The sequence below is a fragment of the Streptomyces sp. NPDC031418 genome (assembly GCF_055581605.1).
Genome location: NZ_JBVIJC010000001.1, coordinates 225,524 through 282,666 on the forward strand (window position 1 = coordinate 225,524; position 57,143 = coordinate 282,666).

General features: G+C 71.4%; 47 protein-coding genes (2 of these 47 running past the window's edge). 29 read left to right on the forward strand and 18 right to left on the reverse strand.

The genetic code is table 11. The features are described from left to right. On the reverse strand, positions 1-416 hold the 5' end (the start) of the coding sequence (locus tag ACZ5CZ_RS01005) for an aldo/keto reductase (RefSeq protein ID WP_385839802.1). It extends 583 nt beyond the left edge of the window; only the first 416 of its 999 coding nucleotides appear in the window; its start codon is at positions 414-416; its stop codon lies beyond the left edge, outside the window. A 75-nt stretch (positions 417-491) separates the two neighbouring features. Between ACZ5CZ_RS01005 and ACZ5CZ_RS01010 the strand changes: the two genes are divergently transcribed. The 6 genes from ACZ5CZ_RS01010 to serA all read left to right on the forward strand — a co-directional run bounded on the left by ACZ5CZ_RS01010 (position 492) and on the right by serA (position 10,541). Next, positions 492-1,454, forward strand: coding sequence for a 2-hydroxyacid dehydrogenase (locus ACZ5CZ_RS01010; RefSeq protein ID WP_468938071.1), 963 nt, complete (start codon positions 492-494; stop codon positions 1,452-1,454). 386 nt (positions 1,455-1,840) lie between these two features. After that, the gene (locus ACZ5CZ_RS01015; protein ID WP_385839800.1) at positions 1,841-4,897 is read left to right on the forward strand and encodes a putative bifunctional diguanylate cyclase/phosphodiesterase; all 3,057 of its coding nucleotides are present in this window, start codon (positions 1,841-1,843) and stop codon (positions 4,895-4,897) included. A 244-nt stretch (positions 4,898-5,141) separates the two neighbouring features. After that, on the forward strand, positions 5,142-6,989 hold the full coding sequence (locus tag ACZ5CZ_RS01020) for an acetolactate synthase large subunit (RefSeq protein ID WP_385839799.1): 1,848 nt from the start codon (positions 5,142-5,144) through the stop codon (positions 6,987-6,989). 22 nt (positions 6,990-7,011) lie between these two features. After that, complete coding sequence (gene ilvN / locus ACZ5CZ_RS01025) at positions 7,012-7,536, forward strand: acetolactate synthase small subunit (RefSeq protein WP_030614411.1); 525 nt, start codon at positions 7,012-7,014, stop codon at positions 7,534-7,536. A 172-nt stretch (positions 7,537-7,708) separates the two neighbouring features. Further along, the gene (ilvC, locus tag ACZ5CZ_RS01030; RefSeq protein WP_385839798.1) at positions 7,709-8,707 is read left to right on the forward strand and encodes a ketol-acid reductoisomerase; all 999 of its coding nucleotides are present in this window, start codon (positions 7,709-7,711) and stop codon (positions 8,705-8,707) included. 244 nt (positions 8,708-8,951) lie between these two features. After that, on the forward strand, positions 8,952-10,541 hold the full coding sequence (serA, locus tag ACZ5CZ_RS01035) for a phosphoglycerate dehydrogenase (RefSeq protein ID WP_385839797.1): 1,590 nt from the start codon (positions 8,952-8,954) through the stop codon (positions 10,539-10,541). A 67-nt stretch (positions 10,542-10,608) separates the two neighbouring features. Here serA and ACZ5CZ_RS01040 read toward each other — a convergent pair whose 3' ends face one another. Beyond that, positions 10,609-12,147 (reverse strand): MFS transporter, encoded by a 1,539-nt coding sequence (locus tag ACZ5CZ_RS01040; protein WP_468938076.1) that lies wholly within the window; start codon positions 12,145-12,147, stop codon positions 10,609-10,611. A gap of 96 nt (positions 12,148-12,243) precedes the next feature. On the opposite strand from ACZ5CZ_RS01040, the gene ACZ5CZ_RS01045 reads away from it, so the two are divergent. The 3 genes from ACZ5CZ_RS01045 (at position 12,244) to ACZ5CZ_RS01055 (ending at position 15,400) form a co-directional block, all read left to right on the forward strand. Then, the gene (locus ACZ5CZ_RS01045) at positions 12,244-12,834 is read left to right on the forward strand and encodes a TetR/AcrR family transcriptional regulator (RefSeq protein WP_468938079.1); all 591 of its coding nucleotides are present in this window, start codon (positions 12,244-12,246) and stop codon (positions 12,832-12,834) included. A 66-nt stretch (positions 12,835-12,900) separates the two neighbouring features. Further along, on the forward strand, positions 12,901-13,329 hold the full coding sequence (locus ACZ5CZ_RS01050; protein ID WP_385839794.1) for a hypothetical protein: 429 nt from the start codon (positions 12,901-12,903) through the stop codon (positions 13,327-13,329). Next, positions 13,322-15,400, forward strand: a complete 2,079-nt coding sequence (locus tag ACZ5CZ_RS01055) for a tetratricopeptide repeat protein (protein WP_468938080.1) — start codon at positions 13,322-13,324, stop codon at positions 15,398-15,400. Before ACZ5CZ_RS01050 ends, ACZ5CZ_RS01055 begins: the two co-directional genes overlap by 8 nt. A gap of 31 nt (positions 15,401-15,431) precedes the next feature. Here ACZ5CZ_RS01055 and ACZ5CZ_RS01060 read toward each other — a convergent pair whose 3' ends face one another. Together ACZ5CZ_RS01060 and ACZ5CZ_RS01065 are read right to left on the reverse strand one after the other, a co-directional pair. Next, the gene (locus tag ACZ5CZ_RS01060; RefSeq protein ID WP_468938081.1) at positions 15,432-16,217 is read right to left on the reverse strand and encodes a hypothetical protein; all 786 of its coding nucleotides are present in this window, start codon (positions 16,215-16,217) and stop codon (positions 15,432-15,434) included. 58 nt (positions 16,218-16,275) lie between these two features. Beyond that, positions 16,276-17,487 (reverse strand): PucR family transcriptional regulator, encoded by a 1,212-nt coding sequence (locus ACZ5CZ_RS01065; protein WP_468938084.1) that lies wholly within the window; start codon positions 17,485-17,487, stop codon positions 16,276-16,278. 164 nt (positions 17,488-17,651) lie between these two features. On the opposite strand from ACZ5CZ_RS01065, the gene ACZ5CZ_RS01070 reads away from it, so the two are divergent. Beyond that, entirely contained in the window at positions 17,652-18,578 is a 927-nt protein-coding gene (locus tag ACZ5CZ_RS01070; RefSeq protein WP_468938086.1) for a proline dehydrogenase family protein, read from the forward strand. A gap of 49 nt (positions 18,579-18,627) precedes the next feature. After that, positions 18,628-20,259, forward strand: a complete 1,632-nt coding sequence (gene pruA, locus ACZ5CZ_RS01075; protein ID WP_385839789.1) for an L-glutamate gamma-semialdehyde dehydrogenase — start codon at positions 18,628-18,630, stop codon at positions 20,257-20,259. A gap of 82 nt (positions 20,260-20,341) precedes the next feature. Here the strand turns inward: pruA and ACZ5CZ_RS01080 are convergent, their stop codons facing one another. After that, complete coding sequence (locus ACZ5CZ_RS01080; protein WP_385839788.1) at positions 20,342-20,749, reverse strand: hypothetical protein; 408 nt, start codon at positions 20,747-20,749, stop codon at positions 20,342-20,344. Between the two features lie 239 nt (positions 20,750-20,988). Next, a complete protein-coding gene (locus ACZ5CZ_RS01085) occupies positions 20,989-21,984 on the reverse strand; it encodes an NADP-dependent oxidoreductase (RefSeq protein ID WP_385839787.1) in 996 nt (331 codons plus the stop codon). 103 nt (positions 21,985-22,087) lie between these two features. Here ACZ5CZ_RS01085 and ACZ5CZ_RS01090 point away from each other — a divergent pair, with 103 nt between their 5' ends. The 4 genes from ACZ5CZ_RS01090 (at position 22,088) to ACZ5CZ_RS01105 (ending at position 25,813) form a co-directional block, all read left to right on the forward strand. Then, positions 22,088-22,996: a LysR family transcriptional regulator gene (locus ACZ5CZ_RS01090; RefSeq protein ID WP_468938091.1), complete on the forward strand. Its 909-nt coding sequence runs from the start codon at positions 22,088-22,090 to the stop codon at positions 22,994-22,996. A 230-nt stretch (positions 22,997-23,226) separates the two neighbouring features. Continuing rightward, a complete protein-coding gene (locus ACZ5CZ_RS01095; protein WP_107100810.1) occupies positions 23,227-23,358 on the forward strand; it encodes a hypothetical protein in 132 nt (43 codons plus the stop codon). 77 nt (positions 23,359-23,435) lie between these two features. Next, positions 23,436-24,479: a 3-isopropylmalate dehydrogenase gene (locus ACZ5CZ_RS01100; RefSeq protein ID WP_385839784.1), complete on the forward strand. Its 1,044-nt coding sequence runs from the start codon at positions 23,436-23,438 to the stop codon at positions 24,477-24,479. A 245-nt stretch (positions 24,480-24,724) separates the two neighbouring features. After that, the gene (locus ACZ5CZ_RS01105; protein WP_385839783.1) at positions 24,725-25,813 is read left to right on the forward strand and encodes a branched-chain amino acid aminotransferase; all 1,089 of its coding nucleotides are present in this window, start codon (positions 24,725-24,727) and stop codon (positions 25,811-25,813) included. A 101-nt stretch (positions 25,814-25,914) separates the two neighbouring features. On the opposite strand, the gene ACZ5CZ_RS01110 is transcribed toward ACZ5CZ_RS01105, so the two are convergent. Then, the gene (locus tag ACZ5CZ_RS01110) at positions 25,915-27,348 is read right to left on the reverse strand and encodes a cytosine permease (protein ID WP_468938097.1); all 1,434 of its coding nucleotides are present in this window, start codon (positions 27,346-27,348) and stop codon (positions 25,915-25,917) included. Between the two features lie 151 nt (positions 27,349-27,499). Between ACZ5CZ_RS01110 and ureA the strand changes: the two genes are divergently transcribed. The 6 genes from ureA (at position 27,500) to cimA (ending at position 34,873) form a co-directional block, all read left to right on the forward strand. After that, positions 27,500-28,198, forward strand: a complete 699-nt coding sequence (ureA, locus tag ACZ5CZ_RS01115; RefSeq protein WP_385839781.1) for an urease subunit gamma — start codon at positions 27,500-27,502, stop codon at positions 28,196-28,198. Next, on the forward strand, positions 28,195-29,919 hold the full coding sequence (locus ACZ5CZ_RS01120) for an urease subunit alpha (RefSeq protein WP_468938100.1): 1,725 nt from the start codon (positions 28,195-28,197) through the stop codon (positions 29,917-29,919). The genes ureA and ACZ5CZ_RS01120 overlap by 4 nt, the downstream gene beginning before the upstream one ends. A gap of 17 nt (positions 29,920-29,936) precedes the next feature. After that, positions 29,937-30,974 (forward strand): agmatine deiminase family protein, encoded by a 1,038-nt coding sequence (locus tag ACZ5CZ_RS01125; protein WP_468938102.1) that lies wholly within the window; start codon positions 29,937-29,939, stop codon positions 30,972-30,974. A 29-nt stretch (positions 30,975-31,003) separates the two neighbouring features. Then, positions 31,004-31,609: a TetR/AcrR family transcriptional regulator gene (locus ACZ5CZ_RS01130; protein ID WP_385839778.1), complete on the forward strand. Its 606-nt coding sequence runs from the start codon at positions 31,004-31,006 to the stop codon at positions 31,607-31,609. Between the two features lie 65 nt (positions 31,610-31,674). Next, entirely contained in the window at positions 31,675-32,976 is a 1,302-nt protein-coding gene (locus ACZ5CZ_RS01135) for an MFS transporter (protein WP_468938106.1), read from the forward strand. Between the two features lie 286 nt (positions 32,977-33,262). Further along, the gene (gene cimA, locus ACZ5CZ_RS01140; RefSeq protein ID WP_385839776.1) at positions 33,263-34,873 is read left to right on the forward strand and encodes a citramalate synthase; all 1,611 of its coding nucleotides are present in this window, start codon (positions 33,263-33,265) and stop codon (positions 34,871-34,873) included. Between the two features lie 55 nt (positions 34,874-34,928). Here the strand turns inward: cimA and ACZ5CZ_RS01145 are convergent, their stop codons facing one another. Beyond that, a complete protein-coding gene (locus ACZ5CZ_RS01145) occupies positions 34,929-35,528 on the reverse strand; it encodes a GOLPH3/VPS74 family protein (RefSeq protein ID WP_385839775.1) in 600 nt (199 codons plus the stop codon). Between the two features lie 66 nt (positions 35,529-35,594). Here ACZ5CZ_RS01145 and ACZ5CZ_RS01150 point away from each other — a divergent pair, with 66 nt between their 5' ends. Continuing rightward, complete coding sequence (locus tag ACZ5CZ_RS01150; protein ID WP_468938109.1) at positions 35,595-36,953, forward strand: hypothetical protein; 1,359 nt, start codon at positions 35,595-35,597, stop codon at positions 36,951-36,953. Between the two features lie 41 nt (positions 36,954-36,994). Here the strand turns inward: ACZ5CZ_RS01150 and ACZ5CZ_RS01155 are convergent, their stop codons facing one another. Beyond that, on the reverse strand, positions 36,995-37,615 hold the full coding sequence (locus ACZ5CZ_RS01155) for a YceI family protein (protein WP_468938111.1): 621 nt from the start codon (positions 37,613-37,615) through the stop codon (positions 36,995-36,997). Between the two features lie 151 nt (positions 37,616-37,766). On the opposite strand from ACZ5CZ_RS01155, the gene ACZ5CZ_RS01160 reads away from it, so the two are divergent. The 3 genes from ACZ5CZ_RS01160 (at position 37,767) to ACZ5CZ_RS01170 (ending at position 42,084) form a co-directional block, all read left to right on the forward strand. Continuing rightward, positions 37,767-40,088 carry a polysaccharide lyase 8 family protein gene (locus ACZ5CZ_RS01160; protein ID WP_468938114.1) on the forward strand — a complete coding sequence of 774 codons (2,322 nt, stop codon included), beginning with the start codon at positions 37,767-37,769 and terminating at the stop codon, positions 40,086-40,088. 154 nt (positions 40,089-40,242) lie between these two features. Next, positions 40,243-41,838 (forward strand): acyl-CoA carboxylase subunit beta, encoded by a 1,596-nt coding sequence (locus ACZ5CZ_RS01165; protein ID WP_385839771.1) that lies wholly within the window; start codon positions 40,243-40,245, stop codon positions 41,836-41,838. Positions 41,839-41,895: 57 nt separating this feature from the next. Next, positions 41,896-42,084, forward strand: a complete 189-nt coding sequence (locus ACZ5CZ_RS01170; RefSeq protein WP_385839770.1) for an acyl-CoA carboxylase epsilon subunit — start codon at positions 41,896-41,898, stop codon at positions 42,082-42,084. A gap of 77 nt (positions 42,085-42,161) precedes the next feature. Here ACZ5CZ_RS01170 and ACZ5CZ_RS01175 read toward each other — a convergent pair whose 3' ends face one another. The 8 genes from ACZ5CZ_RS01175 to ACZ5CZ_RS01210 all read right to left on the reverse strand — a co-directional run bounded on the left by ACZ5CZ_RS01175 (position 42,162) and on the right by ACZ5CZ_RS01210 (position 52,742). Next, entirely contained in the window at positions 42,162-42,743 is a 582-nt protein-coding gene (locus ACZ5CZ_RS01175; protein ID WP_055515381.1) for a GTP-binding protein, read from the reverse strand. Then, positions 42,724-43,293 (reverse strand): DUF742 domain-containing protein, encoded by a 570-nt coding sequence (locus tag ACZ5CZ_RS01180; protein WP_385839769.1) that lies wholly within the window; start codon positions 43,291-43,293, stop codon positions 42,724-42,726. Before ACZ5CZ_RS01180 ends, ACZ5CZ_RS01175 begins: the two co-directional genes overlap by 20 nt. A 97-nt stretch (positions 43,294-43,390) precedes the next feature. Continuing rightward, entirely contained in the window at positions 43,391-43,804 is a 414-nt protein-coding gene (locus ACZ5CZ_RS01185) for a roadblock/LC7 domain-containing protein (protein ID WP_004983065.1), read from the reverse strand. Positions 43,805-43,814: 10 nt separating this feature from the next. Next, the gene (locus ACZ5CZ_RS01190) at positions 43,815-46,916 is read right to left on the reverse strand and encodes a sensor histidine kinase (RefSeq protein WP_385840302.1); all 3,102 of its coding nucleotides are present in this window, start codon (positions 46,914-46,916) and stop codon (positions 43,815-43,817) included. A 530-nt stretch (positions 46,917-47,446) separates the two neighbouring features. After that, on the reverse strand, positions 47,447-48,022 hold the full coding sequence (locus ACZ5CZ_RS01195; RefSeq protein WP_385839768.1) for a GTP-binding protein: 576 nt from the start codon (positions 48,020-48,022) through the stop codon (positions 47,447-47,449). After that, positions 48,003-48,401, reverse strand: coding sequence for a DUF742 domain-containing protein (locus tag ACZ5CZ_RS01200; protein WP_009190816.1), 399 nt, complete (start codon positions 48,399-48,401; stop codon positions 48,003-48,005). Before ACZ5CZ_RS01200 ends, ACZ5CZ_RS01195 begins: the two co-directional genes overlap by 20 nt. A 111-nt stretch (positions 48,402-48,512) precedes the next feature. After that, the gene (locus tag ACZ5CZ_RS01205) at positions 48,513-48,926 is read right to left on the reverse strand and encodes a roadblock/LC7 domain-containing protein (protein ID WP_385839767.1); all 414 of its coding nucleotides are present in this window, start codon (positions 48,924-48,926) and stop codon (positions 48,513-48,515) included. A 9-nt stretch (positions 48,927-48,935) separates the two neighbouring features. Continuing rightward, positions 48,936-52,742 carry a sensor histidine kinase gene (locus ACZ5CZ_RS01210; protein WP_468938120.1) on the reverse strand — a complete coding sequence of 1,269 codons (3,807 nt, stop codon included), beginning with the start codon at positions 52,740-52,742 and terminating at the stop codon, positions 48,936-48,938. A 584-nt stretch (positions 52,743-53,326) separates the two neighbouring features. Here ACZ5CZ_RS01210 and ACZ5CZ_RS01215 point away from each other — a divergent pair. The 3 genes from ACZ5CZ_RS01215 (at position 53,327) to gltX (ending at position 56,111) form a co-directional block, all read left to right on the forward strand. Continuing rightward, a complete protein-coding gene (locus ACZ5CZ_RS01215; RefSeq protein WP_450784383.1) occupies positions 53,327-53,521 on the forward strand; it encodes a hypothetical protein in 195 nt (64 codons plus the stop codon). Positions 53,522-53,848: 327 nt separating this feature from the next. Next, a complete protein-coding gene (locus ACZ5CZ_RS01220) occupies positions 53,849-54,634 on the forward strand; it encodes a fumarylacetoacetate hydrolase family protein (RefSeq protein ID WP_385839764.1) in 786 nt (261 codons plus the stop codon). After that, a complete protein-coding gene (gene gltX, locus ACZ5CZ_RS01225; RefSeq protein WP_467546897.1) occupies positions 54,627-56,111 on the forward strand; it encodes a glutamate--tRNA ligase in 1,485 nt (494 codons plus the stop codon). The genes ACZ5CZ_RS01220 and gltX overlap by 8 nt, the downstream gene beginning before the upstream one ends. Positions 56,112-56,171: 60 nt before the next feature. Here gltX and ACZ5CZ_RS01230 read toward each other — a convergent pair whose 3' ends face one another. Beyond that, positions 56,172-56,456, reverse strand: coding sequence for a type II toxin-antitoxin system RelE family toxin (locus ACZ5CZ_RS01230; protein ID WP_385839762.1), 285 nt, complete (start codon positions 56,454-56,456; stop codon positions 56,172-56,174). Between the two features lie 41 nt (positions 56,457-56,497). Between ACZ5CZ_RS01230 and ACZ5CZ_RS01235 the strand changes: the two genes are divergently transcribed. Beyond that, positions 56,498-57,143, forward strand: the 5' portion of a protein-coding gene (locus ACZ5CZ_RS01235) for an HAD family hydrolase (RefSeq protein ID WP_468938124.1). The gene runs 86 nt beyond the window's last position; the window shows 646 of its 732 coding nt (coding positions 1-646); it begins with the start codon at positions 56,498-56,500; its stop codon lies off the right edge, out of view.

A 57,143-nucleotide genomic window follows, 5' to 3' on the forward strand; every position in this document is an offset into this window, starting at 1 on the left:
ATCGCGCCCCAGGTCTCCTCGACCGGGACCTCGGGGTCGGCGCGGTGCAGCTGGTAGAGGTCGATGACATCGGTCTGCAACCGCCGCAGCGAGGCGTCGCAGGCCCGCTTCACATAGCCCGGGCGGCCGTTGGCCACGATGTGCTGCTCGCCCACCAGCAGTCCCACCTTGGTGGACACGAAGGCGTCTTGGCGCCGCTCCTTGAGCACCCGGCCGAGCAGCAGCTCATTGGTGAACGGGCCGTACATGTCGGCGGTGTCCAGCAGCGTCGAGCCCGCGTCCAGCGCCCGGTGCACACATCTCAGCGACTCGTCCCCCCGCTGCCGGGACCCGCTGTACGCCCAGCTCATCGGCATGCACCCGAGTCCGACGGCCCCCACCGCGAGTCCCCCCGCGCCGATCGTCCTGCGCTCCACCTGCTCGTGAACCTCCCTCTGCCCGGCCCCCAACCTAACCTCTGCGCTCCCGGCCGCCTGACATAGCCTCCTGCCATGACTTCAGACGTATGGCTCCCGATTCCCCCGCAGGAGATCGACGGGCTGCCCGCGGGTCCCCGGTACCTGTTCTGGGACGGCGGCGCGGACGGCGAGCAGGAGTTCCCCGGCGATCCGGCGGACTGCGCCGTGTACGTCGTGCCGTACATGAAGCCCCTGCCGGTGCGGGTGCGGCCGCTGAAGGCGCTCACCGGGGTGCGGGTGGTCCAGACGCTGACCGCGGGGGTGGACGACATCACCGGGCGGCTGGCGGACCTGGTGCCCGGGGTGCAGCTGTGCAACGCGCGCGGAGTGCACGAGACCAGCACCGCCGAGCTGGCGCTCACCCTGACCCTGGCCAGCCTGCGCGGCATACCCGGCTTCGTCCGGGCGCAGCAGGAGGAGCGCTGGGCGGGCGGCTTCCAGCCCTCGCTCGCCGACCGGACCGTGCTCATCGTCGGCTACGGCGCGATCGGGGAGGCCATCGAGGACCGGCTCACGCCGTTCGAGGTAGCGCGGGTCGTGCGCGTCGCGCGCTCCGCGCGCACCACCGCGCGCGGTCCCGTGCATCCGATCGCCGATGTGCTCTCACTGCTTCCGTGCGCGGATGTCGTCATCCTGGCCACTCCGCTCACCGCGGACACCAGGGGCCTCGTGAACGCCGGCTTCCTGGCCCGGATGAAGGAGGGGTCACTGCTGGTCAACGTGGCGCGCGGGCCCGTCGTGGACACGGAGGCGCTCGTCGCCGAGCTGGAGACCGGCCGGATCACCGCGGCCCTGGACGTGACCGATCCCGAGCCGCTGCCGCCGGGCCATCCGCTCTGGCACGCGCCCGGCGTCCTGATCAGCCCGCATGTGGGCGGGCCCTCCTCCGCTTTCCGACCGCGCGCCGAGCGGCTGCTCGTCGACCAGTTGACCCGTTTCGTGAACCACGAGCCGCTGCGGAACGTGATCCTGACGACGGGAGAGGACGGCCGGTAAGCGATTTCCGGAACCCTCCGCAACTCCCCGGACGCGGCCGGTAGGCACATATCCCCTGGTCGTCACGGAGCGTAGAGAAGCTATGTCCCTGCGTGACGATCCTGGTGTATCGTCCCCGGCAGGGGATGCGCCGCTGACCACTCGGCGCCGGGGATGGACATTTCAGATTTGTGAGGGGGGCGACGGGCGATGCACGGCCTATGGACGAACGATCCGACGCGGCGGAGCCGCCGACGGCGACCCTGGCGCACGGCCGCGCGCAGACGCGGTCAGCACACCAGCCATCACAGCCATCACCCGCACAGGCCGGGCGGCCGCAGGAGGCATGCGCACCCGGCGCACCGGGACCGGCGCGACCCGGGAGCGGCGCGGACCGGGAGGCCCCGGTGAGTGCGCCGCCCTCTGTGACGCCCCCGCTCGACGGAGCCGTGCGCGCACCGCACCCGCACGAGGCGCCGCCGCCCCGCCGGCCGGCCCGCGGTGAGGGTGTGCGCACGGCGGAACAGCTCGTCCTCGCCGTGATCTGCGCGGCCTACGCCATCGGCTCCGCGTTCGACTGGGGCTCCACGGAAGTCGCCCTGGTCATGGGCGACTTCGGGCTGAGCGCCGCGGCCGGCACCGCCGCCGTCTCCTGTTTCCTCTACGCCCGCAGCGCGCGCGTGCGCTTCCGCGCGGCCTGGCTGCTGTTCGCCCTCTCCTCGGCGATGGCGGCCCTGGGCAACGCGGTCTGGGGCTGGTACGAGGTGGTGCTGGGCCGGACCGTGCCCAGCCCGAGCTACGCCGACCTGTTCTTCCTCTGCTTCGCGCCCCCCGCCATCGTGGGCCTGCTGGTCCTCGCCAAGCGGCCGGTGACCAGGGCCGGCTGGATCTGCCTCGCTCTGGACGCCTGGCTGATCGGCGGCTCGCTGCTCACCCTGTCGTGGAGCCTGGCGCTCGCCCAGGCGGCCCGCTTCGACGGGCCGAGCGTGGCCCACACCGCGCTGTCGCTGGCGTACCCGCTGCTCGACATCGCGCTGGTCAGCATGGTGCTCGCGCTGCACTTCCGGCGCGCCCCGGGCAACCGTACGGCGGTGAACACCGCGATCGGCGCGCTCGCGCTCACCGTGATGTGCGACGCGCTGTTCACCTCGCCGCTGCTGCACAGCAGTTACCACTCCGGGCAGCTGCTGGACGCGGGCTGGTTCGCCGGTTCGCTGCTGCTCGCCTACGCGCCCTGGGCCCCGCCCCGGCACCCCGGCGGGCCGGAGTCCCGCGCGGCGGAGGGGTACACGCGCGTGGTCCACGAGCACGTGCCAGGCCAGCGCGGCACCGGCCAGCACCATGTGTTCGCGACCGGTGCGGGAACCGACCCCAGCCGCTACCCGGCGGGCCGGCCGCTCAGCGGCTCGCTCGCCGCGCTCACCCCGTATCTGGCCGCCGCCGTGTGCACCCTGGGCATCCTGTACAACGTCCTCAACGGCCGCCGGCCCGACCATGTCGTGCTGATCACCGCGGGCGCGGTGGTCCTCGCCCTCGTCATCCGGCAGGGCATCATGCTGCTGGACAACATCACCCTCACCCAGGAGCTGGCGCAGAAGGAGAACCACTTCCGCTCCCTGGTGCAGGGCTCCAGCGACGTCATCATGATCGCCGCTCCCAACGGCGTCCTGCGGTACGTCTCCCCGGCCGCCGCCGGGGTGTACGGCCGGCCCGCCGAGGAGCTGGTGGGCCAGGAGCTGGCCGGCATCATCCACCCGGAGGACCTCGGCTGTGTGGTGCACGAGGTGCGCCGGTTCCTCACCGCGAGCCCGCTGGAGGAGCCGACCACGCGCATCGAGTGCCGGTTCCGCTCCGGCGACGGCAGCTGGCTCAACGTGGAGTCCACCGTCAACCGGCACCACGGCGGTCTGATCTTCAACAGCCGGGACGTCACCGAACGGGTGCGCCTCCAGGCCCAGTTGCAGCACAACGCCGAACACGACCCGCTGACCGACCTGCCCAACCGCGCGCTGTTCACCCGGCGCGTCCAGCAGGCCCTGTCCGGGCGCCGGGCCACCGACCGGGGCGCCGCGCTGCTGGGCACGGCCGTGCTCTTCATCGACCTGGACGGCTTCAAGGCCGTCAACGACACCATCGGCCACCAGGCCGGGGACGAGCTGCTCGTGCAGGCCGCCCGCAGGCTCCAGGACGCGGTACGGCAGGGCGACACCGCCTCCCGGCTCGGGGGCGACGAGTTCGCGGCCCTGATCGTCGGGGACGGCAGCCGCGACCGCGCCGCCCGGGAGCGGAACATCCTGGAGCTGGCCGACCGGCTCCGGGTGACCCTCTCCCAGCCGTACGCCATCGACGGCAACGATGTCCGGGTCAACGCCTCCATCGGCGTCGCCTTCGCCGAGCCGGGCCTCGGCGCGGGCGAGCTGCTGCGCAACGCCGACCTCGCGATGTACCGCGCGAAGGCGGCCGGCAAGGGCCGGGTCGAGCTGTACAAGCCGCAGATGCAGCAGGACGTCGTACGCAAGGCGGAGCTGGCCACCCGGCTGCGCGCCGCGCTGCACGACGGCGAGTTCGCGCTGCTGCACCAGCCGGTGGTGTGCCTGGAGAACGGCCGGATCAGGGCGGTCGGCGCGCAGGCGCGCTGGCGCTCCTCGCAGGGGGTGCTGTTCACGCCGGCCGAGTTCCTGCGGGTGGCCGAGGACGGCGACAAGACGGCCGAGCTGGACCGCTGGATCCTCCAGGAGGCGGTGGAGCAGGCCGCCGAGCGGGCGGCGAACGGGCTGCTCGTCCCGGTGGTCGTCCGGATGAGCGCCCGGCGGCTGCTGGACCGCTCGACGCCGCTGGGCTCCGTGGAGGCGCTGCTCACCCGGCACGGGCTGCCGGGCGGTGCGCTGATCATCGAGCTGTCCGACGTCGACCCCAGGGCACCCCTGGACGAGCTGGAGCGGCGGCTGACCGCGCTCAGCCGGCTCGGGGTGCGCATCGCGCTGGACGGCTTCGGCACCGGCTGTGCGGCCATCACGGCGCTCAGGAGGCTCCCCGTGGACATCCTCAAGCTCGACCGCAGCCTGGTCGAGGGCGTGGTCGAGTCCCCGCGGCTGCACAAGATCACCGGTGGGCTGCTGCGCATCGCCGGGGACCTCGGGCTGCTGTCGGTGGCCGAGGGGGTGGACCTGCCCGAGCAGGTGGTCGCGCTGCGCGCGATGGGCTGCACACATGGACAGGGCATGGCGTTCGCCGGGCCGCTGGACGAGTACCGGCTGCGCCGGGCGCTCGGATCCGGCCACTATCCGGTGCCGCACGCCCCGGCCGAACCGGCGTTCGCGGGCAGTGTGCGCGAGCCCAAGGGGCGTGTCGGCGAACGGGCTATGGAGCGGGGCTCGGGGGTGTACACAGGAGGTGTCACCGCTGTTCTCGGAGGCAGCCGCGGCCATCGCTCACATTCTGAGACGCCCGTCCCACCCACTTGACACGTGGTGCGCGTCGGGGGGAGGGTCAGTTCCATGCGCACCCGAATTCTCGTACTTGGACAGCGCGTCGGCTGAGCTGGGACCCACCGGAGGACGATCCGGAATCCCCAGCGACCCACACCGACGCGCTCCCCTCGCTTGCCCCTGTGGCACGAGGGGTTTTTTGTTGCACGAGCACCGGCCGTGCACCGCGTGAATCCGCCCGAACCTCGCACCAACCCTCAGCATCGAGAAGAGAATGCCGATGACCGAGCAGGCCACCGGGGCCCACCATCCGCAGCCGCGGCCCCGTTCCGGAGGACACTCCACCCCCGTCGAGCACGTCACGGGTGCGCAGTCCCTCATCCGCTCCCTCGAGGAGGTCGGCGCTGAGACGGTATTCGGCATTCCCGGCGGCGCGATCCTCCCGGCCTACGACCCGCTGATGGACTCCACCCGGGTGCGTCACGTCCTGGTCCGGCACGAGCAGGGCGCCGGCCACGCGGCCACCGGCTACGCACAGGCCACCGGCAAGGTCGGCGTCTGCATGGCGACCTCCGGCCCCGGCGCCACCAACCTGGTCACGCCGATCGCCGACGCCCACATGGACTCCGTGCCGCTGGTCGCGATCACCGGCCAGGTCGCCTCGAAGGCGATCGGCACCGACGCCTTCCAGGAGGCGGACATCGTCGGCATCACCATGCCGATCACCAAGCACAACTTCCTGGTCACCAAGGCCGAGGACATCCCGCGGGTCATCGCGCAGGCGTTCCACATCGCCTCCACCGGCCGCCCGGGCCCGGTCCTGGTCGACATCTCCAAGGACGCCCTCCAGGCGAAGACCACCTTCTCCTGGCCGCCCACCATGGACCTGCCCGGCTACCGCCCGGTGACCAAGCCGCACGCCAAGCAGATCCGCGAGGCGGCCAAGATGATCACCTCCGCCAAGCGGCCCGTCCTCTATGTCGGCGGCGGCGTCCTCAAGGCGCAGGCGACCGCCGAGCTGAAGGTCCTCGCCGAACTCACCGGAGCGCCCGTCACCACCACCCTGATGGCGCTCGGCGCGTTCCCCGACAGCCACCCGCTGCACGTGGGAATGCCGGGCATGCACGGTGCGGTCACCGCCGTCACCGCGCTTCAGAAGGCCGACCTGATCGTCGCCCTCGGCGCCCGCTTCGACGACCGCGTCACCGGCAAACTGGACAGCTTCGCGCCGTACGCCAAGATCGTCCACGCCGACATCGACCCGGCCGAGATCGGCAAGAACCGCGCCGCCGACGTGCCGATCGTCGGGGACGCCCGCGAGGTCATCGCCGACCTGGTCCAGGCCGTGCAGAAGGAGCACAGCGAGGGCCACAAGGGCGACTACACCGCCTGGTGGAGCGACCTCAACCGCTGGCGCGAGACCTACCCGCTCGGCTACGACCAGCCCGAGGACGGCTCGCTCTCCCCGCAGGCGGTCATCGAGCGCATCGGGCAGCTCGCCCCCGAGGGCACCATCTACGCGGCGGGCGTCGGCCAGCACCAGATGTGGTCCGCGCACTTCATCCAGTACGACCAGCCCGCCACCTGGCTGAACTCCGGCGGCGCCGGAACCATGGGCTACGCGGTCCCCGCCGCCATGGGCGCCAAGGCCGGCCGGCCCGAGCGCACCGTCTGGGCGATCGACGGCGACGGCTGCTTCCAGATGACCAATCAGGAACTGACCACCTGCGCCCTGAACAACATCCCGATCAAGGTCGCCGTCATCAACAACGGCGCCCTCGGGATGGTCCGCCAGTGGCAGACCCTCTTCTACAACCAGCGCTACTCCAACACGGTGCTGCACAGCGGTCCGGACGACGTCAACCCGGAGGCGCGGGGCACCCGGGTGCCGGACTTCGTGAAGCTGTCCGAGGCGATGGGCTGTGTCGGCCTGCGCTGCGAGCGCCCGGAGGACCTGGACAAGGTCATCCAGGAGGCGAACTCCATCAACGACCGCCCGGTCGTCGTCGACTTCATCGTCCACGAGGACGCGATGGTGTGGCCGATGGTCGCCGCCGGCACCTCCAACGACGAGATCATGGCCGCCCGGGACGTCCGCCCCGACTTCGGCGACAACGAAGACGACTGAGCGAGAGAGACGTAAAAAGACCATGTCCAAGCACACGCTCTCGGTCCTGGTGGAGAACACGCCGGGCATCCTCGCCCGGATCGCCGCCCTGTTCTCGCGCCGCGGCTTCAACATCGACTCGCTCGCGGTCGGCGTCACCGAGCACCCCGACATCTCCCGCATCACCATCGTGGTGAACGTGGAGGACCTGCCGCTGGAGCAGGTGACCAAGCAGCTCAACAAGCTCGTCAACGTGCTGAAGATCGTCGAGCTGGAGCCGGGTCAGGCCGTCCAGCGCGAACTCGTCCTGGTGAAGGTCCGCGCCGACAACGAGACCCGCTCCCAGATCGTGGAGATCGTCCAGCTGTTCCGCGCCAAGACCGTCGACGTCTCCCCGGAGGCCGTCACCATCGAGGCCACCGGATCCAGCGACAAGCTGTCGGCCATGCTGAAGATGCTGGAGCCCTACGGCATCAAGGAGCTGGTCCAGTCCGGCACGATCGCGATCGGCCGGGGCGCCCGGTCCATCACGGACCGTTCGCTGCGCGCGCTCGACCGATCCGCGTAAAGCTGAAGACGTACCAAGCCGAAGACGTACCGAAGCCGAAGACGTAACGCCACGGCTGAAAACGGGCGGCCGGTGACCTCCCTCCCGCCCGTATGCCGAGACCCCGAAACTTCCTCACCGCCCACCGTCATACGGTGGGACGCACCACCTGCACACAAGGAGAGAACCCAAAGTGGCCGAGCTGTTCTACGACGCTGACGCCGACCTGTCCATCATCCAGGGCCGCAAGGTCGCGGTCATCGGCTACGGCAGCCAGGGCCACGCCCACGCGCTGTCGCTGCGCGACTCCGGTGTCGACGTCCGTGTCGGTCTGCACGAGGGCTCCAAGTCCAAGGCCAAGGCCGAGGAGCAGGGCCTGCGCGTGGTGACCCCGGCCGAGGCCGCCGCCGAGGCCGACGTCATCATGATCCTGGTCCCGGACCCGATCCAGGCCCAGGTCTACGAGGAGTCCATCGCCCCGAACCTGAAGGACGGCGACGCGCTGTTCTTCGGCCATGGCTTCAACATCCGCTTCGGCTTCATCAAGCCCCCGGCCGGCGTGGACGTCTGCATGGTCGCCCCGAAGGGCCCGGGCCACCTGGTCCGCCGTCAGTACGAGGAGGGCCGCGGCGTTCCCTGCATCGCCGCCGTCGAGCAGGACGCCTCCGGCAACGCCCTGAAGCTGGCCCTGTCGTACGCCAAGGGCATCGGCGGCACCCGCGCGGGCGTCATCAAGACGACCTTCACCGAGGAGACCGAGACCGACCTGTTCGGTGAGCAGGCCGTGCTGTGCGGTGGCACCGCCGCGCTGGTCAAGGCGGGCTTCGAGACCCTGACCGAGGCCGGCTACCAGCCGGAGATCGCCTACTTCGAGTGCCTGCACGAGCTGAAGCTGATCGTGGACCTCATGTACGAGGGCGGCCTGGAGAAGATGCGCTGGTCCGTCTCCGAGACCGCCGAGTGGGGCGACTACGTCACCGGCCCGCGCATCATCACCGACGCCACCAAGGCCGAGATGAAGAAGGTCCTCGCCGAGATCCAGGACGGCACCTTCGCCAAGAACTGGATGGACGAGTACCACGGCGGTCTGAAGAAGTACAACGAGTACAAGCAGCAGGACTCCGAGCACCTGCTGGAGACCACGGGCAAGCAGCTCCGCAAGCTGATGAGCTGGGTGAACGAGGAGGCGTAAGCCTTGGATCAGGGGGTCGGGGCCAGTGCCCCGGCCCCCCTCGTCCATCTGTTGTCCAGCCCGTCCAGCCACGGACGGGTGATCTCTCCGCAGAGGCGCACTACGCCCACCGGCGCGCCACTACACTGCTTGCACAACACGCGTCAGGCCCACAGCGTCGTGCGTCTTCCGCGGCTAGCCCCCCTCCTCCGCCTGCGGCCGTCGGGACGGCCGTCCGCATGCTCTGGACTTGTGAGGACCTCACGTGAGCTCGAAACCCGTCGTACTCATCGCTGAAGAGCTGTCGCCCGCGACCGTGGACGCGCTCGGCCCGGACTTCGAGATCCGGCACACCAACGGCGCCGACCGGGCCGAACTGCTGCCCGCCATCGCCGACGTCGACGCGATCCTGATCCGTTCCGCCACCAAGGTCGACGCCGAGGCCATCGCCGCGGCGAAGAAGCTCAAGGTCGTCGCGCGAGCCGGCGTCGGCCTCGACAACGTGGACGTCTCCGCCGCCACCAAGGCCGGCGTGATGGTCGTCAACGCCCCGACCTCCAACATCGTGACCGCCGCCGAGCTGGCCTGCGGCCTCCTCGTCGCCACCGCCCGCCACATCCCGCAGGCCAACGCCGCGCTGAAGAACGGCGAGTGGAAGCGCAGCAAGTACACGGGCGTCGAGCTGGCCGAGAAGACCCTCGGCGTCGTCGGCCTCGGCCGCATCGGCGCCCTGGTCGCCCAGCGCATGTCCGCCTTCGGGATGAAGGTCGTCGCCTACGACCCCTACATCCAGCCCGCGCGCGCCGCGCAGATGGGCGTCAAGGTGCTGTCGCTGGACGAGCTGCTCGAGGTCTCCGACTTCATCACCGTCCACCTGCCCAAGACCCCCGAGACCCTCGGCCTGATCGGCGAGGAGGCGCTGCGCAAGGTCAAGCCGAGCGTGCGCATCGTCAACGCCGCGCGCGGCGGCATCGTGGACGAGGCGGCGCTGTACTCGGCGCTGAAGGAGGGCCGGGTCGCCGGCGCGGGCCTCGACGTCTACGCGAAGGAGCCGTGCACCGACTCCCCGCTGTTCGAGCTGGACCAGGTGGTCTGCACCCCGCACCTCGGCGCGTCGACCGACGAGGCGCAGGAGAAGGCCGGTATCGCCGTCGCCAAGTCGGTGCGCCTCGCCCTCGCCGGTGAGCTGGTCCCGGACGCGGTGAACGTGCAGGGCGGTGTCATCGCCGAGGACGTGAAGCCGGGCCTGCCGCTCGCCGAGCGCCTCGGCCGGATCTTCACCGCGCTCGCCGGTGAGGTCGCCGTCCGTCTCGACGTCGAGGTGTACGGCGAGATCACCCAGCACGATGTGAAGGTGCTGGAGCTGTCCGCGCTCAAGGGTGTCTTCGAGGACGTCGTCGACGAGACCGTGTCCTACGTCAACGCGCCGCTGTTCGCCCAGGAGCGCGGTGTCGAGGTCCGTCTGACCACCAGCTCCGAGTCCGCCGACCACCGCAACGTGGTCACCGTGCGCGGCACCCTGGGCACCGGCGAGGAGGTGTCGGTCTCCGGCACGCTGGCCGGTCCGAAGCACCTCCAGAAGATCGTGGCCGTCGGCGACTACGACGTCGACCTGGCGCTCGCCGACCACATGGTCGTCCTGCGCTACGAGGACCGTCCGGGTGTCGTCGGCACCGTCGGCCGCATCCTCGGCGAGGCGGGCATCAACATCGCCGGCATGCAGGTCGCCCGCGCGGCCGCCGGCGGCGAGGCGCTGGCCGTCCTGACCGTGGACGACACGGTCGGCGCCGGTGTGCTGGCCGAGCTGGCCTCGGAGATCGGGGCGACCTCCGCCCGCTCCGTGAACCTGGTCTGAGCCGTTCGCGCTCAAGCGCCGGCCGGGCTGATCGCGATCAGCCCGGCCGGCGCTTTTTCGTGCCGCCTTACTCGTCGTCCCCGCTCCCGATCCGGCGCAGGCTCACCGCCGCGCCCACCGCGGCCCCCAGCAGCAGCACCGCCCCGGCGATCGCCGCCGCGTGCATCCCGCTGGTGAACGCCGCCCGTGCCGTGGCGAGCAGGGACGCGCCGGCCCGGCCGGGCAGCGAGGCGGCGCTCGCCAGGGCTCCGCCCAGGGTCTCGCGGGCCCCGGCCGGAGCCGTGGCCGGCATCGCGTGGCGGTAGACCGCCGTACCGATGGAGCCGAGCACCGCCATACCGAGCGCGCCGCCGAACTCGGCGCCGGTCTCCAGCAGCGAGGAGGCCGTGCCCGCCCGCTCCAGCGGGGCGCCGCGCAGCGCGAGGTCGGTCAGCTGGGACATCAGCGCGACCAGCCCGCAGGCCAGGATTCCGGACCCGGTGAGCGCGAGCCACAGCGAGTCGGTGCCGACGAGGGCGAGCAGCGCACAGCCGACCGCCATGGTCGCGAAGCCGCCGGCGACGACGTACCCCCGGTTGACGCCCCGCCGTACGAGCTGGGCGGTGAGCGGAGCGGCGACCCCGATGAACACCGAGGGCAGCAGGCTCCACAGGGCCGCCGCCAGCGGGCTCTTGCCGAGGACCGCCTGGAGGTACTGCGTGGTGAAGACGGCCGAGCCCATCATGCCGAGACTGGCGACGAGGTTCAGCACCAGCGCCGGGGTGAAGCCGTGCCCCTTCAGCAGGGCGGGCGGGACCAGCGGGGCGGCCGTGGTGCGCTGGCGGTGGAGGAAGAGGGCCGCGAAGAGCAGACCGACGGTGAGCGAGCCGACGTAGAGCGGGTGCCAGCCCTCGGAGGGGATCTCCTTCAGGCCGTAGACCACGGGGAGCACGGCGGCCATCGACAGCGGGACGCTCGGCCAGTCGAAGCGGCCGGGCTCGGGATTGCGGAACTCCGGCAGCAGCACCGGGCCGAGGAGGAGCAGCAGCGCCATCGCGGGCAGGTTGACCAGGAAGACCGAGCCCCACCAGAAGTGCTCGACCAGGATGCCGCTCAGCACCGAGCCGAGGGCGATACCGCCGGTCATCACGCCGGACCACAGGCCGAGTGCCTTCGCCCGCTGGCCGGGGTCGGCGAACATCGTGCGCAGCAGCGCCATCGTGGACGGCATCAGGGTCGCGCCGCCGATGCCGAGGACCGCGCGGGCCGCGATCAGGGTCCCGGCGCTGTTCGCGTAGGCGGCCAGGAGCGAGGCGGCGCCGAAGGCCGCGGCCCCCGTCAGCAGCAGCCGGCGGTGGCCGACGCGGTCGCCCAGGGCGCCCATGGTCATCAGCAGGCCGGCCAGGACGAAGCCGTAGACGTCGAAGATCCACAGCTGCTGGGTGCCGCTCGGGTGCAGGTCGGCGCTGATCGCCGGGGTCGCGAAGTACAGGACCGAGACGTCCATCGAGACCAGCAGCAGCGGCAGCATCAGCACGCCGAGCGCGGTCCACTCGCGGCGTCCGGCGCGGGCGGTCGGGGAGGGGGAGGGGATCGGACTCGGGGCGGTGCTCGTCGCGTTGGTCATGACAGGGAATGTACAAGCGTCTTAAACGGCTGTCTAGAACGATTGTATAAGTCATGCGTCTATGACGGCTGTATGGACCGTGGGTAGGGTGAGGCCATGGGACACCGTGAGGATCTGCTCGAAGGCGCCAAGCGCTGCCTGCTGGAGAAGGGCTTCGCGCGCACGACGGCACGCGACATCGTCAAGGAGTCGGGGACCAACCTGGCCTCGATCGGCTACCACTACGGGTCGAAGGACGCGCTCCTGGCGCAGGCGTATGTGGCGCTGATCGAGGGCGTGGGGGAGAGCTTCGACCCCGGCTGGGGCAGCGGCGGCGAGGTCACCTCACCCGCCGGCTCGCTGGCCCGGTTCCAGGAGGTGTGGGCGAACATCATCCGGTCGGTGCCCGCCTCCCGGGCGATCTGGCTGCTCAGCTTCGAGCTGCTCTTCCAGGGCGACCGGCTGCCGGAGGTGCGCAAACTCCTCGCCGAGGCCCAGGTGGAGGGCCGTAAGGGCATCCTGTCGATGTTCAACGGCGTGCCGGAGGACCGGCTGGACGACGCGGCCGTCGACACCGAGGGCCGCTTCTACCAGACCCTGCTCAACGGGCTGATGGTCCAGTGGCTGTTCGACCCCGACTCGGCGACCGGGGCCGAACAGCTCACCGAGGGCCTGCGCCGGATCCTCGCGGCGGCCGAGCCGAGCTGATCCCCTGCGAACCGCCTTCCAGTACAGTCGACTTGAAGTGGTTCGCGGGCGTCTTCGGGGGGCCGGATGGACAGTGCCGGGGTCGAGCGGGTCCGGGTGAACGTGTTCGCTCCGGCCGACGCGGAGTCGCTGGCCGCGACCGAGGCCGCGTTCGCGGCCGCCGAAAGCGCCGGGAAGGGCGTCGACGCGCGCGGGACCGTTCCGCTGGGCGACGTGCTGATGATCGGCTCGGTGGCGACGCACGCCCTCGCCTATCTGATCAACACCCTGCGCAAGGCGTGGAGCAAGGGCGTGGTGGTCGACGCGATCGGACGGCAGCTCACCATCCGCCAGGACCCGGCGCTGCCGCGCGGTGTGGTGGTGGTTCGCGCCAAGTCGGGCGAGGTGACCGTGCGTGACGGGGCCGGGCTGGCGGATGTCATCGCGGGTGCGCTGCCGCCCCGCGGCGGGGACGCCGGGTCCGGCGGTGCCGCCGGGGGACCGGGCGGTGTCTGACCCGGGGCGCAGCATCCTCTTTGCCGAGCAGCAGAATCCCCTGCTCGCGGCCGAGGCGCGCGAGATGAGCATGGCCTTCGCGGACTTCTCCTTCCTGCGGTGGATCACCGGCGAGGAGGATCCGGACCGGGCCTGGGAGATGTACTTCGACCGGACCCAGCGCCAGGTGCGAGGGCTTCTGGACGGGCTGCTGGGCACCTTTCCCCCGGAGGACCACGCCCGGGCGCTGGAACTGGCGCGCTCCGTCGAGGCGTTCGTCCTGCCGTCGAGGGCCGTGGAGTCCCGGGTCTTCCGCAACCCCGGCGAGGCCGGCGGCTGGCTCATCGGCATCTCCCCGCTCGTGGTGCAGATGAGCGCCGAGATCGCCTGGGGGATGAACACCGCCCACCCCTACATGGCCGAAGTGCTGCCCAAGGGCTGGCAGGAGGCGACGATGCACGCCTTCGAATCGCTCGACCTGTTCATCAGCCGGTACATCCGTGCGCTGGAGGGGAACGGTGAAGCGCCCCCGCCGACGAGCATGCTGGACATCGCGATGGAGGTCACCGCCGAGGACCGGGAACGGCAGCACGGCAGGGGGCCGCGCGACTTCTACGACGCGGCGGTCGCCTTCGCCCTCACCCATGAACTGACCCACATCCAGTACGGGCATCTCTGGCCGGCGGACCACGCCGGCCCGCCGGTGCTCCTCCCCCAGGACACCGCCGCGGCCCTCGGATTCACCGACGAGGAGAACGAGGAACTCATCGCCGACGCCGCGACCTTCACCGCCTGCTTCAACTACTTCCTCGGCGCGTGGTTCATGCTGAACGAGCGGCCCCGCGCCCTGCGCCACCCGGTGCGGGCATGGCGCTGGCAGGCCCGGATGCGGCTCACCGCCTGGCACAGCGCGCGGCGCGCGACCGAGGCCTGCGAGGCCTACTACTCCACCGTCGCCATTCTCGCGGACCTCACCTTCCGCCGCGGCGACGACGACACATCCCGGCGGCTGATGACCACCGCCGCCCGGCTCCCGCTGATCCAGCTCTACGTCCAGCGGATGCGCGAGGAGCAACTCGCCGCCGCCTACGGGCCGTTCATGTGGGCCGACCGGGACGTCTCCTACCGCAAGGCGCACCACCGCTGGCGCATCCACATCATCGACGACGTCCTGCCGGCGACGAGCCGCCACCAGCGCTCGGACACCCCCGACTGGGTCCTCTCGCTGCGCACCCCCGTCGATCCGGCCGGTGAGAAGCCGCTGGCGGCCATCGCCCTGGCCGAGTGGCAGCAGACGCTCGACCGGGTGACGCGGGAGCAGGGGCCCGACGCCCCCGACACCTTCGCCGCGCGGGCCAACCTCGCGCAGTTGCGGTACCAGAGCGGAGACACCGCGGGCGTGGTGGCCACGCTGGAGGAGCTGCGCGGCGACGTGGAGCGGGCGCTGGGCCGCGACCACCTCCACGCCTTCACCGTCCGGCACAACCTGGCCTGGTTCCGGGCGGACACGGGCGACCGCGAGGGGGCCATCACCGCGTACCTCGAACTCCTCGCCGACCAGGAACGCGTCCTCGGCCGCAAGCACCCCGAAGCCCTGGACACCCGGTACGAACTGGCCTGGCTGTACGGCCAGACCGGCAGGGCGGCTCTGGCGGCGGACACCTTCCAGGTGCTGCTGACGGCCTACGAGCGCGCCCTCGGCCCCGGCCACTCCGCCACGGTCGCCACCCGCAAGAGCCTCGCCCACTGGCGCGAGCGGGCGGGGGACCCGGCGGGAGCGGCCGCCGTCGAGGCCCAGCTGCTGGCCCAGCAGGAGCCCGTGCTCAGCCCCGGCCATCCCGACACGCTCGCCGCCTACGAGGCCCGCCTCGCCGAACACCGCCGGACCCGCGGCCTCGGCCACCCGGACACCCTCACCACCCTCTGGCTCGTCGCGATGCTGCGCGGCAGGGCGGGTGACGCGGCCGGGGCCGCCGCCGCGTACCAGGAACTGCTCGGCCAGGACCTGCACGAGCTGGGCTTCGACGAGGTGGACCTCCGGCTCGTCCGGGACAGCCTCGACCACTGGCGGGGCCGCGCCGCCGATGGGTGAGGGCGCCCCGGCGGGAAGCCGCCGGCCGCTCCTACCCGGCCGGCAGGGCGAAGGCGTAGCCGCGCCGCTCGCCGCAGGCGGGGCACAGGCCGGTGAAGAGGGAGTGCGGGCCGCTGTCCGTCCGGGTCACGCTGTTGTCCCAGCGGCAGCGGAACTCCCCGCACGCGCAGGCGCGGTGCACCACGTCCACGAACGCGCCGAGGTTGGTGTCGTGCCCCGTCTCGGGCTCGGGATCGGGGACGTATCCGTCGGTGAGCCGGGGATACGGCCGGCGCTTGCGCTCCAGCGAGGACGCGGTGACGGCGCCCTGCCCCTCGCACTCGACGCAGGAGCCGGGCCCGTAGTTGCTCGCGTAGCACCAGCAGCGGCCGTAGCTCCGGGGATTGCCCGGGTCGCGGCCGGTGCCCTCGCAGTCCATGCAGGCTCCCCAGCCGTGGCAGGTGTCGCACAGCACGCCGTCGACCGTGCTGAGGGTGTACGAGGGCTGCCCCAGCGCCCGTGCCGGGAACACCACCGGCGACCAGGCGGTGCACATGAGGATCGCCGGGCCCCGGCCCTGACGGATCTCGGCCGTGTGGTCGCCGTGCCGGACCGTTCCCCGGCCGGCCGTCTCCCACCCGGCCGACCGGAAGGCGTCCTGTACGGCGTCGACGCCGGGCGATCCGGCTCCGTCCAGGGCGGCGAGGAGCAGCGAACGATGCCCGACCGGCTCGGGGTCGTTCAGGTGGACCGGGTCCGTCCACGCCCGGACCAGTACCGGCGAGTGTGCCGGGGATGCCGTGGAGAGGATCCCGAGTATCTGCTCCTTCAGCCACATGGACGCATCCTGGCACGGGCCCCGGCGCCGGGCCCGGGCATGACAGGAAAGGGCCCGGCTACAGCCGTGCCCCCTTCAGGGCCATGTGCAGCAGCAGCCGGTCCTCCCCGTCGTCCAGGTCCAGGCCCGTCAGCTGTTCCACGCGGGACAGCCGGTAGTAGAGGGTCTGGCGGTGGACGCCGAGGGCGGCGGCGGTGCGGCCGGCCTGGCCGGCGTGGTCCAGGTAGGCCTCCGCGGTCCGGGCCAGTTCCTGGTGGGCGGGGGCGAGGAGCGGGGCCACGGCCGGGTCCTGGGTCACCCGGGCGGGCAGCGAGGTGAGCAGCCGGTAGGGGCCGATCCGGGACCACTCGGCGACCGGTCCGAGCCGGGGCTCGGCGAGCGCGGCCCGGGCCGCCGCCGACGCCTGCTGCCAGGCCACGCCCAGCTCGGCCAGGCCGGGCCGGACCTCGCCGACCCCGGCCGCGCGGGCGCCCTCCCGCAGCAGCCGCGAGGCGGCCGTCAGCGCCGGGGCGAGGATGTCCGTCGAGCGCAGCCGCACCAGCACGGCCAGACACTGCCGCCCCGGCCCCGCCACCGCACCGGCCTTGGCGTCCTCCTCCCACGGCACCGTGCACAGCGCCGTCGCGTGCGGCACCGTACGGGCCGACGGCGCGTCGTCGGGGTCGGCCGAGGGCCAGGGGGCGACACAGACCACGGCGTGCGGGCCCTGTCCGCGCGGGCCCAGCGCGGTGCGCAGCGCGCCCACCGCCATGTCCTGCCGCCAGCCCGGCTCGGTGCTCAGCACCGCCCGGAACTCCCGGGTCAGATCGGCGCCGTGCTGTGCCTCGTCGGCGAGCAGCGCGCCGATCCGGGCCGTCACCGCCATGGCCGCCGCCAGCTGGGCGTCCGTCGGACCGGGGTCGTCCTCCAGCAGCCAGACATAGCCGAGGACGACGCCCCGGTGGCGTGCGGGCAGGCAGATCCGGCCGCGGTACACCCCCGCCGCCGGCGTCGGCGGGATCCGCACCGGCCCGGTCGCCCGGGCGATGCCGAACCCCTCGAACCAGGCCCGGACCGCCGCCGTGGAGCGCCGGGTGAGGATCGAGCGGGTGCGGACCGGGTCCAGGGCCGAGGGATCGAGGTCGCCCTCGCTGTCGTACGCCCCGAAGGCGATCAGCTCGAAGTCCCGGTTCTCCAGGGTCGCCGGTGCGCCCAGCAGCTCCGAGATCTCATCGACCAGTTCCTGGTAGTCACCCCTGTATTCGGCCGTCACCCGGGCATTCTCCCGCATTTCCGCAGGGGCTTCATACATCTGTCTGAGATCCCGTGCACGGATGCGTGACAGCTGTCGATGGCCGAGGATCGGAGGGATCCTTAGGTTTCACGGTGGTTCTCCGTGCCGTACCCGAAGCGTCGGGTGATGGCCGTTTCGGTGCTTGTCTGTGGAGGTGCCCCGTGCTGGGTCCCGTGATTCTCGCCGCGTCGCGAAGCGACCGGATGCGACGCCTGATCTCGGCGGCCCCGGTGACGAAGCAGGTCGTCGACCGCTTCATCCCCGGCGAGACGGTGGCCGACATCGTCCCGATCATCAAGGACCTGACGGCCAGGGGTCTGGAGCTGACGATGGACGTCGTCGGCGAGGACATCACCACCCCCGAGCAGGCCACCGCCGCCCGGGACGCCTACCTCGCGCTCATCGACCACCTCAAGGAGCTGGACCTCGGCACGCGCGTCGAGATGTCCGTCAAGCTCTCCATGTTCGGCCAGGCGCTGCCCGGCGGCCACGAGCTGGCGCTCGCGAACGTCCGCCCGGTCGTCGAGGCCGCCGCCGCCATCGGTACGACGGTCACGCTCGACGCCGAGGACCACACCACCCTCGACTCGATGTTCGCCATCCACGAGGAGCTGCGGAAGGACTTCCCGCAGACCGGCTGCGTCATCCAGGCCTACCTCTTCCGCACCGAGGCCGACGCCCGCCGGCTGGCCGAGTCCGGCAGCCGCGTCCGCCTGGTCAAGGGCGCCTACAAGGAGCCCGCCGGGGTCGCGTACCAGCAGAAGCACGAGATCGACAAGGCGTACGTCCGCATCCTGCGGATCCTGATGGAGGGCGAGGGCTACCCGATGATCGGGTCCCACGACCCGCGCCTGATCTCCATCGCCCAGGAGCTGGCCCACAAGGCCGGCCGCAAGCTGGACGAGTACGAGTTCCAGATGCTGTACGGCATCCGCGGCGACGAGCACCTGCGACTGGCCGCCGAGGGCCACCGCATGCGCGTCTACACCGCCTACGGCACCGACTGGTACGGCTACTTCATGCGCCGTCTCGCGGAGAAGCCGGCCAACCTCCGCTTCTTCCTCCGTTCGATGGTCAGCAAGGGCTGAGCCGCCCCCAAGCCCCACCACCCGCTCACGCACAAGGAGTTCGGATCTCATGGACGCTGTGACCCAGGTCCCCACCCCCGTCAACGAGCCGGTGCACGGCTACGCCCCCGGCTCGCCCGAGCGCGCCCGCCTCGAGGTCAAGCTCAAGGAGCTGGCCGAGAACCCGATCGACCTGCCGATGACCATCGGCGGCGAGAAGCGGATGGGCGGCGGCGAGCCGTTCCAGGTGGTCCAGCCGCACAACCACAAGGCCGTCATCGGCACCGGCCGGCACGCCACGCAGGCGGACGCCCAGGACGCCATCGACGCGGCCCTGGCCGCCGCGCCGGCCTGGCGCGCGATGGCCTTCGACGACCGTGCCGCGATCATCCTGCGCGCCGCCGAGCTGCTGGCCGGTCCGTGGCGCGAGACCATCGCCGCCTCCACCATGCTGGGCCAGTCCAAGACCGCCCAGCAGGCGGAGATCGACAGCCCCTGTGAGCTGGTCGACTTCTGGCGTTTCAACGTCCACTACGCCCGCCAGATCCTCGCCGAGCAGCCGCCGGCGAACTCCCCGGGTGTGTGGAACCGCCTGGACCACCGCCCGCTGGAGGGCTTCGTCTACGCGATCACGCCGTTCAACTTCTCGGCGATCGCGGCGAACCTGCCCACCGCCCCGGCCCTCATGGGCAACGTGGTGGTCTGGAAGCCGTCCCCGACCCAGACCCACGCGGCCGTCCTGCTGATGCAGCTGCTGGAGGAGGCGGGCCTGCCCAAGGGCGTCATCAACCTGGTCACCGGCGACGGCATCGCCGTCTCCGAGGTCGCCCTGCACCACCGCGACCTGGCCGGCATCCACTTCACCGGTTCCACCAAGACCTTCCAGTACCTGTGGAAGACGGTCGGCACCAACATCGAGAAGTACCGCTCGTACCCGCGTCTGGTCGGCGAGACCGGCGGCAAGGACTTCGTGGTCGCCCACCCGTCGGCCGACCGCGCGGTGCTGAAGACGGCCCTGACCCGCGGTGCCTTCGAGTACCAGGGCCAGAAGTGCAGCGCCACCTCCCGCGCGTACCTCCCGGCGTCGATCTGGAACAGCGGCTTCAAGGAGGAGTTCGCGGCCGAGGTCGACTACCTCACCATGGGTGACGTCACCGACCTGTCGAACTTCATGGGCGCCGTGATCGACGACCGCTCCTTCGCCAAGAACAAGGCCGCGATCGACCGCGCCAAGCAGGACCCGGCGTGCACGATCGTCGCGGGCGGCACCTACGACGACTCGGTCGGCTACTTCGTCCGCCCGACCGTCATCGAGTGCACCGACCCGGAGAACGAGGTCTTCACGACCGAGTACTTCGGCCCGATCCTCGCGGTGTACGTCTACGAGGACGACAAGTACGACGAGATGCTGACCCAGATGGAGTCGGTGTCCGACTACGCCCTCACCGGCTCGGTCATCTCCAACGACCGTGCCGCGGCGGCCTACACGATGGAGAAGCTGCGCTACGCGGCCGGCAACTTCTACATCAACGACAAGTCGACCGGCGCCGTCGTCGGCCAGCAGCCCTTCGGCGGCGGCCGGGCCTCCGGCACCAACGACAAGGCCGGTGCCCCGCAGAACCTGCTGCGCTGGACGCTGACCCGCGCCATCAAGGAGACGCTGGTCCCGCCGACCGACTACACGTACCCGCACATGGGCTGATCCCGGCCCCCCAAGTCACGGGCCGGCAGGCCTGCCTCGGAGCAGGCCTGCCGGCCCGTCGCCATCTCTGGCCACGCCGCCCCTACGAGAAGTTCAGGGTGATGTCCTTCCCGTCCTTGAGGCCGCTCTGCTTGACGCTCGGGTGGAAGCTGTGCGTCGTGCCGCCCGAGGTCTCGCAGTTCACGGTGACGCGGAGGGTGAACGCCTTGTTCACCGGGACGGTGAGGTCGACCGGACCGTACGCGCCGCTCGACTGGTCGTTGTTGTCCACGGAGTCCGCCGCGGGGCCCTGCCCGGCGTTCAGCGTGATCTCGGTGGGTACGGTGTTCGGGAACCTCGTCGCGCAACTCGCCGTGCCGGAGTAGCTCACGGTTCCCGTGGTGGTTGCCGAGTGCGCCGGTCCCACGACCAGCAGACTTCCGACGGTGGCCGTGGCGAGGACCGCCACGGCGCGGGACCTGTGGACGATGCGCGATGTGTTCGTGGGCATGTCACCACCTGCTCATGGTGTGCGGGTGTGTGATGGGGCCGCATGCGCGCGTCGCGCTGGGACGGGCGCTCTGCTGGTGGGGACCTCCGCGGGGTCGGCCGTCGCGTCGGCCTGGATGTCACTGCCGCGCGGTGTCACAGCAGCCCCGTCAGCCCCATCCGTTCACACACCACGCTGCAACACCCCGGCCCCGGCTGCAACCGCAGCCCCGCTGACCAGGCACGGGCCGGGAAAGAGTCTCAGGGGATCGCGCGGACGAGCATCTTTCCCGTGTTGCCGCCGCGCAGCATCCGCAGGAACGCCTCCACGATCCGCTCGAACCCGTCGACCACCGTCTCGTCCGCCGTCAGCGCCCCGCTGCGCAGATGCGGCACGGCGAAGTCGTACAACTCCTCCTGGAGATGCGTGTGGTCGCGGACCAGGAAGCCCTCGATGCGCAGCCGCTTCTCCACCACGGCGGCGTGGTCGAAGACGACCGGCGGCGCGTCCGGGGTGTTGTACTGGCTGATCGTGCCGATCCGCACCACCCGGCCCCGGTCGCGCAGCGCGTCGATCCCCGCGCCGAGGTGCTCGCCGCCGACGTTGTCGACGAACACGTCGACGCCCGCGGGGGCGGCCTCGGCCAGCAGGTCGGCGACCGGGGCGGTGTGGTAGTCGAAGACCGTGTCGTAGCCGACCCGGTCGGCCAGGTACGCGGCCTTCTGCGGGCTGCCCGCGCTGCCGGTGAGCCGGCCCGCGCCGAGCAGCCGGGCGAAGCGGCCGACCGCCGTGCCGACCCCGCCCGCGGCGCCGGAGACGAACAGGTCCTCGCCCTCGCGCAGCCGGGCGATCCGGGTGAGGGCGACATACGCGGTGAGGCCGGTGCCGCCCAGCACGCTCAGATACGCGGACAGCGGCACGCCCGGGTGGTGGGGGAGCCGGCGCACCTCCTCCGGGCGGACCACGGCATGGGTGCGCCAGCCCTGGCGGTGGAAGACGACCTCGCCCTCGGGCAGCGCCGGGGTGCGGGAGGCGACGACCCGGCCGAGCGTGCGGCCCTCCAGCGGGGCGCCGAGCGCGAACTCACCGTCCATCATCTCGCGGTGGTAGGGATCCACGGACCAGTAGAGGTTCTCCACCAGGGCGGTGCCGGGGGCCGGTTCGGGGACCGGGGACTCGGCGAAGCGGAAGTGGTCCGCGGTGGGGAAGCCGGTGGGGCGGGCGGTCTGCTGGACGGTGAGCGCTGTTTCGGTCATGGACGGGACGCTAGGCAGGAATGCCGGAGCCGGGCAGAGGGTTGCGCTCATGGAACGCGCCGGTCCATGAGACGCCCTCATATACCCAGGTGGGAGCCCCGAATTGAGCACAGCCGACCTTGCCCCGCAGGAGCTGAGAATCCTGGTCGCCGTGGCCGACGAGGGAGGGTTCTCGGCCGCGGCCGGCCGGCTCGGCGCCACCCAGTCCGCCGTCTCGCACGCCGTGCGCGGGATCGAGCGGAAACTCGGTGCGGTGCTCTTCGAGCGGGGCCGGTTCGGCGCCCGGCCCACGGCCGCCGGCGAGCGGGCCGCGGCGCATGCCCGGCGGGTGCTGCGGATGCTGGACGCGCTGGCCGCGGACGTCCGCGCCGCGGACGGCAGGGGGATCTCCGGGCCGCTGCGGATCGCCGCCTTCCGCAGCGCGGCGCTGCATCTGCTCCCGCCCGCCCTGGAGCGGCTGGGCGCCCTGCACCCCGGCATCGAGGTCGAGGTGAACGTCGTACGGGAGGTGGGCGCCGGTACCGCGGGCGAGGTCGCGGCCGGCCGGGCCGACGTCGGGATCGCCACCCTCAACGGGCCCTTCCTCGCCGGGCTGGTCGGCGATGTGCTGCTGGAGGAGCCGTACTCCCTGGTGGCCCCGGCGGGGCACCCGGCGCCGCGCGGCCTGCCGCTGGTCGACTGGACGGAGAACTGCGGCTCCTACACGCGCGACTGGTGGGCCGCCCAGGACTGGATCCCGGCGGCCACCGTGCGGGCCGAGGACGACGGGGCGGTGCTGTCCATGGTGGGCAGCGGGCTCGGCATGGCGATCATGCCGGAGCTGTCGCTCGCCGCCGCACCGCCCACCGTGGCGGTCACCGACCTCGGCCCGGCGCGGCCGTATCGCTCGGTCGGGTACGTCACCACCGCCGAACTCGCCGGCACCACCGCCGTACGGGCCCTGATCCGCACCCTGCGCACCCTGGGCCACAGCACACCCGAACGCACGAAAGCCCAGCTCAGGGCGGTGTGAGCCGGTCCGCCGTCTCAGATAGTAGGAAGTCCGAGTAATTGTGCAGACAGCGGCGGCCGGCTCCCTTAGTTTTGTAGGAGCCGAACGTCTCGCTCGATCCAGCGAATGGCGGTCGTGAGCCGGGCCCCGTGCAGGCAACCCCTGCGGTCCGCCGCTCTCCGCCCCTTCCGGCGTCTCGCTCACCCCTCATGACCCTCTTGTGCTCCGCGTTTGCGAAGGAGTCGATTCCCATGGCCGAGACGACCGTCCGCCGCCGCGTCCGCCACGTGTCCCGCGCGAGCGAGTCCGACCGCAAGAACGCCGCCGCCGCCCTCCAGCGGGCCCTCGACCGCCGTGACAACGGCGGCGAGACCGGCCACTGAGCCGGCCGACGCCGCATCGGTCGTCCGTATGGTGGACGCGCCGTGTCATCACCTGGGACGAGGAGTAGGGTGCCCGCATGTCTCGCAGCATCAATCTCGCAGTGATCCCCGGTGACGGCATCGGCCAGGAGGTCGTGGCCGAGGGTCTCAAGGTCCTCTCCGCCGTCCTGCCGCAGGATGTGAAGCTGGAGACGAAGGAGTTCGACTTCGGCGCCAAGCGCTACCACGCCACCGGTGAGACCCTCACCGACGCGGACCTGGCGCAGCTGAAGCAGCACGACGCGATCCTCCTCGGCGCCATCGGCGACCCGTCGGTCCCCTCCGGCGTCCTGGAGCGCGGCTTCCTGCTCAAGCTCCGCTTCGCCTTCGACCACCACGTCAACCTGCGGCCGAGCAAGCTGCTCCCCGGCGTCGCGACCCCGCTGGCCGGCCAGCCCGAGATCGACTTCGTGGTCGTCCGCGAGGGCACCGAGGGCCCCTACACCGGCAACGGCGGCACCATCCGCAAGGGCACCGAGCACGAGGTCGCCACCGAGGTCTCCGTCAACACCGCCTACGGTGTCGAGCGCGTGGTCCGCGACGCCTTCGCCCGCGCCCAGGCCCGCCCGCGCAAGAAGCTCACGCTGGTCCACAAGAACAACGTGCTGACCTTCGCCGGGCACCTGTGGACGGACATCTTCACCAAGGTGGCCAAGGAGTTCCCCGAGGTCACCACCGACTACCTGCACGTCGACGCCGCGACGATCTTCCTGGTCACCCAGCCCGAGCGCTTCGACGTCATCGTCACCGACAACCTCTTCGGCGACATCATCACCGACCTCGCCGCGGCCGTCTCCGGCGGCATCGGCGTGGCCGCCTCCGGCAACATCAACCCCAGCCGGGAGTTCCCGTCCATGTTCGAGCCGGTCCACGGCTCGGCCCCGGACATCGCCGGGCAGGGCAAGGCGGACCCGACCGCCACGGTCCTCTCCGTCGCCCTGCTGCTGCGCCACCTCGGCTACGACGCCGAGGCCGACCGCATCGACACCGCGGTCGCCGCCGACCTCACCGAGCGCGCGGGCCGACCCGCCCGCTCGACCTCCGAGATCGGCGACGCGCTCGCCGCGCGAGTAGCCGGCTGATCCGGCGCTCCACCCCTCAAGCCGCCGGGTCAACCGATCGCCCGGCGGCTTCCCCCTGTCCCCGCCGGGTGCCACCATCGACCCTTGGGCCGCTTCACCCCGGATCCTGACACCGCAGCCTCCGCGCGATAATCGGACGCGGAGCCGCGGTATGAGGGAATGCTCGGACGTCCTAGCACCCGCCGCAAGGCGGGCGCCGGGAGGGTGCGCGGCCCGTCACTACAACCGGTGAAGGACAACCACTCATGACGACGCCCACGATCGAGCTCAAGCCCTCCGCCAGCCCCCTCGCCGCCGCCGAGCGCGAGGCGATCCTGGCCGACCCGGGATTCGGCCGCCACTTCACCGACCACATGGTGACGATCAAGTGGACCGAGGGCCGCGGCTGGCACGACGCCCAGCTCGTCCCGTACGGGCCGATCTCCCTGGACCCCTCCACCCATGTCCTGCACTACGGCCAGGAGATCTTCGAGGGCCTGAAGGCCTACCGCCAGCCCGACGGCTCGGTCGCGCTGTTCCGTCCCGAGGCGAACGCCCGCCGCTTCCGGCACTCCGCCCGCCGCATGGCCATGGCCGAGCTGCCCGAGGAGCTGTTCATCGCCGCGCTGGACGCGCTGCTCACCCAGGACGCCGACTGGGTCCCGCCGCACGGCGGTGAGCAGGCGCTCTACCTGCGGCCGTTCATGTTCGCCACGGAGGCCGCGCTCGGTGTCCACCCGGCGAACGAGTACCTCTTCATGCTGATCGCCTCCCCCTCCGGCGCGTACTTCCCCGGCGGCGTCAAGCCGGTCACCATCTGGGTCGCCGAGGACCACGTCCGCGCCGTCCCCGGCGGCACCGGCGACGCCAAGACCGGCGGCAACTACGCCGCGTCCCTGCTGCCCCAGGCCGAGGCCGCCGCACACGGCTGCCACCAGGTCGTCTACCTCGACGCGGCCACCCGCACCAAGGTCGAGGAGAGCGGCAGCATGAACGTCGCCTTCGTCTACGGCGACCGGATCGTCACCCCCGAGCTGACCGGCTCGATCCTGGAGGGCATCACCCGCGACTCCCTGCTCCAGGTCGCCCGGGACCTCGGCTACACCGCCGAGGAGGGTGTGATCACCCTGGAGCAGTGGCGGGCGGACGCCGCGTCCGGCGCCCTCACCGAGGTCTTCGCGTGCGGCACCGCCGCCGTGGTCACGCCGATCGGTCACGTCAAGACGAAGACCGACGAGTGGACGCACGGCGACGGCAACCCGGGCGAGGTCACCCTGCGCCTGCGGGACGCGCTGCTGGGGATCCAGCGGGGGAATGTGGAGGACAAGCACGGCTGGATGCATCGCGTCGGCTGACGGCTTGGCCGGGGGCGCGATCTGTCGTTCTTCGGCTGCGGCGCCGTTGTGGTTGATCGCGCCCCGCGGCGGAGCCGCCTATCGACAGGGCCCCGCGCCCCTCAGATGCTCAGGGCTGCTTCGGATTGTTCCGTGTCCGAGGTGGCCCTTGGGCTTTGCCGGCCTCGGGTCAGGATCAGGTAGATCAGGCCGCCGACCGCGCCCGAGAGCAGGAAGCTACAGTCCACGCCGCCGGTGAGGTGCAGCAGGGGACCCTGGTACGAGGGCAGGGAGACGGCCAGGAGGCCGACGCCGGCGCCGAGGGCCCAGGAGAGCGTCGCCCGGATGTTCCAGCCGGCCGTGTACCAGTAGATCCCGCCCCGGGAGCGGCGGTTGAAGACCTGGAGGGCGTCGGCGTCGTACACCCCGCGGCAGCGGACGAAGCCGATCAGGGTGATGACGGCCCACGGGGTGCCGATGGCGGTGAGCAGCAGCACGAAGGACGTCATCGCCGACTGGGCGTTCCAGGCGTAGTGGCCGACGAAGACACAGGCCGTGGCGACGATCGCGACCGTGTAGGTGGCGCGGGCCCGGGACGCCTTCGGCAGGATCGCGTCCAGGTCCAGGCCCATGGAGTACAGCATCAGACCCGCGTTGCCGACCGAGCCGGCCGAGGCGGACAGCAGCAGCGGGACCAGGTACCAGGTGGGGGAGGCCTGGACCAGCGGACCGGCGTAGTCGAGGGCCGCGTGGGCGCCGTACGCCGTGAACGTGCCGAACAGCTGCGGCACCAGCAGACCCAGGATCAGCCCCAGCCAGGTGGCCCGCAGCACCCGGCGGTCGGAGTTGCGGGCGGGGGACATGTAGCGGGTGTAGTCGCCGAGCAGGGTGATGAAGGCGATGGGCCCGGACAGGCCGGCGGCGACGGCCGCCAGGAACCAGGTCGGCCAGAAGGAGCCCAGCAGATAGCCGCCGGCCTCGGGCAGCGCGGCGGTGCCGAAGTGCGGGGCGTAGGCGAAGACGCCGAGCAGCAGCAGCACGGTCATGCCGATGGACAGCACCTTGGACATGTTCAGCAGCACCCGGTAGCCATAGACCGCGCCCGCGACGGTGGCCCCGGCGAGCAGGGCGTAGACGATCGCGTACGACACCCCGTCCGCCGGCACCCCGAACATCCGCCCGAGCACGCTGAGCATCACATCGCCGCCGATCCACACCGTCAGCGCGGTGTAGCCGAGGGCGAGCAGCAGACCGACGACCGAGCCGACCAGCCGGCCCCGGACGCCGAACTGGGCGCCGGAGGAGGTGGACAGGTTGGTCGCGGTGCGCAGCGAGATCAGGGCGAGCGGCGCCGTCACGGCCGTACCGACGGCCGTGCCCGCCACGATCGAGCTGACCGACGCCCACCAGCCGAGCCCGAAGGACGGCGGCAGCCAGCCGAAGATGATCACCCCGAGGCAGAGGTTGGAGCCGAGCAGGATCGAGACGAGGTCGCGGGGTCCGCTGGTGCGCTCCTCGTCCGGGATGGTGTCGACTCCGCGTTGTTCTATCGGCATGGCTGGTCTCCTTCGACAAGCGCCGGTGAAGTTAGAGCAGCGTTCAATCTCTGCGAGGCCGCTCCAAGAGTCAATGCTTCAGTTTCACGAATTCTGTGTTTAGAGTGATGTTCTAAAGTGTGGAACGTGGAAGGCAAGGAGGTGTCGCGTCGTGAGACTGACCCCCACGGAACGTGACCGGCTGCTGCTCTTCGGAGCCGCCGAGCTGGCCCGGGCCCGCCGCGCGCGCGGCCTCAGGCTCAATGTCCCGGAGGCGACCGCGCTGATCGCGGACACCGTCTGCGAGGCCGCCCGGGACGGCAGCAGGCTCGCCGAGGCCATCGAGGCGGCCCGCTCGGTGCTCGGCCCCGAGGACGTGCTCCCGGGCGTGGCCGACGTCGTCACCGAGGTGATGGTCGAGGCGGTCTTCGACGACGGCTCCCGGCTCGCGGTGGTCTCCGACCCGATCGGCGGCGGCCTCGGCGCGCAGGCGCCGGGCGCCCTGCTGCCCGGGCCGGAGCACGCCGACCCGGAACCGGTCCTCCGGCTCACCGTCACCAACACGGCGACCGTGCCGGTCTCCGTCACCTCCCACTTCCACTTCTTCGAGGCCAACCCGCGCCTCGACTTCGAGCGTCGGCTCGCCTACGGCATGCGGCTCGCGGTACCCGCCGGGTCCTCGGTCCGCTTCGGGCCCGGCGAGAGCGAGCAGGTCGGGCTGGTGCCGATCGGCGGCGAGCGGATCGCCATCGGCTTCGCCGGACTGGTCGACGGGCCGCTGGACGCGCCCGGAGCCCGTGAAGAAGCCCTGCGCAGGGCCGCCGCCTGCGGATACCTGGGCGCGACGACGGACGGAGGTGAGCAGCGATGAGCCGCTCGAAGGGACGAGAGGTGAGCCGGTCGATCCATGTCGACCCGCACGCCTACGCGGCCACCCACGGCCCGCGCGCCGGTGACCGGATCCGGCTCGGCGACTCCGGGCTCACCGTCCGCGTCGAGTCCGACTCCCAGCGCTACGGCGACGAGTTCCTGGCCGGGTTCGGCAAGACCGCCCGGGACGGGCTGCACCTCAAGGCCGCCGCCGTCCGCGACACCTGTGACGTGGTGATCAGCAACGTCGTCGTGATCGACGCGGCCCAGGGCATCCGGAAGGTCTCCATCGGCATCCGGGAAGGCCGTATCTGCGCCATCGGGCGGGCCGGCAACCCGGACACCCTCGACGGCGTCGACGTCGTCGTCGGCACCGGCACCTCGATCGTCTCCGGCGAGGGGCTCATCGCCACCGCCGGCGCGGTCGACACCCATGTCCATCTGCTGTCGCCGCGCATCATGGAGGCCTCCCTCGCCTCCGGCGTGACCACGATCATCGGGCAGGAGTTCGGCCCGGTCTGGGGCGTCGGCGTCAACTCCCCCTGGGCGCTGCGCCACGCCTTCAACGCCTTCGACGCCTGGCCGGTCAACATCGGCTTCCTGGGCCGGGGTTCGTCCTCGCACAGCGCCCCGCTCGTCGAGGCGCTGGCCGAGGGCGGCGCCTCCGGCTTCAAGGTGCACGAGGACATGGGCGCCCACACCCGGGCGCTGGACACGGCGCTGCGGGTCGCCGAGGAGCACGACGTCCAGGTCGCCCTGCACAGCGACGGCCTGAACGAGTGCCTCTCCGTCGAGGACACCCTGAAGGTGCTGGAGGGCCGGACCATCCACGCCTTCCACATCGAGGGCTGCGGCGGCGGACACGTGCCCAACGTGCTGAAGATGGCCGGCGTCCCGAACGTCATCGGGTCCTCCACCAACCCCACCCTGCCCTTCGGCCGGGACGCGGTCGCCGAGCACTACGGCATGATCGTCTCCGTCCACGACCTGAAGACCGACCTGCCCGGCGACGCGGCCATGGCCCGCGACCGCATCCGGGCCGGCACCATGGGCGCCGAGGACGTGTTGCACGACCTGGGGGCGATCGGCATCACCTCCTCCGACGCGCAGGGCATGGGCCGGGCCGGTGAGACGGTCCGCCGCACCTTCGCCATGGCCGGCAAGATGAAGACCGAGCTGGGGCCCCTGGAGGGCGACGGCGAGGCGGACGACAACGCCCGCGTCCTGCGCTACATGGCCAAGCTCACCATCAACCCGGCCATCGCCCACGGCCTCTCCCACGAGGTCGGCTCGATCGAGGTGGGCAAGCTCGCCGACATCGTGCTGTGGCGCCCGGAGTACTTCGGCGCCAAGCCGCAGCTGGTGCTGAAATCCGGCTTCCCCGCGTACGGGGTCGTCGGCGACCCCAACGCGGCCACCGACACCTGCGAACCCCTCGTCCTCGGGCCCCAGTTCGGCTCGTACGGCGCCACCGCCGCCGACATCTCCGTGGCCTTCGTCGCCCAGGCGGCCGTGGACCAGGGCGGCGACCGGATGCCCACCCGCCGGCGCCGGGTCGCCGTGCGCGGCACCCGGGGCATCGGCCCCGCCGACCTGCGGCTGAACTCCCGTACCGGAGCGGTCGACGTCGACCGGGACACCGGCCTGGTCACCCTCGACGGCGACCCGCTGCGCTCGGCGCCCGCCGACTCGGTCTCCCTCAACCGCCTCTACTTCCTCTGACCTTCCTAAGGAACACCATGTCTGCTGCCGCCGACGGCTTCCGTATGCCCGCCGAGTGGACCCCGCACGAGCGCACCTGGATGGCGTGGCCCGGCCCGAACCCCACCTTCGACGACCCCGAGGACCTCGCCGCCTCGCGCGCCGCCTGGGCCTCGGTGGCCCGCGCGATCCGCCGCTTCGAGCCGGTCACGGTCGTCTGCGGCCCCGGCCAGTCGGCGGACGCCCAGGCGCTGCTCGGCCCGGGTGTCGACACCGTCGAGCGCGACCTGGACGACGCGTGGATGCGGGACATCGGCCCGACCTTCCTCACCAACGGCAAGGGTGAACTGGCCGCCGTGGACTGGACGTTCAACGGCTGGGGCGCCCAGGACTGGGCCCGCTGGGAGCACGACGCCAAGATCGCCGCGTATGTCTCCGACCTGGCGGGCGCGAAGACGTACGCCTCGCAGCTGGTCAACGAGGGCGGCGCGATCCATGTCGACGGCGAGGGCACGGTGCTGCTGACCGAGACGGTCCAGCTCGGCCCCGAGCGCAACCCGCACTGGACGAAGGAGCAGGTCGAGGCCGAGATCCACGCCCAGCTCGGCACCGAGAAGGCGATCTGGCTGCCGCGCGGCCTGACCGGCGACTACCCGCCCTACGGCTTCGGCACGCTGGGCCATGTGGACATCGTGGCCGCCTTCGCCCGGCCCGGCGTCGTGGTGGCGCACTCCCAGCCGGACCCGGCCCACCCCGACTTCGAGGTCACCAAGGAGGTCATCGGCATCCTGAAGTCGGCGACCGACGCGCGCGGCCGGCGGCTGGAGGTCGTGGAGGTGCCCGCCCCGACCGCCCTGGAGGCCGACGGCCACTGGGCCGACTACTCCTACATCAACCACTACCTCTGCAACGGCGGCGTGGTGCTGTGCGGCTTCGACGACCCGCGCGACGAGATCGCCGCCGGGATCTTCCGCCGGCTCTTCCCCGAGCGGACGGTCACCCTGGTGGACGCGCGTACGATCTTTTCGGGTGGGGGCGGCATCCACTGCATCACCCAGCAGCAGCCCAAGGTATGAGCGTGCTCTCGATCATGTAGGAGACAGGGATGGCCGGTGCGGCCCGGACGCGGAAGAACGCGCCGCCGCGCGAGGAGGTGCTCGCCGCCGCCATGGACATGATCGCCGAACGCGGTCTGGAGAAGCTCACCATGGCGGCGCTCGGCCGCGAGGTCGGGATGAGCAGCGGCCATCTGCTGTACTACTTCCACTCCAAGGACGAGCTGCTGCTCCAGACCCTGGAGTGGAGCGAGGGCCGGCTGGGCGCCGAGCGCGGCCGGCTGCTCACCCGGCCGGGAACCGTCCGCGAGCGGCTGTCCGCCTATGTCGACCTGTACGTCCCCGACGGCCACCGCGATCCGCACTGGACGCTGTGGCTGGAGGTCTGGAACCGCTCGCAGAACGCCGACGACGGCGCGCGCGAACGGCAGGCCGCCATCGAGGGCGCCTGGCACCGCGACCTGGTCGCCCTGATCGCCGAGGGGATCTCGCGCGGGGAGTTCCGCCGGGTGGACGCGGACCGCTTCGCGGCGCGGCTGCGCGCCCTGCTCGACGGCTTCTCCATCCATGTCGCCATCGGACTGCGCGGCACCGACCGGGCGCAGGTGCTGGACCACGTCCGTGAGTTCATCGGGGACGCGCTGCTGACGGCATAACCGCGGCGGACGCCGGTGGCGGGAGTGAGGAATCGTTCACTCAACTGCCGGGCAGGTAACGGCGCATGGAAAGACACCACTGGAAGAGGATCTGGGTCGGGTCGGCCGGCAACATGGTCGAGTGGTTCGACTGGTTCGTGTACGCCAGCTTCGCCACCTACTTCGCCGGCGCCTTCTTCCCGAGCGGCAACCCCACCGCCCAGCTGATGAACACCGCCGGCATCTTCGCCGTCGGCTTCTTCATGCGGCCCGTGGGCGGCTGGCTGCTCGGCCGGGTCGGCGACCGCAAGGGCCGCAAGGCCGCGCTCACCCTCACCGTGACGCTCATGTCGGCGTCGGCGGTCCTCATCGCCGTCGCGCCGACCTACGCGGTCGCCGGGTACGGCGGCGCCCTCGTGCTGCTCGTCGCCCGCCTGCTGCAAGGACTCTCGGTGGGCGGCGAGTACGCGGCCAGCGCCACCTACCTCACCGAGGCCTCCGACCCGCGCCGGCGCGGCTTCGCCTCCAGCTTCCAGTACGTCTCCATGACCGCGGGCCAGATCATCGGCCTCGGCCTCCAGATCGTCCTCCAGCGCACCATGTCCGACAGCGCGCTGCACAGCTACGGCTGGCGCATCCCGTTCGTCGTCGGCGCGCTCGGCGCTGCCGTCATCTTCTTTCTGCGCCGCAGCATGCTGGAGACCGAGGTCTACGAGGAGGACGCCGCCCACTCCCCGGAGCGCGGCACCCTGCGCGCCCTGTGGCGGCACAAGCGGGAGGCGTTCCTGGTGATCGCCCTCACCATGGGCGGCACGGTGGCCTACTACACGTACACCACCTATCTGACGAAGTACCTCTCCAACTCCGCCGGGCTGCCCAAGCGGACGGCGACCCTCGTCTCCTTCACCGCCCTGATCGTCTTCGCCTGCCTCCAGCCGCTCGCGGGCGCCCTGTCCGACCGGATCGGCCGCCGCCCGCTGCTCATCACCTTCGCCATCGGCTCGACCTTCCTCACCGTGCCGCTCATGGCGCTGCTCAAGCACGCGGGCAGCTTCTGGCCCGCCCTCGGTCTCGCCCTGCTCGCCCTGGTGGTGGTCACCGGCTACACCTCGATCAACGCCTGTGTGAAGGCCGAGCTGTTCCCGACCGGCATCCGCGCCCTCGGGGTGGCCCTGCCGTACGCCATCGCCAACGCCCTCTTCGGCGGCACCGCCGAATACATCGCCCTGTGGTTCAAGAACGCCGGCGCCGAGTCCGGCTTCTCCTGGTACGTGGCCGGCTGCGCCGCCGTGTCCCTCGTGGTGTACGTCAGCATGCGCGAGACCAAGGACCTGGACCTGGCCCGTACGGGCGACCGAACGGATTCCAGAGTGACGACCGCATCCTGAGACGGGCGGTGAGCCGGGGGCGGGGCTGTGCCAGACTGCCCCCGTGCTCTCGTTCGCCATGATTATTGGCAGCAGGCGCGCCGGTCCGCAGTGACCACCTCGTACGACCAGGTGCGGGTGGCCACCGTCGTCCTCGACCCGCGCGCAGACCTCTCGCACCCGCGAGGGGTTTTTTCGTTTTCCGGCCCACCTTCAGCCGGGAGCGGAGCGCGAGGGACCATTGGGGGGACGGTGGAGCCGGTCATTCCGGTAAGACCGAAGATCCACAACTTGGAGCCTTGAGACCATGACCGAGACGGCAACCAGCGAGCTCGACGACTCGTTCCACGTCTTCGACACCACGCTGCGCGACGGAGCGCAGCGCGAGGGCATCAACCTCACCGTCGCGGACAAGCTCGCCATCGCCCGGCACCTGGACGACTTCGGCGTCGGCTTCATCGAGGGCGGCTGGCCCGGCGCCAACCCCCGCGACACCGAGTTCTTCGCCCGTGCCCAGGCGGAGATCGGCTTCAAGCACGCCCAGCTGGTCGCCTTCGGCGCCACCCGCCGGGCCGGCGCCCGGGCCGCCGACGATCCGCAGGTCAAGGCGCTCCTGGAGTCGGGCGCCCCGGTGATCACCCTGGTCGCCAAGTCGCACGACCGGCATGTGGAGCTGGCCCTGCGCACCACCCTGGACGAGAACCTGGAGATGGTCCGCGACACCGTGTCGTACCTCAAGGGCCAGGGCCGCCGGGTCTTCGTCGACTGCGAGCACTTCTTCGACGGCTACCGCGCCAACGCCGAGTACGCCAAGGCCGTCGTCCGTACGGCGGCGGAGGCGGGCGCCGACGTCGTCATCCTCTGCGACACCAACGGCGGCATGCTCCCCGCCCAGGTCCACGCGGTCGTCTCCACCGTCCTCGCCGACACCGGCGCCCGGCTCGGCATCCACGCCCAGGACGACACCGGCTGCGCGGTCGCCAACACCCTGGCCGCCGTGGACGCGGGCGCGACCCACGTCCAGTGCACGGCCAACGGTTACGGCGAGCGCGTCGGCAACGCCAACCTGTTCCCGGTGGTCGCGGCGCTGGAGCTGAAGTACGGCAAGAAGGTGCTGCCCGAGGGCCGGCTGCGCGAGATGACCCGCATCTCCCACGCCATCGCCGAGGTCGTGAACCTGACCCCCTCGACGCACCAGCCCTACGTGGGTGTCTCGGCCTTCGCCCACAAGGCCGGACTGCACGCCTCCGCCATCAAGGTCGACCCGGACCTCTACCAGCACATCGACCCCGAACAGGTCGGCAACACCATGCGGATGCTGGTCTCCGACATGGCCGGCCGCGCCTCGGTCGAGCTGAAGGGCAAGGAGCTGGGCGTCGACCTGGGCGACGACCGGGAACTGGTCGGCCGGGTCGTCGAGCGCGTCAAGGAACGCGAACTGAAGGGCTACACCTACGAGGCGGCCGACGCGAGCTTCGAGCTGCTGCTGCGCGGCGAGGTGCAGGGCCGCCCCCTGAAGTACTTCGACGTCGAGTCCTGGCGGGCCATCGTCGAGGACCGCCCCGACGGCAGCCACGCCAACGAGGCCACGGTCAAGCTGTGGGCCAAGAGCGAGCGGATCGTCGCCACGGCCGAGGGCAACGGCCCGGTCAACGCGCTGGACCGCGCCCTGCGGGTGGCCCTGGAGAAGATCTACCCGCAGCTCGCCAAGCTGGACCTGGTCGACTACAAGGTCCGCATCCTGGAGGGCAAGCACGGCACCCAGTCCACGACCCGGGTGCTGATCTCCACCTCGGACGGCTCCGGCGAGTGGTCCACGGTCGGCGTGGCGGAGAACGTCATCGCCGCCTCCTGGCAGGCCCTGGAGGACGCCTACACCTACGGCCTGCTGCGGGCGGGAGTGGAACCGGCGGAGTAACCGGGGGTATCCGGAGCAACCGGAGTGACGCGGCGGGCGCTCGCCCCGCACCGGGCTACGGCGCCCGCCAGATGTTGTCGAACGCCACGTTCTCGATCCGCCGCCGCTCCCGCACCGCCGCCAGCTCGGTCACCGCGTCGCCCACCGCCGCCAGCACGGTGACGACGGCCGCGTCCCCGAACTCCTCCTCGTCGTCCGGCCCGTCCTCGATGCCCAGCGTCGCGGCCAGCCCGGCGAGCACCGGCTCACGGGCCCACCAGCGGTCGGCCGCCTGCCGTCGCGCGGGAGTGTCGGCCGGCGTGTCGCTCCCGCGCCCGGGCAGCCACCGGCGCGGTTTCCCGCCGAGCTGCCCCGCGGAGTCCAGCACGTCCCGATAGGCCGTGGCCAGCCCCTGCCCACGCCGCCACAACCAGTCCTCGACCGTCTCGTACGGCTCCTGCCGCACCAGCAGCGCGCCCGCCTCGTCCAGCAGCCGGTCGCCCGTGGTCAGCGTCGGGCCGGGCACGATCCGGTCGCCGTCCAGGGCGGCGGCGCGCACCCCGAGCAGATCGACCAGCTCCGCCCCGGCGAGCGCCAGCGACAGATCCCCCTGTTCGACGGGGTGGTCACCGGGCACGTCCAGGCCGACCATGAACAGATCCTGCGCGGTACTCATACCGGGCTCCAGGGGAGAGGGGTGCCTTACGTGACCAGTTTGACGGCGTTCAGGTAATTTCGAAGGATGAAGGCCGTCCCGCGGACCCGACTGTTCCCGGCCCTGCTGCTGGCCGTACTCGCCTTGCTGGCGGTGACCACGTCCGCGCCCCGGGCGAGCGCCGACACCAGCGTCTCCACCATCGCCCAGGCCCTGCGAAAGAGCCCGGTCTACGTCGACCCGGCGGCCGCCGGGCAACTGTCCGCCGCCGATGCCGATGCCCTCGCGGCCCGCATCAAGAAAGCGGACAAGCCCCTGTTCATCGCGGTGCTCCCGGCCGGCTACCGCACGGCGGGCCTCTTCCGCGACCTGCGCGCCGCCACCGGCATCACCGGCCTGTACGGCATCCGCCTCGGCGACCGTTTCGACGCCCGCGCCGACTCCTCCGTCATGTCGGCGACGGCCCGGCAGAACCTGGTGAGCAGCGTCCAGGGCGAGAGCGCCAAGGCCCAGCTCACCGACTTCACGAACCGCGCGCTGGCAAACATGGGCGGCCATGCGCCGCGGAGCTGGGGCGGGGGTTCCGGCGGCGGAACGTCCGGTACGGCCCTGATCGTGGCGGGTGCCGTGCTGGTGGCCGGTGGTGCGGGGGCGTACGCGCTGGTCCGCCGGAGCCGGCGGCGCCGGGCCGAGGAGCAGCGGGCCGCCCTCGACCGCCTGCGGGTGGTGGTGGACGAGGACATCACCGCGTTCGGCGAGGAACTGGACCGGCTGGACTTCCACCCGGCGGAACCGGGCGCCGACGACGCGATGCGCGGCGACTACGAGCGTGCCCTGGACGCCTACGAGACGGCGAAGCAGCGGATGGCCGAGGCGCAGAAGCCGGAGGACGTGCGCCCGGTCACCGAGGCGCTGGAGGACGGCCGATTCTCCCTGGCCCAGCTGGCCGCCCGCCGCGAGGGCCGCCCGCTGCCCGAGCGCCGTCCGCCCTGTTTCTTCGACCCGCGGCACGGCCCCTCGGTCACCGAGGCCCCCTGGACCCCGCCGGGCGGCGCCCTGCGCGAGGTGCCGGTCTGCGCGGCCGACGCCACCCGGCTGGCCGACGGCCGGGACCCGGTGATCCGCGAGGTCGACACCGAGTACGGCCGCCGCCCGTACTGGGACGCGGGCCCGGCCTACGGCCCCTGGGCCGGCGGCTACTTCGGCGGCGGCATCCTGCCCGGCCTGCTCGTCGGCACCGTGCTCGGCAGCATGATGGCCACCCCGTCGTACGCCGCCGACTACGGCACCGGGTACGGCGACTTCGGCGACACCGGCGGCGGCTACACGGGCGGCGATGTCTCCGGCACCGACTTCGATCCCGGCGACTTCGGGGGCGGCTTCGGTGACGGCGGCGGCTTCGACGGCGGGGGAGGGGACGGCGGGGACTTCGGCGGCGGCTTCTGACCGCCGGGGCGCCGGCTCCCTCCGGCCGTGCGCCCCCGGGGTCACGCGTTCCGGATCGCCGAGATGTCGAAGGTGAGCTTGATCTTGTCGGAGACCAGGACGCCACCGGTCTCCAGCGCCGCGTTCCAGGTCACGCCCCACTCGGAGCGCAGGATGGCCGCCGTGCCGGTGAAGCCGACGCGCTCGTTGCCGAACGGGTCCTTGGCGGCGCCGTTGAACTCCAGGTCGATGGTGAGCGGCTTGGTGACGCCGAGCAGGGAGAGGTCGCCCGTGATGCGGTACTCGTCGCCACCCAGGGCCTCGGCCTTGGTGGAGCGGAAGGTCATGGCCGGGAACTCGTCGATCCGGAAGAAGTCCGCCGACTTCAGGTGGCCGTCACGGTCGGCGTTGCCGGTGTCGATGCTGGCCATCTGCACATCGAGCGAGGCCGTGGAGCGGCTGGGGTCCGAGCCGTCCAGGTGCAGGGTGCCGGTGAAGTCCTGGAAGCCGCCCTTGACGTTGGTGACCATGGCGTGCCGCGCCACGAACCCGATCGTGCTGTGCGCCGGGTCGATGGTGTAGTCGCCGGTCAGCGCGGCCAGGTCCGGGCTCACGGCGGCCGGGGCGGGGGCGGCGGCGGGGGTGGTCTCGGCGGTGGTGTTCTTGCGGCTGAAGATGCCCATGACGTGCTCCTCGGGATAGAAGGTTTAGCGTTCAACAACCTCGCTGCTTCCGACCGTAACCTCCTTCAGTTTAATTTTCAACATCATCCGGTCCGTGTCTCCGAGGTCACGCTCTGTCATACCGCGTCTCTTTCTGCTACACGCCAAGGGCATGCCTTCAACGCGCCGAACCGTCCTCCGCGCCGGCCTCCTCGCCACGACCCTCGCCACCCTGCCCGCGGCCCCCGCCCGCGCTGCGGAAGAGGGCCCCTACGACACCCTCCGCCGCCGCTGGCTCGACCTCGCCCTCGGCACCGGGTACGACCCGGACGCCGAGCCGTACGCCTCCCGCCTCGCCCAACTGGGCCGGGACGCCCAGGAGTTCAGCGCCACCATGGCGCCCGGCCCCGACTCCCTCTGGCCGGGACACCCCTTCGACCCGCCCGCCGGGATCACCTTCAGCTACGACCGGCTGTGGACCATGGCCCAGGCCCACGTCCAGCCCGGCACCGGCGCCACCGGCGACCCCGCCCTGCTCACCGCCGTACTGCGCGGCCTCGACCACCTCTCCGCCACCGTCTACCACCCCGCCACCACCCCCTACGGCAACTGGTGGGAGTGGCGGATCGGCAGCCCGCGGCTCCTCATGGACATCACCGCCGCCCTGTACGAGCACCTCGGCGCCGAGCGGATCGCGGCGGCCTGCGCGGCCGTCGACCACTTCGTCCCGGACGCGCTGCTCGCCGACTACTCCGGCATCTCCACCGGCGCCAACCGCGTCGACCTGTGCCGTTCCGTCGCCCTGCGCGGCGTCCTCGGCCGCGCCGCCGACCGGATCGCCCGCGCCCGGGACGCCCTCTCGCCGGTCTTCCCCCCTGTCACCCGCGGCGACGGGCTCTACGCCGACGGCTCCTTCGTGCAGCACACCTGGGTGGCCTACTCGGGGACGTACGGCCAGGTCCTGCTGGACGGCCTCGGCCGGCTCTTCGCGCTGCTCGCCGGCTCCCCCTGGGAGGTCACCGACCCCGCCCGGCAGCACATCCTCGACAGCGTCGAGCACTCCTACGCCCCGCTCGTGCACGACGGGCTGGTGATGGACTGCGTCAACGGCAGGGCCATCAGCCGCGGTCGGCTGCGCGGCGACCCCCCGGACCTGATGCGCGGCGACCACTACCACGGACACGCCCTCATCGCCGCCGTCGCCCTGCTCGCGGACGCGGCGACGCCGGAGGAACGGCAACGGTGGCACGCCCTGGTGCGCGGCTGGATCGAACGGGACACCGTGCTACCGGTCCTGACGTCCCCTCAGTTCCAGGTCGCCGACCTCGCCCGGCTGCACGCCGTCGCCGCGGCGCCCGTACGCCCCGCCCCCGAACCCCTCGGCCATCGGCTCTTCCCCGCCATGGACCGGGCCGTCCACCGCGGGCCCCGCTTCACCGCCGCGCTCGCCATGGCCAGCGACCGCATCGCCCACTACGAGTGCGGCAACGGCGAGAACCCGCGCGGCTGGCACACCGGCGCCGGCATGCTCTCCTGGTGGCCGGCCGGCCGCGGCGACCAGTACACCGACTGGTACTGGCCCACCGTCGACTGGTACCGGCTGCCCGGCACCACGGTGTCCACCCGGCGGCTCGCCGACCGGGCGGGCGGGGAGTGGGGCGCCCCCAAGCCGGACGTGCGCTGGGTGGGCGGCGCCACGGACGGGCGGTACGCGGCCGTCGGCCAGCACCTCAAGGGCCTCGGCTCCACCCTGGAGGCCCACAAGTCCTGGTTCTTCCTCGACGACTGCGTGATCTGCCTCGGCGCCGGGATCTCCTGCGCCGACGGCGTCCCGGTCGAGACGGTCGTGGACAACCGCAACCTGGGCGAGGGCGCGGACCCGGCCTTCGTCCAGGGGCGGGACTGGGCCCATCTGGCGGGTCACGGCGGCTGGCTGCTGCCCCGCGGCGGCACCCTGCACACCCTGCGCGAGGACCGCACCGGCGCCTGGTCCGACATCAACACCGGCAGCAGCACCGAGCGGCGCACCCGGCGCTGGCAGACCCTGTGGCTCGACCACGGCACCGACCCGGCGGGCGCCGGCTACGCGTACGTCCTGCTGCCCGGGGCCTCCCGCGCCGAGACCGCCGCCCGGGCCGCCGACCGGCACTGGCTGCGCGTCCTCGCCAACGACACCGGCCGCCAGGCCGTCGCCGTGCCCGGCGCGGGCCTGACCGCCGTCACCTTCTGGCAGGGCGGTACGGTAGGAGACCTCAGCGCCACCGCGGGGGCGAGCGTGCTCCTGGTCCGCCGGGGCCGTACGGCCGCCCTCCGGGTCAGCGAACCGCCCCGCACCGGGCAGCCGCTGGAGATCACCTGGGACGAGCCCGCGGTCGGCTCGGTGCTCCGGGCCGGTCCGGGCGTCCAGGTGCTGTCGGCACAGGGCCGTCTGAGGCTCCGTGTCACCCCGGGGATGGCATGTTCTTCCCTCGAATGTGAGGTGGCTCTCAGGTGACGCTTTTGTCGCCTCCCCACAACGAAGGCGCCCTCTGAGCAGTCGGAACGGCTGCACGCAGCCGTGGTTCTGTTCACTGGTACCAGGAAAACGGGCCGGAGACTGTACGGAGTCGACGGCTCGCTTTCCTTGGTGTCCTTCGTAAGGTCACTACATGACCGTTTTGGAAGAGACGACGGGTGAGCCGACCGGCGAGCCGACGGACGCGCGCGGACGGGTCGCCGAGCTGCACGAGATCCGTGCGCAGGCAGTGGCGGGCCCCAGCGAGAAGGCGACCGCGGCACAGCACGCCAAGGGCAAGCTGACGGCCCGGGAGCGCATCGAGCTGCTTCTGGACCCGGGTTCCTTCCAGGAGGTCGAGCAGCTGCGCCGGCACCGGGCCACCGGCTTCGGCCTGGAGGCGAAGAAGCCGTACACCGACGGTGTCATCACCGGCTGGGGCACGGTCGAGGGCCGCACGGTCTTCGTCTACGCCCACGACTTCCGGATCTTCGGCGGCGCCCTGGGCGAGGCCCACGCCACCAAGATCCACAAGATCATGGACATGGCCATCGCGGCCGGTGCCCCGCTGGTCTCCCTGAACGACGGCGCCGGTGCCCGGATCCAGGAGGGCGTCTCGGCGCTCGCCGGATACGGCGGCATCTTCCAGCGCAACACCAAGGCCTCGGGTGTGATCCCGCAGATCTCCGTGATGCTCGGCCCGTGCGCGGGCGGTGCGGCCTACAGCCCCGCCCTCACCGACTTCGTCTTCATGGTCCGCGAGACCTCGCAGATGTTCATCACCGGCCCCGACGTGGTCAAGGCGGTGACGGGCGAGGAGATCACCCAGAACGGCCTGGGCGGCGCGGACGTCCACGCGGAGACCTCCGGCGTCTGCCACTTCGCGTACGACGACGAGGAGACCTGCATCGCCGAGGTGCGCTACCTCCTCTCGCTGCTCCCGCAGAACAACCGCGAGAACCCGCCCCGGGTGGAGTCGGCGGACCCCGTCGACCGCCGCAGCGACATCCTGCTCGACCTGGTCCCGGCCGACGGCAACCGGCCGTACGACATGGCCAAGGTCATCGAGGAGATCGTCGACGAGGGCGAGTACCTGGAGGTCCACGAGCGCTGGGCCCGCAACATCATCTGCGCCCTCGCCCGGCTGGACGGCCAGGTCGTCGGCATCATCGCCAACCAGCCCCAGGTGCTGGCGGGCGTACTGGACATCGAGGCGAGCGAAAAAGCTGCGCGCTTTGTCCAGATGTGTGACGCTTTCAATATCCCGATCGTCACCTTCCTGGACGTACCCGGGTTCCTCCCGGGTGTCGACCAGGAGCACGGCGGAATCATCCGTCACGGCGCGAAGCTGCTGTACGCCTACTGCAACGCGACCGTGCCGAGGATCTCGCTGATCCTGCGCAAGGCGTACGGAGGTGCCTACATCGTCATGGACTCCCAGTCGATCGGCGCCGACCTGACCTACGCCTGGCCGACGAACGAGATCGCCGTCATGGGCGCCGAGGGCGCCGCCAACGTGATCTTCCGCCGGCAGATCGCGGACGCGGAGGACCCCGAGGCCATGCGTCAGAAGATGGTCAAGGAGTACAAGGCCGAGCTGATGCACCCCTACTACGCGGCCGAGCGCGGCCTGGTCGACGACGTGATCGACCCCGCCGAGACGCGTGAGGTGCTCATCCGCTCCCTGGCGATGCTGCACACCAAGCACGCCGATCTGCCCTCCCGCAAGCACGGCAACCCCCCGCAGTAACCGAGCGGACCCGCCGCGGCAACCCCGCGGACCTCTCTCTCACGGAGACTGACATCCATGAACACTGACATCCGCGTCGAGAAGGGCCACGCCGAGCCCGAGGAAGTCGCCGCTCTCACGGCCGTCCTGCTGGCCCGCGCGGCCGCCCGGCCGGCCGCCGCCCCGGGCCACAGCGGCCGGGCCAGGGCCGGCTGGCGCCGCCTGGAGCGCGAGCCCGGCTTCCGCGCCCCGCACAGCTGGCACTGATCCCGCACGACGAACAGGGCCCCTCTCCTCGGAGAGGGGCCCTGCTCAGTTTCTCTGCCTGTCTACCGCGGATCCGGCTACCGCAGGCGTGCCATGAGGGCGTGTTCCACGAGGGTGATGAGTGCGCTCTTGGCGTCGGCGCGGTGGCGGGCGTCGGTGGTGATGATGGGGGTGTCGGGGCCGATCTGGAGGGCTTCGCGTACTTCGTCGGGGGTGTAGGGCTGCTGTCCGTCGAAGCCGTTGAGGGCGATGACGAAGGGCAGGCCGGAGTTCTCGAAGTAGTCGACTGCGGGGAAGCAGTCGGCGAGGCGTCGGGTGTCCACGAGCACCACTGCGCCGATGGCGCCGCGGACCAGGTCGTCCCACATGAACCAGAAGCGGTCCTGGCCGGGGGTGCCGAACAGGTAGAGGATCAGGTCCTGGTCGAGGGTGATGCGGCCGAAGTCCATGGCCACCGTGGTGGTGGTCTTGTCCCCGGTGTGGGTGAGGTCGTCGATGCCGGCCGAAGCGGACGTCATGACGGCCTCTGTGCGCAGCGGGTTGATCTCCGAGACAGCGCCGACGAACGTGGTCTTGCCCACGCCGAAGCCGCCCGCCACCACGATCTTCGCGGAGGTGGTGGAGCGGGAAGGACCGCCGCTAGAGCTTGCGAAGTCCACTGAGCACCCTTTCGAGCAGTGTCACGTCTGGCTGGCCACCGGCGTTCTCGTCGCCGCCGGGCTGATGGATGGCGACCAGGCCCGCCTCCGCCAAGTCGGCGACGAGGATCCTGGCCACGCCGAGGGGAATCGTGAGGAGCGCCGAGATCTCGGCGACCGACTTGATCTCCCGGCACAGGTTGCAGATCCGCTGATGCTCGGGCAGCTGGCCCTGCATCTGATGCGGAGCGGCGGTGGTGTGCACCAGTGCCTCGATGGCGAGCTGGTAGCGCGGGCGGGTCCGGCCGCCGGTCATGGCGTACGGACGCACCAGGGGGTTGTTCGACGCGGTCGCGGGCGCCGGCTCGGGGCGGCGCTGCGGCTGTACCGGCTGGATGCGCGGCGCCGGAGGCTGGTCGTACGGCGAAGGGCCGGGGCCCTGCGGGGCGTACGGCTGCCGGTGGGCCGGGGAGGAGGGGTAGCCGTACGGGTTCGCCGAGCCGTCCTGCCGGCCCTGGGCAGGGCCGTACGACCAGTTGCCCGTAGACGAACCACCTGGGGGTGTTGCCACTTTCTTCTCCTCCTCCGACTGTGCCGGGCGCCCATCCCTGTGGAGCCGCGTCCCGAAACCTTACGGCCCCGGAACGCGGACTCGCACCGTCCGCTTGCTAGTTGAGAAGGCTGCCCTGGAGCTCCGCACGGAGATCCGGGGTGAGGACCGTGCCCGCACGGTCCACCAGAAGTGCCATCTCGTACCCGATGAGGCCGATGTCCGCTTCCGGGTGGGCCAGTACCGCGAGGGAGGACCCGTCGGAGATGGACATGATGAAGAGGAATCCCCGCTCCATCTCCACAACCGTCTGGTTCACGCTGCCGCCCTCGAAGATGCGCGAGGCACCGGCGGTCAGCGAGGTCAGACCGGAGGCGACGGCCGCGAGCTGGTCGGCGCGGTCGCGGGGGAAGCCTTCGGACATCGCCAGAAGGAGTCCGTCGGCGGAGACCACCACCGTGTGGGACACCCCCGGGGTGTTGTCCACGAAGTTGGTGATCAACCAGTTCAGGTTCTGTGCCGCCTGGCTCATCGGGCTCACACTAACGCTCCTGGTTGTAGGTGCTGTCAGGACCGAAGCCCTGGCCGTTCGTTTCACTGCCTGCGCTGCGTCCGCGCTGGACGCCTCGACGCAGGTTGCTCAGCCTGCCCCGGACGTCCTCCGGGGCACGGGAGACCTGTGGGCCTCCCTGGGGAGTGGTTTCGGCGGCGCCCTCGACCAGGTTGGCCTTGGGCACGCGCCGCGGCAGGCCGGAGGCGGTGACCCCGCCTGCCTTGGGCTTCCGGAGCTGCGCGGCCTGCTGCCACCGCTCGTCGTTCGCCGAACGCCAGCCGCTGTCGCCGTTGCCGCCCGGCGTGTTGCCCGGTGCGGGAGCCGGCGCTTCCTGCTGCACGCGCGCCGCGCCGTTCGCGCCACCGGCGCCCTGGGCACCGCTCGCCGCGGAACCGCGGCGGGGCAGCCCGGCGTCGGTCAGGTCGGGTGCGGACACGTCGTCTGCGGCGGGAGAGGCCGTTCCCGGACGGTCGAAGCCTACGCGGTTCCGCTCACTTGCGTCAGCGGCCTGCACGGGCTCCGCCTCCGGAGCGTACTGGGCCGGATAGCCGTTCTGGTAGCCGTCCTGCTGGGGCCAGTCGTCCTGGTAGGCATGCTGCTGTGCGGGCTCGGCGTACGCGGGGTCCGGGTAGCCGCCGGCCGCGCCGGCCTGCGGGAAACCGTCGTTCTGCGGCAGGCCGTTGTTCTGCGGCAGGCCGCCGTTCGGCGCGTAGTACCCCTGCTCGTCGTAGTGCTGCTCGTACGGCTGCTGCTCGTAGCCCTGCTGCTCGTAGCTCTCCTCGTACGACGGCTGCTGCTGCTCCTCGTAGGAGGTCTGCTGCTGCTCCTGGTACGAGGGCTGCTGCCGGCTGTCGAAGAGCGGGTCGGCGTAGCCGGCGGCGGCCTCCGCGGCCTCCTCGCCCGGCTGGCCGTGCGTCTGGGCCTCCAGGGCCGCACGGCGCTCCTCGCGCATCAGCGAGCGGCCGACCGGGTCCAGTTCCCGGATGTCGTCGGGGACCTCGGTGTACCGGCTGTCGTCGAAGCCCAGCTCGGCGGCGGTGCGCAGGGGCTGCTGCTGGCTGAAGCTCTCGCCCTGGAACTGCTGCTCCGGGATGATCTGCGAGACGGTGAACTCGTCGCGCTCCAGCGCGGCCTCGCCGCCACCGCCGTGTGTGATCGCGTCCGGCAGCATGACCAGCGAGGTGGTACCGGCCTGCTCGCCCGAGGGGCGCAGCTGGACCCGGATGCCGTGCCGGTCGGACAGGCGGCCGACCACGAACAGGCCCATGCGCTGGGAGATCGCGGCGTCCACGGTCGGCGGGTTGGCCAGCTTGTGGTTGATGTCCGCGAAGTCCTCGGCGGTCAGACCGATGCCCTTGTCGTGGATCTCGATCATGACGCGGCCGTCGGGCAGACGGGTCGCCGTCACCCGGACCTTGGTCTGCGGGGAGGAGAACGTGGTGGCGTTCTCCAGCAGCTCGGCCAGCAGGTGCACGAGGTCGGTGACCGCGCGGCCGTGGATCTCGGCCTCCGGCACGCCGGACAGCTCGATGCGCTCGTACTGCTCCACCTCGGAGGAGGCGGCGCGCAGCACGTCGACCAGCGGGACCGGCTGGTCCCAGCGGCGGCCGGGCTCCTCGCCGGCGAGGACCAGCAGGTTCTCGCCGTTGCGGCGCATACGGGTCGCCAGGTGGTCCAGCCGGAAGAGGTTCTCCAGCTGGTCCGGGTCGGCCTCGTTGTTCTCCAGGTCGGTGATCAGGGTCAGCTGGCCCTCGATCAGCGACTGGTTGCGGCGCGAGAGGTTGGTGAAGATCGCGTTGATGTTGCCCCGCAGCAGCGCCTGTTCGGCGGCGAGCCGGACCGCCTCGCGGTGGACCTGGTCGAAGGCGCGGGCGACCTCGCCGATCTCGTCGCGGCTGGTGATCGGGATGGGCTCCACGCGGGTGTCCACGCGGCCCGGGTCGGTACGGGAGAGCTGGTCGACCAGCATCGGCAGGCGCTGCTCGGCGATGCCGAAGGCGGCGTTGCGCAGCCGGCGCATCGAGCGGCTGATCTGCCGGGCCACCAGACCGGCCAGGATGAAGGCGGCGAGCAGCGCGATCACGACCACGCCACCGGTGATGAACGCGGAGGTCTTGGCGTTGTCGGCGATGTCGGAGGCCTCGCTCACCGCCTTGTCGGCCATGTCCGACTCGATCTTGCGGTAGGCCTTGTACTTCAGCGTGTTGACCGCGAACCAGTTGTCGGCGGTGACGCCCTTCGACGCGAGCCCCTGACGGGTGAGCGCGCTGGTGTCCGGCATGGTGGCGAGCAACGTGACCATGGCCGTCGGGTCGGACACGAACTGCGGGTTGCTCGCCTTGGCCTTCGCGGCCTGCGCGGAGACGTCCGCCTTGATCTGGTCCTCGAGGCCGGTCAGCTTCTGCGCGTCGGCCTCGGTGCCACCGCCGATGTACTCCTCGCGGGCGATGCGCTCCAGATAGGCGTACGAGGACAGGGAGACCCGCTGGGTCGCCAGGTTGGGGGCGTCCGGACCGGGCTTGACCAGCAGGTGGGTGCCGATCGACCGCTCCAGCGACAGCGCCGCCTTGGTCAGTGAGATGGCGTAGACGGTACGGCCGTAGGAGGTGATGTTGCCGGTGCCCAGGCCCAGCTCGTTGGCGAACTCCATCAGCGGGTGGCTGACCTCGACGTAGCCCTCTTCGGTCTGTACGCCGGTGACCCTGGAGGTGTACGCGATCTGCCGCAGCTGGGCGAGCTTGGGCTCGGCCTCGCGGAACAGCTTCAGCCGGCGCTCCAGGCCCGCCTTGTGCGGCATGTTCTGCGCGGCCTGGTCGAAGGCGTCGGCCGCCGTGTCCGTGGCCTTGCGGGCGTTGTCGATGGTCGCCTTGCTGGCGCTGTCCTTCTTCTTCAGCAGCAGCGGGGCGGCGGTGACGTCACGCTCGTTCTCGAGGGCGTCCGCATAGCCGAGGGCGGCGCGCACCAGACGGGCGGTGCTCTCGGCGTCGCGGGCCTGCTGCCAGGTGTCGATCGAGGTTTTCACCTGGAAACCACCCATGACGAGACCGACCGCCACGGGTATGAGCAGGATCGCGTTCAGCCGGGTCGGCACCCGCCAGTTGCGCGGCGAGAGACGGCTGCCGCTCGGAGCCGGAGTCGCCGACGGCTCCTGACCGGGTACAGGGGTGGGCGCCGCAGCGCGCGGCGGCGGGGTGAAGTTGCCCCGTGCCGACGGCTCGGGAGCCTTCTTGCTTCGCCTCACTCGACCAACAACCTCTCGGCGGTCGGCACCTTCGTCGTGCCGCAGTCTCTCAGAGCCCGGTTCGTCGCAGACCACTACGGAGTACGTCTTTGACCAATGGGCAGTTCAGGCATTCCAGCACGTGGACCAGTGCACTTCCAAACAGTGGAAAGCTTGTGACGGAGCCGTTGTAAACGCCAGATAAAACGGTCATAAAGAGCGAGCCCCGCCAAAAGACGGGGCCGTTGTGAGCGCAGCGGCACCGCACGACCGCGTCGCGTGGTGAAGTGCGGTGATTCCTCTGCCGAACTGTTATGAACACCGGAGCCGGCCGTGTCTAAGGCCACAGCCGGCTCCGAACGGTCCACGGCAACTGCCGCAACCGGTGTCGAACTCGAGTGCTACCGCAGGCGTGCCATGAGGGCGTGTTCCACGAGGGTGATGAGTGCGCTCTTGGCGTCGGCGCGGTGGCGGGCGTCGGTGGTGATGATGGGGGTGTCGGGGCCGATCTGGAGGGCTTCGCGTACTTCGTCGGGGGTGTAGGGCTGCTGTCCGTCGAAGCCGTTGAGGGCGATGACGAAGGGCAGGCCGGAGTTCTCGAAGTAGTCGACCGCGGGGAAGCAGTCGGCGAGGCGTCGGGTGTCCACGAGCACCACTGCGCCGATGGCGCCGCGGACCAGGTCGTCCCACATGAACCAGAAGCGGTCCTGGCCGGGGGTGCCGAACAGGTAGAGGATCAGGTCCTGGTCGAGGGTGATGCGGCCGAAGTCCATGGCCACCGTGGTGGTGGTCTTGTCCCCGGTGTGGGTGAGGTCGTCGATGCCGGCCGAAGCGGACGTCATGACGGCCTCTGTGCGCAGCGGGTTGATCTCCGAGACGGCGCCCACGAACGTGGTCTTGCCCACGCCGAAGCCGCCCGCCACCACGATCTTCGCGGAGGTGGTGGCCCGGCCCCCGTCAGAGCTTGCGAAGTCCACTGAGCACCCTTTCGAGCAGCGTCACGTCCGGAGCGCCACCGTTGTTCTCGTCGCCACCCGGCTGGTGGATGGCGACCAGGCCGGCCTCGGCGAGGTCGGCGACCAGGATCCGCGCCACACCGAGCGGCATGGCCAGCAACGCGGAGACCTCCGCCACCGACTTGACCTCACGGCACAGATGGCAGATGCGCTGGTGCTCCGGAAGGAGCCCCATGAGCGCTGCCGGGTCGGCCGTGGTGCTGATCAGCGCCTCTATCGCGAGCTGGTAGCGCGGCCGGGTCCGGCCGCCGGTCATCGCGTAGGGACGTACCAGCGGCTGGTCGCCCTCGTCCCCGTACGGCTCCGCGTACGGATCATGATGGGCGGTGGGCGGGGTCATGAATCCTCCGGGCGGGACAGCAAGTCGGTCGGACTGACCGTCTGACGGGGCCGGTGGGGGGATTGTGGCGGCCGGACGGTGATTTGGTGAGGCGGGTGGATCTCGGGTCGGTCAGTGAAGCAGACTTCCTTGCAGTTCGGCGCGCAGGTCCGGCGTGAGGACCGTGCCCGCGCGGTCGACCAGGAGAGCCATCTCGTAGCCGACCAGGCCGATGTCGCACTCGGGGTGCGCCAGCACGGCCAGGGACGAGCCGTCCGAGACGGACATCAGGAAGAGGAACCCGCGTTCCATCTCCACGACCGTCTGGGCCACGTTGCCGCCCTCGAAGATCCGGGACGCCCCGGCCGTCAGCGAGGTCAGCCCGGAGGCGACCGCCGCCAGCTGGTCGGCGCGGTCGCGCGGGAAGCCTTCGGACATCGCCAGCAGAAGGCCGTCGGCGGAGACCACCACCGTGTGCGACACCCCGGGGGTGTTGTCCACGAAGTTGGTGATCAACCAGTTCAGGTTCTGTGCCGCCTGGCTCATCGGACTCAACTAACGCTCCTGCTGGTGAGTGGGGCTCGGGAAGCTGCCGGTCTGGCCGCTGCCGGCCTGACGGCCCTGAGCGATACCCCGACGGAGATTGGTCAGCCGTCCGCGTACGTCGTCAGGCGCACGCGAGACCTGCGGACCGGCTTGGTGCTGTTGCTGCTGCGCGGTGCCCGGGACGAGGTTCGCCCGGGGCACCCGGCGCGGCAGACCGGAGGTGGTGATACCACCCGAGGCGGGCTGCCGGACGCGCTCGGCCTGCCGGACGAGGTCGTCGTTCGGCGAGGTGCGCCAGGAGCCGGTGTCGGCGGCGGAGCGCTGCGGCGCCGCGGGCTGCTGCGGCTGCTGCTGCGCGGGCTGCTGCTGCGGCGCCGGCGCGTTCTCCGCCTGCGGACCGCCGTGGAACCAGTTGGTCTCCAGCGTGTCGTACAGCGGGGTACGGCCGTCCGACGGGCCGCTGGCCGGCGGCAGCGCCTCCGGCTCACGGTGCACCGGGCGCTGCGGCTGCTGGGGAGCGGAATGGCGCGGGGCGCCGAACTCGTCCCGGGCGGCCGGGCGCGGGCGCTCGAACTGGCCGGTGTGCGTGGGCTCGGGGCGGGCGGGCAGCGCGTGCTGGCCGGTGGAGCCGCCGTCGTACCCGGTGCCGTAGCCGTTCTCGTACCCCTGCGGGGCCTGGAACTCGCCGGTGGTCTGCGGGTTCTCGTCCTGCCGCGCGGGCGTCGCCGGGGCGCCGAAGATGTCCGAGCGGACGAACGAACCGGTGTCCTGCCGGTCACCCTGGTTGTCGTACCCGCCGGGCTGCTGCGGGGCCTCGGGACGGGCGAACTGGCCGGTGCCCTGGGCGCCGTTGTACTGCTCGGGCCGCTGCGGGGCCTCGAACTGGCCCGTCGTCTCGGTGCCCTGGTACAGCCCGGTGTTCTCCGCGCCGTTGTACTGGCCGGCGCCGGGCAGCTCGGCGCGCGGGAACTGGCCCGTGGCCGCCGGGTTCTGGGCGTCGATCCGCGGTATCTCCGAGGTCGAGCCCGGGCCCTGCCGGTCGTCCACCCGCGGCATCCGCGCGGTGTGCGCCGAGTCCTGCTCGTCGTGGCCGCGCGGGGTGTCCAGCGAGGCCCGGGACTGCGGGGTCGGGTCCTCGCTCCACGACGGGGTGCGCGCGGGCGCGCCGGCGCCGGGCAGCTCGGCCCGCGGTCCGCCGCGCGGCGGCAGCTGGGGCTGGCGGCCCTGGTCGGCGGGCCGCTGCGGGCCACGGCCGCCGAAGGCGTCCTGCGGGCCGTTCGGGCCGGCCGCCTGAAGACCCTGCGGGGCGGCGGGCGCCTGGCCGCCGAAGCCGGCCGGGGCCTGACGGTTCTGCTGGGGACCCCCGGGCGCCTGCGGACCGCGAGCGCCGGGACGGCCGCCCTGACCGGTGCCGGGCAGCGCGGCCCGGGGACCCTGACCGGCGCCGACCTGGCCGCGCGGACCGGAGCCGCCGAGCAGACCGCCACCGGCCGGGGCACCGCCGAGGGCGCCGCCGTTGCCGTTGCCGTTGCCCTGGCCGGTCTGCCGACGGGCCGCGGCCGCACCGGCGGCGGCCTGCGCGGCGGCGGGACCACCGGTGCCGAGCGGCGCGCCGGGCTTGCCCGGAACGGGCTTCTTGCCGCCCTGGGCGACATCCACGGGCAGCATGACCAGCGCGGTCGTACCACCGGAGTCGGACGGGCGGAGCTGGATGCGGATGCCGTGGCGCTGGGACAGTCGGCCGACCACGAACAGACCCATGCGGCGGGAGACCGAGACGTCCACGGTGGGCGGCGAGGCGAGCCGCTCGTTGATCGCCGCGAGGTCCTCGGGGGAGAGGCCGATACCGGTGTCGTGGATCTCGATCAGCACGCGGCCGTCGGGCAGCGCGTGACCGGTGACCTTGACCTTGGTCTGCGGCGAGGAGAAGGAGGTGGCGTTCTCGAGCAGCTCGGCGAGGAGGTGCACGAGGTCGTTGACGACCCGGCCGGCCACTTCGGTGGTCGGTACGGAGGCCAGCTCGATGCGCTCGTACTGCTCCACCTCGGACGCGGCGGCGCGGAGCACGTCGACCAGCGGGACCGGGCGGGTCCAGCGGCGGCCGGGCTCCTCACCCGCGAGGACGAGGAGGTTCTCGCCGTTACGGCGCATACGGGTGGCGAGGTGGTCCAGCTTGAACAGCGAGGACAGCTGGTCCGGGTCGGCCTCGCGGGACTCCAGCTCGGAGATGAGGGAGAGCTGGCGCTGGATCAGACCCTGGGAGCGGCGCGAGAGGTTGGTGAACATCGCGTTGACGTTGCCCCGCAGCAGGGCCTGCTCGGCGGCGAGGCGGACCGCCTCGCGGTGCACGTCGTCGAAGGCCGCGGCCACCTGGCCGATCTCGTCCCGGGAGTGCACACCGACGGACTCCACCGAGGTGTCGACGTCCTGCGGGTCGGACTCCGACAGCTGCTTGACCAGCTCGGGCAGGCGTTCCTGGGCGACCTTGGTGGCGGTCTCCTGGAGCCGGCGCAGCGAGCGGATCATGGACCGGGCCACGACGAACGCGCCGACCAGCGAGACGCCGAGCACGAGCAGGATCAGCACACCGGAGATGATGGCGTCACGCTGGGTGGCGCTCTTCAGCTCGCGGGCCTTCTGCTCCATGTCCTCGAGCAGCGTGTGCTCGATCTTCTTCATCTGCTCGATCTTGGTGGAGCTGTCGTCCACCCAGTCCCGGTAGGACCGCGCCGGCAGCTGCTGGAGTCCGTCGGAGGACTCGAAGGAGCGCTTGGCGTAGGTGTCCGCCGACTGGATCGTCGGGTTGCCCTCGTCGATCGGCTTGAGGAGTTCCTCGGCGTTCTCGGAGGCGTAGATCTTGCGGAAGATCGCCAGCTCGGAGTTCTCGCTCGCGTAGGCCGACTCGCCGTAGAGGCGGTCGTTCTCGGAGAGCTTGCCCTTGGTGGCGTTGGACGCGGGCAGTGCGGCGGCGATCGTGGCGCGCTGGACGGAGGCGTACTCCTTGGCGGTGGAGAAGGCCGCGAGCGCACGGGTGCGGGAGATCATCTCCGGGTTGCTGGACGCCTCGGCCATGTCCTGGGACAGACCGATCAGCTGGGTGATCAGCCGGTGGTACGACTCGATCGTCTGGGTCGAGTTGCCCTTGGACGTGTACGCGGACCGGCGGATCTTCGCCAGGTCGTCCAGCTGGTTGGCGAGGCCGACGAGGGCGTCTCGGACGCCCTGGAGCTGGCCGTCCTTGCTCGCCGCGTCGATCTGCTCGGAGGAGTTGAGGAAGTTCTCGCGGGCCCGGTCGGTCTTCTCCTGGTAGCCCTTGACCGTGTAGTCGGTGGCCTTCAGGCCGTGCGCCAGGGGACCGGCGGACTGGTCGCGCTCCTCCTGGAGCGCGGCGGCCAGTTCCGTGGCCTGCTTGGTCATGTCCGTCAGCAGCTTCATGTTGTCGAGCTGCTGGATGTCGGTGATGTTCTGGTCGATGCGCAGCGCACCGAGCGAGGTCGCCGCGACCACGGGCAGCGCGAGCAGCGACACCAGACGCGTGGAGATGCGCCAGTTGCGCAGCGCCATGCGCGAGCCGGGGCCGGTCGGGCCCTGGGGGGACTTCGCGGTCGGTGTGGGGGCACCGGAGTTCGTGGATCCCGGCGCGGCCTTGGAGGACGAGGCGCCCGGACGGCCGCCGCGCTCACCGCCGTCTCCGGACGGGGCCGGGCCCGGGTTCTGGGCGTGCTGGGGCGAGGAGCTGCCCTTCATGGGGCCAGTCCCGTCGTGCGGCTCCGGCTCCGCCGAGGCGCTGCCATCCCTCTTGAAACGTCCCTGCACTAGCGTCGCAACCTCTGGACCAGGCACCCCTCCGCGTGAACGGAGGGACACGGTGTCGGCGTTTGGAGAGCGCCCTGAATTACGCCCCCCGGGTGGTCTTGAGTGACCGGCGCTGGTTCCCCCTCTCGCCGCCACTCGGCGCTGTGTTGCGCCCCCTGCGCGCCGGCTCGATCCCGCGGCGGTCCGTGGAATTCCAGCACAGTGCCGGATCTCCAACAAGGGCCGTGTCCCGAGCTGTGACCTCCGTGACGGCGCGTGAGTGACGGACTACCGGCCGTCGAAGCCGTTCCTGGGCAGAACGGGCATAGGGGGGTGAGTCGCCGCCCGGTGCCCGGTGTCCCAGTCGCCATGATCAGGAGCGGAATGATGGGTTCAGCTGCCCAATGTCCGTTTCGTCGGGGCGGATTGTCGGCCGGAATTGACCGGTTTGCCCGTGAGTTCGTGAGCAAACTCACACGTCCATCCGGGTCAGTTGGCGTCTTCGGCGGGGAATCGGATGTTTAGCCTGACGCTTTACATGAGGGACGCATCTGTAAGCCCGCAGGCTCCAGACCCGCCGACACAGGACGAGGACTCGTACAACGGTGAAGACGACGACGCTGTTCCACAAGATCGCCAACCCGCGACGCACGACGCTGGCCCACCTCAAGGACGCCGGCGAGTTGCAGACGGCCGAGCTGCCGGAGCACTCCGTCGACCTGCCGACCCAGACGGCCAACCCCCGGCGCACCGTTCTGATGGAGATGCCGGTGGGCGTGGGGGCCCCGGCCGGAGAGTAGCCGACGGCACCGACGGGCGCGGCCGGAGGGATCCTCGCATGATCCTTCCGGCCGCGCCCGTGTTTTTCCGGCGGAACCCATTCGCCTGAGCGCGTTATCCCGCGGGGCCCTCGGCCACCGCCGGAAAAGCCCGGCCCCTATTCCTTCCCGGCAACCCCGCCCACCCGCCTGACCTGCGAAGACGCACCCCCGGGTGAATTCCGTCCGGCCGGATTCCACATCCGGAAAACACCGGACCGGCCGCAGTACCGGCCGAACACCGGGCCGCCCGACCGGTTAACCTGGGGCGTCAGTACGCCGGTTCTCAGTGAGGGGCGCAAGGATCCCGTGCGCATCGCCAGGTTCTCCATCGACGGGAACGTAGCCTTCGGCGCGGTCGAGGGCGACAAGGAGGACGAACTCGTCCTCGACATCATCAAGGGCATTCCGTTCGCGGACTTCGAGCTGTCCGGTACGAAGGTGCCGATCAGCAAGGTCAGGCTGCTGCCGCCGGTGCTCCCCAACAAGGTCGTCGCGTTCGGCCGCAACTACCGCGAGCACGCGCACGAGCTGGGCAACGAGGTGCCCCCCGTCCCCTTCGCCTTCTTCAAGCCGTCCACCTCGGTGATCGGCCCCGGCGACGAGATCCGGTACCCCTCCTTCTCCGAGGAACTGCACCACGAGGCCGAGCTGGCCGTGGTCATCGGGCGGATGTGCCGCGAGGTGCCGCGCGAGCGCGTCAAGGACGTCATCCTCGGCTACACCTGCGCCATCGACGTCACCGCCCGGGACGTGCAGCGGCGCGAGAAGCAGTGGGCCCGGGCCAAGGGCTTCGACACCTCCTGCCCGCTCGGCCCCTGGGTCGAGACCGGCCTGGACCTCGACCGCGCCAATGACCTCACCATCCAGCTCACGGTCAACGGCCAGCAGCGCCAGCTCGGCCGCACCAGCGAGATGATCCACCCCATCGAGGACCTGGTCGTCAACATCTCCGAGGCCATGACACTGCTCCCCGGCGACGTCATCCTCACCGGCACCCCGGCAGGGGTCGGCCCCCTGAACGTCGGCGACGAGGTCGCCGTCACCATCGAAGGCATCGGCACTCTCACCAACAAGGTTGTCAAGCGTGGCTAGCGCACCCGGCTCCCCCGTACGCGTCCGTTTCTGCCCCTCGCCCACCGGTAACCCCCATGTGGGCCTGGTCCGCACCGCCCTGTTCAACTGGGCGTTCGCCCGGCACCACCAGGGCACCCTGGTGTTCCGCATCGAGGACACCGACGCGGCCCGCGACTCGGAGGAGTCCTACCAGCAGCTGCTCGACTCGATGCGCTGGCTCGGCTTCGACTGGGACGAGGGCCCCGAGGTCGGCGGCCCGCACGCGCCGTACCGCCAGTCGCAGCGCATGGACCTCTACCGGGACGTCGCGCAGAAGCTCCTGGACGGCGGGTACGCCTACCGCTGCTACTGCTCCCAGGAGGAGCTGGACACCCGCCGCGAGGCCGCCCGTGCCGCCGGCAAGCCCTCGGGCTACGACGGCCACTGCCGCGAGCTGAGCGCCGAGCAGGTCGAGGAGTACCAGGCCCAGGGCCGCACCCCGATCGTCCGCTTCCGCATCCCGGACGAGCCGATCACCTTCACCGACCTGGTCCGCGGCGAGCTGACCTTCACGCCGGAGAACGTGCCCGACTACGGCATCGTCCGCGCGAACGGCGCCCCGCTGTACACGCTGGTGAACCCGGTCGACGACGCCCTGATGGAGATCACCCACGTGCTGCGCGGCGAGGACCTGCTGTCCTCCACCCCGCGGCAGATCGCCCTCTACAAGGCGCTGATCGAGCTGGGTATCGCCCAGCAGATCCCGGTCTTCGGCCACCTGCCGTACGTGATGGGCGAGGGCAACAAGAAGCTCTCCAAGCGCGACCCGCAGGCGTCCCTGAACCTCTACCGCGAGCAGGGCTTCCTGCCCGAGGGCCTGCTCAACTACCTCTCGCTCCTGGGCTGGTCGCTCTCCGCCGACCAGGACATCTTCACGATCGACGAGATGGTCGCCGCGTTCGACATCTCCGACGTGAACCCCAACCCGGCGCGCTTCGACCTGAAGAAGTGCGAGGCGATCAACGCCGACCACATCCGCATGCTGGATGTGAAGGAGTTCACCGAGCGCTGCCGCCCGTGGCTGAAGGCGCCGTTCGCCCCCTGGGCCCCGGAGGACTTCGACGAGTCGAAGTGGCAGGCGATCGCCCCGCACGCCCAGACCCGCGTGAAGGTCCTGTCGGAGATCACCGACAACGTCGACTTCCTCTTCCTCCCCGAGCCGGTCTCCGACGAGGCGTCCTGGACGAAGGCGATGAAGGAGGGCAGCGACGCCCTGCTCCGCACCGCCCGCGAGAAGCTGGAGTCGGCCGACTGGACCTCCGCCGAGTCCCTGAAGGAGGCCGTCCTGGCCGCCGGCGAGGCCCACGGCCTCAAGCTCGGCAAGGCCCAGGCCCCGGTCCGCGTCGCCGTCACCGGCCGCACCGTCGGCCTGCCGCTCTTCGAGTCCCTGGAGATCCTGGGCAAGGAGAAGACCCTGGCCCGCATCGACGCGGCCCTGGCGAAGCTGACCGCCTAGCCGGCACACGCGTCAGGGGCGGCATCCGGAGTGTTCCGGGTGCCGCCCCTGTTGCGTTGGTCACGGGGCGTCGACTTCGTCGATCAGATAGGCGCTCTCGTCGAAGATCTCCAGCACGACGACGACCATGATCGCGCCGGCCACCATGTACTCCAGCACCACACCGGGGGCGACATAGGCCTTGCGCAGGTTGTCGTCCGGTCCGAGCGGCGCGGTCGAGGTCTTCCGGAACGGGTCACGGGCCAGGATCCGCACGGCCCTGTCCAACTGCGCCCGGCGCTCCGCGGGCAGGGCGTCGTACGTCGCACGGGCCTCGACGGTGAACTGGACGCGGTACTCGCTCATGGCGCTCAGTGTGCCAGTCGTCCGGCGGTACCGTCGGTGTCATGACGATCAGAGCCGTGGTCTGGGACGTGGACGACACCCTGTTCGACTACACGACCGCGGACCGCGAGGGCATGCGGGCGCACCTCGTGGTGGAAGGGCTGCTCGCGGGCTACGACAGCCCCGAACAGGCCCTCGCCCGGTGGCGGGAGATCACCGACGCGCAGTGGGCGCGGTTCTCCGCCGGGGAGGCCACCTTCGAGGGCCAGCGGCGCGACCGCGTACGGATCTTCCTGGGCGCCGAGATGACGGACGCGGAGGCCGACGCCTGGTTCCAGCGGTACATCGGGCACTACGAGGCCGCTTGGAGCCTCTTCCCGGACGTCCTGCCCGCCCTGGACGCCCTCGCCGCCGACTACCGGCACGCGGTGCTGTCGAACTCCAGCCTCACCGTCCAGGAGCACAAGCTGCGCACGCTCGGCCTGCTCGACCGTTTCGAGGCCGTGCTGTGCGCCGCCGAGCTGGGCGTCTCCAAGCCGGACCGCGGCGCCTTCCTGGCCGCCTGCGAGGCGCTGGGCCTGCCCCCGCACGAGGTGGCGTACGTCGGCGACCACCCGGAGATCGACGGCCGGGGCGCCGCCGAGGCCGGTCTGCTGTCCGTCTGGATCGACCGCGGGACGGTGTACGCGGTGGGCCCCGGAGGGTCCC

What these genes read in the sequence shown, in the direction of transcription:
- ACZ5CZ_RS01150 (WP_468938109.1), top strand. Translation starts at nt 35,595, where the DNA reads ATGAAGGCCGTCCCGCGGACCCGACTGTTCCCGGCCCTGCTGCTGGCC.
- ACZ5CZ_RS01010 (WP_468938071.1), top strand. Translation starts at nt 492, where the DNA reads ATGACTTCAGACGTATGGCTCCCGATTCCCCCGCAGGAGATCGACGGG.
- ACZ5CZ_RS01205 (WP_385839767.1), bottom strand. Translation starts at nt 48,926, where the DNA reads ATGAGCCAGGCGGCACAGAACCTGAACTGGTTGATCACCAACTTCGTG.
- ACZ5CZ_RS01060 (WP_468938081.1), bottom strand. Translation starts at nt 16,217, where the DNA reads ATGTGGCTGAAGGAGCAGATACTCGGGATCCTCTCCACGGCATCCCCG.
- ilvN (WP_030614411.1), top strand. Translation starts at nt 7,012, where the DNA reads ATGTCCAAGCACACGCTCTCGGTCCTGGTGGAGAACACGCCGGGCATC.
- ACZ5CZ_RS01100 (WP_385839784.1), top strand. Translation starts at nt 23,436, where the DNA reads ATGTCTCGCAGCATCAATCTCGCAGTGATCCCCGGTGACGGCATCGGC.
- ACZ5CZ_RS01160 (WP_468938114.1), top strand. Translation starts at nt 37,767, where the DNA reads ATGCCTTCAACGCGCCGAACCGTCCTCCGCGCCGGCCTCCTCGCCACG.
- ACZ5CZ_RS01050 (WP_385839794.1), top strand. Translation starts at nt 12,901, where the DNA reads ATGGACAGTGCCGGGGTCGAGCGGGTCCGGGTGAACGTGTTCGCTCCG.
- ACZ5CZ_RS01130 (WP_385839778.1), top strand. Translation starts at nt 31,004, where the DNA reads ATGGCCGGTGCGGCCCGGACGCGGAAGAACGCGCCGCCGCGCGAGGAG.
- ACZ5CZ_RS01155 (WP_468938111.1), bottom strand. Translation starts at nt 37,615, where the DNA reads ATGGGCATCTTCAGCCGCAAGAACACCACCGCCGAGACCACCCCCGCC.
- ACZ5CZ_RS01065 (WP_468938084.1), bottom strand. Translation starts at nt 17,487, where the DNA reads ATGCGGGAGAATGCCCGGGTGACGGCCGAATACAGGGGTGACTACCAG.
- ACZ5CZ_RS01045 (WP_468938079.1), top strand. Translation starts at nt 12,244, where the DNA reads ATGGGACACCGTGAGGATCTGCTCGAAGGCGCCAAGCGCTGCCTGCTG.
- ACZ5CZ_RS01230 (WP_385839762.1), bottom strand. Translation starts at nt 56,456, where the DNA reads ATGAGCGAGTACCGCGTCCAGTTCACCGTCGAGGCCCGTGCGACGTAC.
- ACZ5CZ_RS01120 (WP_468938100.1), top strand. Translation starts at nt 28,195, where the DNA reads ATGAGCCGCTCGAAGGGACGAGAGGTGAGCCGGTCGATCCATGTCGAC.
- cimA (WP_385839776.1), top strand. Translation starts at nt 33,263, where the DNA reads ATGACCGAGACGGCAACCAGCGAGCTCGACGACTCGTTCCACGTCTTC.
- ACZ5CZ_RS01080 (WP_385839788.1), bottom strand. Translation starts at nt 20,749, where the DNA reads ATGCCCACGAACACATCGCGCATCGTCCACAGGTCCCGCGCCGTGGCG.
- ACZ5CZ_RS01040 (WP_468938076.1), bottom strand. Translation starts at nt 12,147, where the DNA reads ATGACCAACGCGACGAGCACCGCCCCGAGTCCGATCCCCTCCCCCTCC.
- ACZ5CZ_RS01165 (WP_385839771.1), top strand. Translation starts at nt 40,243, where the DNA reads ATGACCGTTTTGGAAGAGACGACGGGTGAGCCGACCGGCGAGCCGACG.
- ACZ5CZ_RS01145 (WP_385839775.1), bottom strand. Translation starts at nt 35,528, where the DNA reads ATGAGTACCGCGCAGGATCTGTTCATGGTCGGCCTGGACGTGCCCGGT.
- ACZ5CZ_RS01085 (WP_385839787.1), bottom strand. Translation starts at nt 21,984, where the DNA reads ATGACCGAAACAGCGCTCACCGTCCAGCAGACCGCCCGCCCCACCGGC.
- ACZ5CZ_RS01125 (WP_468938102.1), top strand. Translation starts at nt 29,937, where the DNA reads ATGTCTGCTGCCGCCGACGGCTTCCGTATGCCCGCCGAGTGGACCCCG.
- ACZ5CZ_RS01110 (WP_468938097.1), bottom strand. Translation starts at nt 27,348, where the DNA reads ATGCCGATAGAACAACGCGGAGTCGACACCATCCCGGACGAGGAGCGC.
- ACZ5CZ_RS01095 (WP_107100810.1), top strand. Translation starts at nt 23,227, where the DNA reads ATGGCCGAGACGACCGTCCGCCGCCGCGTCCGCCACGTGTCCCGCGCG.
- ACZ5CZ_RS01170 (WP_385839770.1), top strand. Translation starts at nt 41,896, where the DNA reads ATGAACACTGACATCCGCGTCGAGAAGGGCCACGCCGAGCCCGAGGAA.
- ACZ5CZ_RS01020 (WP_385839799.1), top strand. Translation starts at nt 5,142, where the DNA reads ATGACCGAGCAGGCCACCGGGGCCCACCATCCGCAGCCGCGGCCCCGT.
- ACZ5CZ_RS01105 (WP_385839783.1), top strand. Translation starts at nt 24,725, where the DNA reads ATGACGACGCCCACGATCGAGCTCAAGCCCTCCGCCAGCCCCCTCGCC.
- ACZ5CZ_RS01135 (WP_468938106.1), top strand. Translation starts at nt 31,675, where the DNA reads ATGGAAAGACACCACTGGAAGAGGATCTGGGTCGGGTCGGCCGGCAAC.
- ACZ5CZ_RS01200 (WP_009190816.1), bottom strand. Translation starts at nt 48,401, where the DNA reads ATGACCCCGCCCACCGCCCATCATGATCCGTACGCGGAGCCGTACGGG.
- pruA (WP_385839789.1), top strand. Translation starts at nt 18,628, where the DNA reads ATGGACGCTGTGACCCAGGTCCCCACCCCCGTCAACGAGCCGGTGCAC.
- ACZ5CZ_RS01185 (WP_004983065.1), bottom strand. Translation starts at nt 43,804, where the DNA reads ATGAGCCAGGCGGCACAGAACCTGAACTGGTTGATCACCAACTTCGTG.